Genomic DNA, 49,515 nt, shown 5'->3' with positions numbered 1-49,515 from the left:
CCGCCGACGCCGTCGTCGTCGCCGAGCCGGAACCCGCTGAATACGTCAAGATTTGCGACGTCTACGGCGCTGGCTACTTCTACATCCCCGGCACCGAGACCTGCCTGCGCATCGGCGGCTATGTCCGTTACGATATCGGCGTGGGCGATCACGGCACCAACGATGGCGTCAACAACGTTCCGGACCGTATGAACGACGACGAGCACGACACCTACTACAAGCAGGCTCGCTTCACGCTGAAGACCTGGACCGGCCAGGAGACCGAACTCGGCACGTTGAAGACCTACACCGAAACCCGCTTCAACTTCGGCAACAACACCGGCGACTACACCGATGAGTTTGCCGGCGACTGGCAGGCTCACAACAAGGGTACCACGCTGAATTTCGCCTGGATCCAGCTCGGCGGCTTGCGCGTCGGTAAAGACGAATCGGCCTTCGATACGTTCATCGGCTATGCCGGCAACGTCATCCAGGATACGATCGTTCCCTACGGCGGCTTCGACACCAATGTCATCCAGTACTACTTCGACGCCGGCAATGGCTTCTCGGCAGTGGTCTCGCTGGAAGAAGGTTATGGCGACTACTCGATCGACAGCTATGTTCCGCATGTTGTCGGCGGCGTGAAGTGGACGCAGGGCTGGGGCGCCATCACCGGCGTTGTCTCGTATGACAGCAACTACGAAGAAGTTGCCGGCAAGGTTCGCCTGGACGTGAACGTCTCCAACGAACTGTCGCTGTGGGTCATGGGTGGCTACGGCTCCGACGACAACCTCGGCGATGATCCGCTGGTCGGAGCTGGCGGTCGCGGCATGTACAAGCAGTGGGGCGGCAACTGGGCGGTGTGGGGCGGTGGCACCTACAAGTTCAACGAGAAGACCTCGTTCAACGCTCAGGTCTCGTATGATGACTGGAAGAACCTCGGCATTGCGGCGAACGTCGCTTATGACGTCGTTCCGGGCTTCACGGTCACGGCCGAAGTCGACTACCAGAACGTCGGCAGTGACGACCTTAACAAGGGTTGGTTCGGCGCTGACAAGAAGAGCAACATCGGCGGCATTCTCCGCTTCCAGCGCTCGTTCTAAGGGCTGGTTCCTTACAGGTGAAATTCAGCCCGGGCGTGCAAGCGCCCGGGCTGTTTTCGTTTCGCGACTGGATCAAGGCAAACAGAAGGATGGGGGTAACGGTAGCTGAATAAATCCGTGGAGTGGTTTCGTGGGATCTGCTGATGGGCGGATGGAAATCACAACCGCGTGATTAAAATCTCTTGAAAGGACGCTTCCAAGCGGGTAGGGCTGACCTATCCCACTCGGGGGTGTGGCAAATGATGACGAACGAAGCGATTCAAGAGGGCGAGTCCTCTGATCATTTTTCGATGTTTTCTTCTCAAAGTCCGAAGATTCGATACATCTATAACAAGATTAGAGAAGTAAAGTCGCATCGGGTCAGAGATCTTTTTTCAGCATATCGTGACATATTATGGGATGATGGGCGGCATAAGTATAATGTCAGCTCTTTCATCGGCGAAATAGACGAGATCCTCCTTGGGGAGCGTTTCAGCGCCTTTGACCAAAGTACCCTCGACAACCTTATCGGCACCTTGCGCCAGCGCGGCAACAGCAACGCAACCATCAATCGAAAGATGGCTGCCCTCAGCAAACTGCTGCGCAAGGCTCACAAGATGGGAGATATCCACAGCCTGCCCGAGTTCCGCCGCCAGAAGGAGCGGGCGGGTCGGATTCGGTTCCTCGAAAGGGACGAAGAGGCGCGCCTGTTCGCCGCCATCAAGAGCCGCAGCGAGGATGCCTACAGGCTTTCCGTTTTCCTGGTCGACACCGGATGCCGTCTCGGCGAGGCGCTTGGGCTGATCTGGAACGATATCCAGGAGCATCGCGTCTCCTTCTGGATCACCAAATCCGGCCGCAGCCGCACCATTCCGATGACCGAGCGGGTCAAAGAGGTCATCAAGCTGCCTCCCACTGAGGGCCGCCGGCCCAAAGGACCGTTCACCAAGCTCAGCCAGGCACAGTTCCGTGCCATCTGGAACGACGCGAAGGCCGAAGTCGGCCTCGGTGCCGACGATCAGGTGGTGCCGCATATACTGCGCCATACCTGCGCCTCGCGTCTGGTCCAGGGCGGCATCGACATCAGGCGCGTGCAGATGTGGCTCGGCCACCAAACGCTGTCGATGACGATGCGCTACGCGCATCTGGCCACCAACGATCTCGATGGCTGTGTCATCGTGCTGGAAACGCCTCGATCGACTCAGCCGGGCGGTAATTGCGCTGAAGGCTCCATGTTTTCTTCGCCGGTGACGACGCCTTCGTCGCCGACGGCAGAGCGGAAAAAGAGGGACGAGGCAGCCGCCGCCGCTAAGGAGTCGCCGAAAGCGACTCGGAAAAGTTCAAAAGCCAAGTAGGCTGAAGAAACTTGCCTATACTATCATAGCTATCCCGTGACCATGTTCGGTCATGGGATTTACTTCAGGATATTCTTCCGCTCGGCCTGATCGAGAAAAGCGCCTATGTCGCCCGGTAGGCTGCCGGTCTCGAGGAACGGCGCATGGCCCTGGCCCTCGACGGTGATCGTCTCCATCATGAAATGGCGCTCTTTCATCTGCTTGAGCGTGTCTATCGACAGCAATCTCGAATTGGCACCACGTATGGCGAGCAACGGGATGGCGGCCAACGCCTCGAATTGCGGCCATAGATCAGGCAGCTTCTGCGTCAGATCGAGACTGGCAACGGTATCCACCAGCTTCGGATCGAAATCCGGCACCAGCCCACCATCCGTTTCGCGGTAGAGAGCCCATACCATCCGATCCCAATCGGCGCCGGCAAGAGCGGGGAAGTCTTCGCCATGCACGCTGCGCTGGGCGGCCGCCGCCTGTGTGCGGGTTTTCGGTGCCGGGTCGCGCTCGAGATAAGACTGGATATGGGCAAGTCCGGCCGTCTCGATCACCGGTCCGATGTCGTTGAAAACAATGGCTTTCAGGACGGATGGCCGCATCGTCCCGAGCACATGGATGATCAATCCCCCGCGCGAGGTGCCGATGAAGGCCGCTTCTCCGATGTTCAGCGCCGCCAGCCCGGCGAGAATGTCGCCGGCCTCCACGCCGACATTGTAATTTTTGACGTCGGGATCATAAGCCGACTGCCCGCGCCCGCGGTAGTCGAAGGCGATGACCTTTCGTGGAGTTGCCGCATGCGTCGACAGATAGAGCGCCAGCTCGTGAAAATCCCTGGCATTGCGGGTCAGGCCAGGCAGGCAGACAACCGGCCAGGGTCCGGAATTGGCCTCGCCATAGACGCGCGCATGGAGTTTTAACCCGTCCGGTGCGCTGTAGAAGAAGTCGGAAAAAAGCTGCTCGCTTGCCATCGGAATGTGCGACCTCGCTGTATCAATCTGGACAGCTACAGGCGAGGGCAGGGATGGTCAATAAAAGGCGCTTTTGCCTTCTCCCACAAGTGGAGAAGGACAGAAAGGCTCAACTCCGCCCGTTCACCAGATCCCCGACAATGTCGTATTTGCCGGAAATACGCATCTTGTAGACCTCGTAATTCTCCATCACGCGCTGAACGTAACTTCTTGTTTCTGTGTAGGGAATCCGCTCGATCCAGTCGACGACCGCGTCGATGTCCTTGCCGCGCGGGTCGCCATATCTGGCCACCCACTGGCTGGCCCGGTTGGGGCCAGCATTGTAGCCGGCGAAGGTCAGCACGTAAGAGCCGTTGAAGCGGTCGAGCTGTTCGCCGAGGAAGGCCGAACCAAGCGTCGCGTTGTAGCCGGCATCGGTGGTCAGCCGTATTTGCGAAAACTGCAGCCCGGCCTTCTTCGCCAATTGCCTTGCGGTTCCCGGCATCAGCTGCAGCAGCCCGCGCGCGCCGGCGCTGGACACGGCGCCGATGTTGAATTCGCTTTCCTGGCGGGCGATCGCATAGGCCAGCGCCTTGCCCGAGCCGGAAATGTCAGCCGAATCGGGAATGACGCCGAGCGGATGCGACAATGCGCCGACATCGATGCCGCGTGCCCCGGCGATCTTGCCGATTTTCAGCGCCATAAAATGGTTCCCTTGCTTTTCGGCAAGGACAGCGAGCAGCGCCAGTTCGCCTGGACTGGTCAACTGCCCGGCAAGGTCGCGATAGAGCGTCTCGGCATAGCGATCGTAGCCCGCCTCCTGCAGCCGCTTGATGGCGCTGACGGCCTCGCGGCCGGCAAAGTTCTGCCGGTCGGCGGCGCTTGGCGAGGGATAGACGATGTTGAGCGCCTGCCGGCCGACACGTTCGGCGGCAAGCTGGCCGTAGAATGTCGTGCCGTAGGCAGCGGCGCGCGCAAAATAATCCCTGGCGTTGCCCGGGCCGCCGACTTCGGCGGCACGGCCGAGCCAGTAATACGCGCGCGACAGCGTCATCGGCCCTTGGGCAAGGTCGGCGATGCGAGCGAAATGCGTTGCGGCAAGCTTGGGGTCGTTCAGGCCGCGCAACGCGTACCAGCCGGCATGGAATTCGGCGTCGGCCGCATTGGTGGCACTTTCGGCAGCGTGTGTGGCGACGATCTTGTACGCGGCCTTCATGTCGCCCTGGTCGACCAGTTCACGCGACAGCACCCGGCGCTCGACCCACCAGGCATCCGGATCGACCAGAGCTTCGCGATCGGTCGGTGCCTGCATCACAATGGCTGCAGCGCCGGCAAAATCCTCCTGCTTGCGCAAATATTCGGCCTGCGCGAAGAAGTAGCCGGCCGAACGTTGCATTGCCGGCACGGCCTTCAGCAGCTTGGGCGCGTTCTTGTCGCCTTTGTCGGCCGCCGCCCATGCATCGGCGAGCTGCTGGGCGCCGGCGAGGCCGGCGACGCGCAGCGCGGAATTCGCGCGGTCGGCATAGAACATGCGCTCCATGCGAAAGCGGTGGTCTGCGGCCGGGATCAGGCTGCCGAATTCCTTGATCAGCGCCGCCTCGTCCCTGGCCTCCAGGATCGCGGTGCGCCAGAAGGGCGACAGCACGGAACGCGCCGCCTTGGTATTGCTGGACGCCACATAGGCGCGGGCGAGAACCATCACGCCTTCGAATGTCTGCGGCTGGCTGCCATCGAACGCCCTGATGACGATGTCGGGGGCAGGGTTCTCTCGATAGAGCGCGCGCTCGCTGTTCTTGCGAAGGGCTACGGTCCCCGGCCAGTTGGGCAGCATCTTGGCCGCAGCAGTGATATCATCGCTCGGAACCTTGTCGCCGCCATAAAGCGCGATCGCCCAGGCAAGGATATGCTGGTCGAGCGACTGCGCCGGAAGGGCATCGCGCACGCCACGAGCGCGGGGACTATCACCCTGCGCCAACGCATCCAGTCCGCTTTTCAAAGGGGCGACGTCGGGCAAGGGCGCCTGTCGCGTTCTGTCCTGCAGGTCTGGCAGCGCAATTGCCGCGCCTGGAATCGGAATGGCTGAGGTGACCCGTGCGTCCACGCTGCCGCTGATCGCCATGCCCGGCATCAGCGCGAGCGCGGCGCCAAGCAGCGCGAGAAGGTGAGGCCGACCGCCCGGCATGATCCTTAAATCTTTCCTTGTCCTGGCATTCCACAAGCTGGCGAAGATGCCTCGAAGCCTAAACTTAGGTCGTGAAGAGCCCGTAAACAAAGAGTTAGCGAGGCCGTTCGAATTGCGCTTGCTGGCACCATGGCAATGCTTGCCGCGCAACCATGTCGAGACTATGGTGCGCCGCTTCGCTTTCGGTTAGAAGGCGCGACCACAAACACCGACACAAAACACCAGAAGTGCCAAGGAGTTGGACGATATGCTGAGAGGCTCGCTTACTGCGCTCGTGACACCGTTCGAAAAGAGCGGGCGTTTCGACGAGAAAGCCTTTCGCGCATTCGTCGAATGGCAACTCGCGGAGGGCACGACGGGCCTGGTGCCGGTCGGCACCACCGGCGAGTCGCCGACACTGTCGCATGACGAGCACCGCCAGGTCGTCAAGGTATGCATCGAGGTGGCCAAGGGACGAGTTCCGGTCGTCGCCGGCGCTGGTTCCAACAACACCGAGGAAGCCGTCGGGCTCGTGCAGTATGCCGAGAAGGCCGGCGCCGATGCCGCCCTGGTCGTCACGCCTTATTATAACAGGCCGACGCAGCGCGGCCTGTATGAGCACTTCGCGGCGGTCGCCAGGGCGACCAAGCTGCCGATCATCATCTACAACATCCCGCCGCGCTCGGTCATCGACATGATGCCGGACACGATGGGCCGGCTCGTGCACGACTTCAAGAATATCGTCGGTGTCAAGGATGCCACCGGCAAGGTCGAACGGGTTTCCGAGCAGCGTGCCACGTGCGGCAAGGATTTCATCCAGCTTTCGGGCGAAGATGCTTCGGCGCTTGGATTCAACGCGCATGGCGGCGTCGGCTGTATTTCGGTGACGTCGAACGTCGCGCCGCGGCTGTGCGCCGAATTCCAGGAGGCAACGCTTGCCGGCGACAGCGCCAAGGCGCTGGATCTGCAGGATCGCCTGCTGCCGCTGCACAAGGCGATCTTCATCGAGCCTGGCGTTTCCGGCGCCAAATACGCGCTGTCGAAGCTAGGCAAGGTCGAAAACGTGCTGCGCTCGCCGCTGGTGACGATCGAACAGTCGACTGCCGACAAGATCGATGCGGCTATGAAGCACGCCGGCTTGATTAATTAGGGATGAGGCGCCACCTCTCCGCATCATGAATCAAGTCAGAAAAGCCGATCCCAACAACAAGACCGTTTCGGAAAACCGCAAGGCGCGGTTTTCCTATGAGGTGCTCGACACGGTCGAGGCCGGTCTGGTGCTGACCGGCACCGAGGTCAAGTCGCTGCGCCAGGGCCAGGCCAACATCCAGGACAGCTACGCCTCGGTCGAAGGCGGCGAGATCTGGCTGATCAACTCCTATCTGCCGGAATATCTGCAGGCCAACCGCTTCAACCACGAGCCGCGCCGCCGCCGCAAGCTGCTGCTCAACAAGCGCGAAATGGCGAAACTGTCGCAAAGCGTCGACCGCGAAGGCATGACGCTGGTACCGCTGAAAATCTATTTCAACGACCAGGGCCGCGCCAAGCTGCTGCTCGCCGTCGGTCGCGGCAAGAAACTGCACGACAAACGCGAGAGCGAGAAGCAGCGCGACTGGTCGCGCGAGAAGGGCCGGCTGTTAAAAGAGCGTGGGTAGGCTGGGGCCATTCGCTTGAAGAACCGGATTGTCCTCTTTGGTCTGGCCAGTCTGGTCTTGGTATGTTTCGTCGCAGCAGGCGGCTACATCTATTTCAGGGCATTCTCGCCGGACCGCGACAAATATCCGCTCAGGGGCATCGACGTTTCCCATCATCAGGGCCGGATTGACTGGCCGCGTGTCGCCGCCGACGATGTCGCCTTCGCAGTCATCAAGGCGACCGAAGGCGGCGATCATGTCGACGATGCCTTCGCGAGGAATCTGGAAGAGGCCCGCGCCGCCGGTCTCGCCGTCGGCGCCTATCACTTTTTCACCTTTTGCCGACCTGGCGCCGACCAGGCGAAGAATTTCATCTCGGTTGTGCCGCACGACCAGCCGCTGCTGCCGCCGGTCGTCGACATCGAATTCGGCGGCAACTGCCCGCAGCGGCCGACGCCCGAACAATTGAACGCCGAACTGGCCGCGTTCCTCGCTCTAGTCGAGGCGACGTTCGGCAAGCCTGCGATCGTCTATCTGACCGATGAGGCAGCGCAGACCTATGCAGGGCGCATTGCTGCCCGTCCGCTCTGGCTCCGCTCGTTGCTCCTGGAGCCGGACCGCGACGACTGGGTCTACTGGCAGTACCACAACAGGGGTCGCGTCGACGGCATCAATGGCGATGTCGATATGAACGTGCTGAAGGGTGGGCCGGCGGTGCTGGCTGCACTGTTTGCGCCATCAAGCTGATCCGCTGGCGCCCGACTCTATTTCCGCAGGAACGCCGCTATCTGGCTGAAAACGCTAACGAACATCGCTTCGGTCAGCACACCGGTGTTGGTGTTGTAGCGCGAGCAATGATAGCTCGAAAACAGCGTGATGCTGCCGGCCGGCAGCTGCCCGCCATGCTTGAACGGATAGGCGGCGACGCGCCCGCCCAGCGCCCGCACCGTCGACTGATGCGCGATCGATCCCAGTGCCAGCACGGCGCGCAGATTCGGGAACCTGGCGATCGTCGGCACCAGGAATGTCCGGCAGGTGGCAATCTCAGCGCCCACCGGCTTGTTCTCCGGCGGCACGCAGCGCACCGCGTTGGTGATCGCGGTGCCGACCAGCTCCAATCCGTCATCTGGCCGCGCCTTGAACTCTCCGCGCGCAAAACCGTGCGAAATCATCGTCGAGTAGAGCAGGTCGCCGGCATAGTCGCCGGTGAACGGGCGGCCCGTTCGATTGGCACCGCGCAGGCCAGGCGCCAGCCCGACGATCAGCAACTGAACCGCCGCGTCACCCTCGGGTGGTAAAAAAGTCGGCACCGGCGCATTGAACCAGGACGGCTCGCGCTGCCGCCACTCGGCGATGAAGTCATGCAGCCTTGGGCAGAGCGGGCAATCGCGGCCGGGTTCGGAGGCGGAAAGCACGGTCAAGGCGACCGGCCTCAATAATCGTCCTCGTCGACTTCGGCCGGCTCGGGCCTGCGCACCGGGCGCTCGGACGGGTCACGGCCAACCTCGTTCTTCAGCGTCGTCAGGTCGATGAAATGGTCGGCCTGGCGGCGCAGATCGTCGGAGATCATCGGCGGCTGCGAGGCCATGGTCGAGACGATCGATACCTTGCGGCCACGCCGCTGCAATGCCTCGACCAATGTGCGGAAATCGCCGTCGCCGGAAAAGATGACGTAGTGGTCGACGACATCGGCGAGTTCCAGCGCATCGACGGTGAGCTCGATGTCCATATTGCCCTTGATCTTGCGGCGGCCGGTCGAGTCGGTGAATTCCTTGGCCGGCTTGGTGACCACCTTGAAGCCATTATAGTCGAGCCAGTCGATCAGTGGACGGATCGAGGAGTATTCCTGATCCTCGACCAGCGCCGTGTAATAATAGGCGCGCAGCAGATAGCCGCGCTTCTGGAAGCTCGACAGAAGCTTGCGGTAGTCGATGTCGAAGCCGAGCGCGCGCGACGTCGCGTAGAGATTGGCGCCGTCGATGAATAGGGCGATTTTTTCACGAGGGTCGAACATGGAAAATATTCCTTCTCGAAATAAACACCCGTCTAAACCAAATGCGATAGCGTTCGGTCAGGCTCATAATAAACCGGCTGACCTCTATGCCATCCGAGATAGCGCCAGTTTCGCGGCAATCCAAGGGCGCGTGCGGCACTGCAAGCAATTGTGATCGGGACACCGAACACATAGCACAGACTGGTTTTGCCAAATCGGGTGTTTGAACCAAGGTTTGGGCGCCATGCAACCCAGCCATTGCCATGATGCTTGTATTTTGGCGGCGTTCGGGTTATGGACCGCGCCTGTTTTCCATCAAATCCATCGCATGAAAGGGGCAATCCATGGCCCGCGTAACCGTTGAAGATTGCATCGACAAGGTCGACAACCGCTTCGAGTTGGTGCTCCTTGCCGGCCATCGTGCCCGGCAGATCAGCCAGGGCGCGCCGATCACAGTGCCGCGTGACAACGACAAGAATCCGGTTGTGGCGCTGCGCGAGATCGCCGATGAGACGCTGTCGCCCGACGACCTCAAGGAAGATCTGATCCATTCGCTGCAGAAGCATGTCGAGGTCGACGAGCCCGAGGCCGATGGCGAGGCGATTGCCGATCAGACCGGCACCGCCGTTGCCGCCACCGACGCCGACGACGCCGAGGAGAACATCACCTTCGACCGGATGACCGAGGAAGACCTCCTGGCCGGCATCGAGGGCCTGGTGCCGCCGGAAAAGAGCGACGACTACTAAGCCAGCGTTCTGGACCTGCCTGGAATACGTTTCCGGCACTTCCGTCCAGTCAGTTTCGTGGCTATCTATGGGATGCGCCGTACGCTAGTGCGGCGCATCAATCATTTCAGCACCGCGAGATTCCGCCCATGATGCGTCAGTATGAGCTTGTCGAGCGCGTCCAGCGCTACAAGCCTGACGTCAACGAGGCGTTGCTCAACAAGGCCTATGTCTATGCCATGCAGAAGCATGGCCACCAGAAGCGCGCTTCCGGCGATCCGTATTTCTCGCATCCGCTCGAAGTCGCCGCCATCCTCACCGAAATGCATATGGACGAGGCGACGATCGCGGTCGCCCTGCTGCACGACACCATCGAGGACACGACCGCCACGCGGGCCGAGATCGACGATCTGTTCGGCCCCGAAATGGGCAAGCTGGTCGAGGGCCTGACCAAGTTGAAGAAGCTCGATCTGGTCTCGAAGAAGGCCGAGCAGGCGGAAAACCTGAGAAAGCTTCTGCTGGCGATTTCGGAAGATGTCCGCGTGCTGCTGGTCAAGCTCGCCGATCGTTTGCACAATATGCGCACCCTCGACCACATGCCGGAGGCCAAGCGCCTGCGCATCGCCGAGGAGACGATGGATATCTACGCACCGCTGGCCGGGCGCATGGGCATGCAAGGCATGCGTGAAGAGCTGGAGGAGATCGCCTTCCGCTTCATTAATCCTGAAGCCTATCGCGCCGTCACCGCACGGCTTGCCGAAATCTTCGAACGCAACAAGGGCGTGCTGACGGACATCGAAAAGGCACTGTCCACGTTGTTCGAGAAGCATGCGATCAACGCCAGCGTAAAGAGCCGGCAGAAGAAGCCGTGGTCGGTGTTCCGCAAGATGGAGGCCAAGGCGCTGTCCTTCGAGCAGCTCTCTGACATCTTCGGCTTTCGCGTCGTCGTCGACACGGTCGAGGACTGCTACCGGGCGCTTGGCGCCATCCACACCGCGTGGTCGATGGTGCCGGGTCGCTTCAAGGACTACATCTCGACGCCGAAACAGAACGACTACCGCTCGATCCACACCACCATTGTCGGCCCGTCGCGCCAGCGTGTCGAGCTGCAGATCCGTACCCGAGAGATGAACAAGATCGCCGAATACGGCGTCGCCGCCCATTCGATCTACAAGGATACCGGCGGCAAGACGAATGGCGCCGCCCACGCGATTTCAAAGGAAACCAACGCCTACGCCTGGCTGCGCCGCACCATCGAGCAGCTTGCCGAAGGCGACAACCCTGAGGATTTCCTCGAAAATACCAAGCTGGAACTGTTCCAGGACCAGGTGTTCTGCTTCACCCCGAAAGGCATGTTGATTGCGCTGCCGCGCGGCGCGACACCGATCGACTTCGCCTATGCGGTGCACACCGATGTCGGCGACACCTGCGTCGGTGCCAAGGTCAACGGCCGCATCATGCCGCTGATGACGGAACTGAAGAACGGCGACGAGGTCGAGATCATCCGCTCCAAGGCGCAGGTGCCGCCGGCGGCGTGGGAATCGGTCGTCGTCACCGGCAAGGCGCGCTCGGCCATCCGCCGTGCCACCAAGAACGCCATCCGCAAGCAATATTCGGGTCTTGGCATCCGCATCCTGGAACGCGCCTTCGAGCGTGCCGGCAAGACCTTCACCAAGGAGAGCCTGAAGCAGGTGCTGCACAGGTTGGCGCGCAAGGACATCGAGGATGTGCTGGCCTCTGTCGGGCGTGGCGAGCTCGCCTCCACTGATGTCATGAAGGCGGTATTCCCTGACTACAAGGATGAGCGCGTCACCACGGCCGTCCCCAAGCCGCGAGAGGAGGGCTGGTCGAAGATCCGCAATGCCGCCGGCATGCTGTTCCAGATTCCGGGTCGTGCCGCGCGCAAGGACAAGGACCAGCCGCGCGATGGAGCCGTGCCGATCCGCGGCGTGCGCGGCGATCTGCCGGTGCGCTTCGCGCCGGAAGGGGCAGTCCCTGGCGATCGCATCGTCGGCATCGTCCAGCCGGGCACCGGCATCACTATCTATCCGATCCAGTCGCCAGCGCTGCAGGCGTTCGATGACCAGCCCGAGCGCTGGATCGACGTGCGCTGGGACATCGATGAGCGCACCAAGGAACGCTTTCCGGCGCGCGTATCGGTCACCGCCATCAACGCGCCGGGGTCACTCGCCGATATAGCGCAGGTGGTTGCCTCGAACGACGCCAACATCCATACGCTGTCGATGGTGCGCACTGCGCCCGACTTCACCGAAATGCTGATCGATCTCGAAGTCTGGGATCTCAAGCACCTCAACCGGCTGCTATCGCAGCTCAAGGACAATTCGAGCGTCAGCGACGCAAGACGCGTCAATGGCTAGACCATGCTCCGGTTTCGGACAACGTCATGGTCAATCAAAAAGAGGCAGACATGAACACCGATGAAGTGCTGGGCATTTTCCGCGAGGCGGGTGCTGTTCTGGAAGGGCATTTCATTTTGACCTCGGGCCTGCGCAGTCCGGTCTTCCTGCAGAAGGCGCGCGTGTTCATGCATGCCGACAAGACCGAGCTTCTGTGCAAGGCGCTGGCGGAGAAGATCCGCGCAGGCGTGCCCGGCAAGATCGACTATGTCGTCGGCCCGGCGATCGGCGGGCTGATCCCGGCCTATGAGACCTCACGTCATCTCGGCGTGCCGGCGATCTGGGTCGAGCGGGAAGGGGGCGAGTTCCGCTTGCGCCGCTTCGAGATCGCCAGGGGGTCGCGTGTCGTCATCGTCGAGGACATCGTCACCACCGGCCTGTCGATCCGAGAGACCATCGAGTGCCTGCGCGAGCTTGGCGCCGAGGTGGTTGCCGCGGCCTGCATCATCGATCGTTCGGCCGGCAAGACTGATGTCGGCGTGCCGCTCATCGCGCTTGCCGAGTATGAGGTCCCGGCCTATCCGGCCGACCGGCTGCCGCCGGAGCTTGCCGCCATCCCGGCGATCAAGCCCGGCAGCCGCAACATCTGACGGGGCATGCCGACATGCGTGAAGACGAATTGGAAATGATCGCCGGCATCGATCATTTCGTGCTGACGGTCGCTTCGCTGGAAGTGACCTGTGAGTTTTACCAGCGCGTGCTGGGTTTTGAGCGCATCGACGCGGCCGATCGACCGACGGCGCTGGCTTTCGGTAGCCATAAGATCAATGTGCATGAGGTCGGCCGGACTTTCGAGCCAAAGGCGAAGTCGCCGACATCAGGATCAGGTGATTTCTGCCTGATCACCGAGCGGCCACTGGATGAGGTCCGTGCGCGGCTCGCGGCCAATGGTGTGGTGGTGGAACTCGGCCCGGTTGAACGTATCGGGGCCCGAGGTCCAATGATGTCGGTCTATTTCCGCGACCCGGACGGCAATCTGGTCGAGGTCAGCGAATACCTGCCGTAGCCGCTGGCGGCGCTGTGCCTTTCGGCGATGCGACTGCCGTTCCTTAAATTTGCCGCGATTGTCCAATGTTCGAAGCAAGACCAGCCGCCCCGAAGGGCGGCGACAAGCGCGGCACAAAAGGTGTTTGGTTGTTCTTGCGCCAGCGCGTTGTTATATAAGCTGGCGATTGCCATAGGGTGATCGTCAAGCGCAAGATGTGGCTGCCACGCCCGGCTGAAGGTGCCGTTGCGGGCGCTGTGGAACGGGAACAGAGTGCTATTTCGACGCCGCAAGCCTGATGGCCTTTATGAGCGGGTGCGTACCTATCTTTGGCCGCGCCGCTCGTTTTCGCGCTCGCTTCAGTATTTTTCCAAGCGCATCCTGCGGCTGAAGGCCACACCGCATGCGGTGGCGGCCGGCGTTGCGGCCGGTGTCTTCGCTTCATTCTTCCCCGTCGGTTTCCATTTCATCATCGCTGCCATCCTGTGCTGGGTGATCGCCGGCAATTTGGTGGCGGCGGCGCTTGGCGCCGTTTTTTTCGGCAACCCGCTCACCTTCCCGTTGCTATGGGGCGCGTCGTGGGAAACGGGCAAGCTCATCCTGCATGACCGTTTGCCGACACATGGGCCGCCGGCGCATCTGGGCGAGATGTTGCACAACCTCTCCTTCGCGCAATTGTGGAAACCGGTCCTTGAACCGATGCTGATCGGTGCGGTTCCGCTCGGCTTGATCTTCGGGCTGCTGTTCTACGCCATCACGCGCTGGGGCATGAACGCTTTCCGCGAACAGCGGCGCAAACGCCTGGCCGAGCGCGCAAGCCGGCATGCGCAATCGTCCCATCCCGGCGCAAGCATCGGTTCCACTGCGCGATGATCATCGGCATCGGCAGCGACCTGATCGACATCAGACGCATCGAGAAATCGCTGGAGCGTCACGGCCAGCGCTTCGTCCAGAGAATCTACACCGACATCGAACAGGCGCGTTCGGACAATCGACGCGCCCGCGCGGCCTCCTATGCCAAGCGTTTCGCCGCCAAGGAGGCCTGCGCCAAGGCGCTGGGCACCGGACTGGCGCAGGGCGTGTTCTGGCGCGACATGGGTGTCGTCAACCTGCCCAGTGGCGCGCCGACCATGGCGCTGACGGGAGGAGCGCAGGCCAGGCTGGACAAAATCCTGCCAAAGGGCCATCGGGCGGCAATCCACCTCACCATCACGGATGATTTCCCGCTCGCTCAAGCCTTTGTGATCATCGAGGCGCTGCCCGTCGAAGAAGCGCCACATTGATTGCCTCTGACGACCGGCATTGACGTTGCCCAGCGCGCGCCGAGACTCTATACCATCCAACGCACAATCGAGGACGACATGAGCGTGGCTGAAAAATCCGAGAAGAAATCCGGCGGGCTTGGCGAGACCGTCAGCGTCATCGTCCAGGCGCTTTTGCTCGCCCTGGTCATCCGCACGCTGCTGTTCCAGCCTTTTTCGATCCCATCGGGATCAATGCGGCCGACGCTTTTGGAAGGCGACTATCTGTTCGTCACCAAATGGTCCTATGGCTATTCGCGCTATTCGCTGCCTTTCGGACCCGATATTTTTTCGGGCCGCATCTGGGGCGCCGAGCCGAAGCGCGGCGACGTGGCGGTTTTCAAGTTCCCGCCTGATCCGTCCGTCGACTACATCAAGCGCGTTGTCGGCCTGCCGGGTGACAAGATCCAGGTCAAGGACGGCCAGCTTTTCATCAACGGCGTCGGCGTGCCGCGCGTGAAAACAGGCCAGATCGACAATCCCGACATCACCGAGGAATCGCGCCCGATCGATGTCTATCGTGAGACCCTGCCCAACGGCGTCAGCTACGACACGCTTGACCTGAATTCGAACTCGATCGGCGACAACACCCGCGAATTCGACGTGCCGCCCGGCCACTATTTCATGATGGGCGACAACCGGGACAATTCCGCCGACAGCCGTTTCACTGTCGGCTACGTTCCCGCGGAAAATCTGGTTGGCCGCGCCAATCTTGTCTTCTTCTCGATCGCCGGCAAGGCGAGCCCTCTCGAAATCTGGAAATGGCCGTCGCTGATGCGCGCTTCGCGCCTGTTTCACTTCGTCAATTGATGGCTTTGAAGCGCCCGACAGGCGAAACACTGGCCGGTTTGGTGAAGGCCAAGACCGGTTACGTCTTCAAGGATATCCGTTTGCTCGAGACCGCCTTGACGCATTCCAGTGCGGTCAAGGCGGCCACCAACAACCAGCGTCTTGAATTTCTTGGCGACCGCGTGCTCGGGCTTGTCGTCGCCGATATGCTTTTCGAAAAATTTCCCGATGCGCCGGAAGGTGAAATCGCGCCGCGCTTCAATGCGCTGGTCGATGCGCGGACCTGCTCCGAAATCGGCATCGAAATGCAGCTGGAGGATCTGGTCCGCGCCGATTCTGCCTTGAAGATGCGGTCGCGCGGCTCGGGCGGAAACTATCTGGCGGATGCGGTCGAAGCGCTGATTGCGGCGGTTTACGTCGACGGTGGCATCGAGGCCGCGCGGCGGTTCGTCCTGCGCTATTGGGAACCGCGCTCGCATACGGTGATCGCAAAGCCGCTCAATCCGAAATCCGATCTGCAGGAATGGATTGCCAAGACCAGCGATATCAGACCCGAATATGTGATCGACAAGCGCGAGGGACCCGACCATCAGCCGGTCTTCACTGTATCCTTGCAGGTCCGCGGCTTTGCGCCGATAAGCGGCACCGGCGGCTCGCGCAGGGCGGCCGAAGAAGCGGCGGCTTCGGCATTTCTTGTGCGCGAAGGCGTTTGGGCCGCCGCATCGGCCCAAAAATCGGGGGGCTCGCGGCCCTCCAGTGAAGGGAGCGCGGCATGACCGCTACCGAAGAGCCGGCGACCACAGCCGCCGCCACGCATTCCGGCTTTGTCGCGCTGATCGGCGCGCCCAATGCGGGCAAGTCGACCTTGGTCAACCAATTGGTCGGCGCCAAGGTGTCGATCGTCACCCACAAGGTGCAGACGACTCGCGCCATCGTGCGCGGCATCGCCACGCATGACAATGCGCAAATCGTTTTCGTCGACACGCCCGGCATCTTCAAGCCGAAGCGAAGGCTCGACACGGCGATGGTGACCACCGCCTGGGGTGGGGCCAAGGACGCCGATATCGTACTGCTTCTGATCGACGCCGAGCGCGGCATCAGGGGCGACGCCGACGCCATCCTCGAACGGCTGAAGGATGTGCGCCAGCCGATGGTGCTGATCCTCAACAAGGTCGACCGCGTCAAGCACGAAGCGCTGCTGGCTCTGTCGGCGGCAGCGAACGAAAGGGTGCCGTTCAAGCGCACCTTCATGGTGTCGGCGCTGACCGGTTCCGGCTGCAAGGACGTGCTCGATTATCTGGCCGAGTCTCTGCCGGTCGGTCCCTGGTACTATCCGGAAGACCAGATCTCGGACCTGCCGATGCGCCAGCTCGCGGCCGAGATCACGCGCGAGAAGCTTTATCTCAGGCTGCATCAGGAATTGCCCTATTCCTCGCATATCGAGACCGAGAAATGGGAAGAGAAGCCGGACGGCTCGGTGCGCATCGACCAGACCATCTATGTCGAGCGCGACAGCCAGAAGAAGATCGTTCTCGGCCACAAGGGCGAGACCATCCGCGCCATCGGCCAGGCGGCGCGCATGGAGATAGCAGGCATCCTCGAACAGAAGGTGCACCTGTTCCTGTTCGTCAAGGTGCGCGAGAACTGGGGCGACGACCCCGAGCGCTACCGCGAAATGGGGCTCGAGTTTCCGCGCTAGGCTCGATGGTCAGCAAGCCGAACATCGACATAACGCTTGTCAGCCGATTGATCGCCACGCAATTTCCCAAGTGGAAGGATCTTCCGGTCAGGCCGGTTGCATCAGGCGGATGGGACAACAGGACCTTTCATCTGGGCGGCGAGATGACCGTGCGACTGCCAAGCGCCGCGGCCTATTCCCTGCAGGTGGAAAAGGAGCATCGCTGGCTGCCGAGGCTCGCACCTCTGCTGCCGCTGCCGATCCCGGTGCCGCTGGCGATGGGAGTTCCGGCCGAAAGCTATCCCTGGCACTGGTCCGTCTACCGCTGGATCGAAGGCGAGACGGCAGAGCGCGAGCGGATTGCCAGCCTGCCGCAATTTGCGACCGACCTGGCCGCGTTCCTGGTCGCCCTTCAGCGTATCGATGCCACCGGTGGACCGGCGCCGGGACAGCACAATTTCTTTCGCGGCGGAGCACTCAGCGTCTACGATGGCGAGGCCCGGCAAGCGATTGCCGCCCTCGAAGGCAAGATCGACACGGCCGCAGCCAGTGCGGTGTGGGAGGCAGCACTTGCCGCACAATGGCACGGTGCGCCGGTCTGGTTCCACGGTGACGTCAGTTGGGGAAACCTGTTGGTCAGGCAAGGCCGATTGAGCGCGGTGATCGACTTCGGAACCTCCGGCGTCGGCGATCCCGCCTGCGATCTGGCGATTGCGTGGACGCTGTTTGAAGGCAAAAGCCGGGAGGCGTTTCGTGCCGGCCTTCCGGCCGACGGGGCGATGTGGGCGCGCGGTCGTGGCTGGACGCTTTGGAAGGCGCTGATCACGGTCGCTGGACAGATCGACGCCAACCCTGTTGAGGTTGAGAAATCCTGTCACGTGATCGATGAAGTCCTTGCCGACCGCGCGCGCGAGCGTGAAGCGCCGAACGATAAGCCGCTCTAGCCAACCAAAACCCAGTCCCGTCGCCAAACATCCGCCGTCGCATGGCGCGACCAGGGACATTCCGACCGACGCATGCTTCCCGGGAGTGCCAATCCGCCTGATCGAGGCGGACGACCACGTCGCCCGTGTCGCCAAGGTCGACTGAGAGGCGTCACGGAGGAATCGTTTTTGAACGGTTGGCTGCTGTCACAATCGGGGACGCCACAGCGCTCCAGGGTTTCGATCGTCTTGGAAGAAGCAGACAGGCTTGGAAGCGTCATCCCGCTTTTCGCCTCGGCATCAGAGTGAGATTGGCGAATGGGCGTCACCTGGCGATAGAGGGGTCGGCAAGATTCAGGTCGATGTCGGCGAAAACCAGGTAGATATTCCACATTGTGCGGTATTTTTAGAAATATAAAACGTTGAATTATATTTGGCCGCGAAAGTATCCCATATATATATTCAATATGTGACGTTGTGCCACTTGTGCCATTCGCCGTCACGGAAAGTGTTATTTGTGCAACACAGCATTAATCTGTTCACGGAATTGGCATTATTTCGGAAATCGTCATTGAAGGCAGATGATCGATGGGTATGTTCGCCGCTGAAAAGGGCGAGCGGTGTGAGCCTTTTTCGTTGTGGGGGTGAGGCGGGAAAACATTGCCGCCAGCCACAAATCCGAAGCCATTTATAACTATGACTGGAGAGGTCAGAAAATGAACATCAAGAGCCTCCTTCTCGGCTCAGCCGCGGCCCTGATCGCGGTCAGCGGCGCGCGCGCCGCCGACGCTGTCGTCGTCGCCGAACCGGAACCGGCCGAATACGTCAAGATTTGCGACGTCTACGGCGCCGGCTACTTCTATATTCCGGGCACCGAGACCTGCCTGCGCATCGGCGGTTATCTCCGCTACGACATGGGCGTCGGCGATTCCGGCTCGCTCGATGGCGCCAACAACGTTGCCGATCACATGGACGGCGATAGGCACGACACCTATTACAAGAACATGCGCTTCACGCTGAGGACTTATACCGGCCAGGAAACCGAACTCGGCACGTTGAAGACCTTTACCGAAACTCGCTTCCAGTTCGGCAACTCCTCCGGCGACTATACAGGCGACGGCACCGGCTGGCAGGCCGGCAACAAGACCACCACCCTCAATTTCGCCTGGATCCAGCTCGGTGGTCTGCGCGTCGGTAAGGATGAAACGGTATACGACCAGTTCATCGGTTATGCCGGCAATGTCATCCAGGACACGCTCATCCCGTATGGTGTCAAGGATACCAATCTCATCAGCTATTACTTCGACGCTGGCAGCGGCTTCACGGGCGTGGTCTCGCTTGAGGAAGGCACCGCCGTCAACACCATCGACAGCTATGTTCCGCATGTCGTCGGCGGCTTGAAGTACAAGGGCGACTGGGGTGCGATCACTGGCGTCGTGGCCTATGACAGCAACTATGAGGAAGTGGCCGGCAAGGTCCGTTTGGACGTCAACGTCAGCAAGGAACTGACGCTGTTCGTCATGGGCGGCTACGGCACCAACGACAACATCAACGACTTCGGCACAGGCCGTACCCAATACAAGCCGTGGGGCGGTAACTGGGCAGTCTGGGGTGGCGGCACCTACAAGTTCAACGAGAAGACCTCGTTCAACGCCCAGATTTCCTATGACGACTGGAAGAACCTCGGCGTCGCTGCCAACGTTGCCTATACCATTGTGCCCGGCTTTACGGTCACGACTGAAGTCGATTACCTCAATGCAGGAAAATTCGACGACTTCGACTTCAACAACTGGACCAAGGCCGACAAGAAGAGCAGCGTCGGCGGCATCGTCCGCTTCCAGCGCAATTTCTAGCAGATCGACTGACCTCACCAGCCCGCCCGCAGCACATCGCTGCGGGCGGTTTTTTATGCATTGGTGTGAGAGTTACCCAGGAGCCAAGCCCATACCTTGATTTCGCCACCCGATCGGTGAAAAGCTCCTGAAATGGAATGGCGCGACGAGGGAATCATTCTCGGCACCCGCAAGCATGGCGAAACCAGCGCCATTCTCGAGGTGCTGACGCGAGCGCATGGCCGTCATCTCGGCCTTGTTCGCGGCGGCCGTTCGCGCAAACAGCAGCCCGTCCTCCAGCCCGGCAATCGCGTCGACCTGTTGTGGCGTGCGCGCCTTGATGAACATCTCGGCACGTTCCAGGCCGAAGCGATCGAGATGAATGCTGCCCGGTTGATGGACAGCGCCGTCGCCGTCTACGGCTTGCAGACCATGGCCGCGCATCTGCGCCTGCTGCCCGAGCGCGACGCGCATGAAGGTCTCTACGAAACGCTTGCCGTGATGATCGTCCATCTCGACGACGCCGACGTTGCCGGAGAACTGGTGGCGCGCTTCGAGCTTCTGGTGCTGGACGAACTCGGCTTCGGCCTCGATCTCAGTCGATGTGCCGCCACCGGCACGCGACAGGACCTGGCCTATGTCTCGCCGAAGTCGGGACGCGCGGTATCGCGCGAAGCCGGTTTGCCATGGCGCGACAAGATGCTGGCTCTGCCGGCCTTCCTACAGCGCGGCTCCGGCCTGCGCGCCGATGCGGCTGATGTCGACGACGCCTTCCGGCTCACCGGCTTCTTCTTCAACCGCCATGTCTATGAGCCGCGCGGCATCGAGCCGCCGGACGCTCGTACCGGCTTCCTCGCCGCCTTGCGCAAACATCACGCGCGCGGCAAGGCCATAGCTGGCGAGGACGCAACCAGAGAAATCATCACATGAGCGAGGTCGAACTTTATCCTGGCCGGGTCTCACCGCTCGGGCTCGGCACCATTCCGCACGCCGATATCCTGAAATACACCGGTCTGGAATTGCTGCAGCGCATCGTCGACGGCAAGTATCCGGCGCCGCCGATTTCCTTTCAGCTGAATTTCACTCTCACCGAAGTCTCGGAAGGGCGCGCTGTCTTTCGTGGCATGCCGAGCGAGCGCCATCTCAACCCGCTGGGCAGCGTGCATGGCGGCTGGGCGGCGACGCTGCTCGATTCGGCACTGGCCTGTGCCGTGCAGACGCTGCTCGAAAAGAGCGAGGCCTATACGACGGCGGAGTTCAAGGTGAATTTGACGCGTCCCATCACGCCGAAGACCGGCGAGGTGGTCTGCGAGGGCAGGGTTGTTCACAAGGGCCGCACGTTGGCGGTGTCGGAAGCGACGCTGAAGGATGCCGGCGGCAAGCTGCTGGCTTTCGGCACCGAAACATGCTCGATCTTTCCGGCCGCCAATCTGGCGGCGCGCTGAGTTTTCTGGCCGCTTGGCCGCCGCATTTGAATGTCAGTACGACGAATGTCAGTGAAAACTGGCCTGGTTTGGGGGAACCGCCATGTTTGAAAGCCTGATCGGCCTTGTCGCCATCATCGCCTTGTTCGTCATCATTTCGCGTCAGCAGAGCCGCATCGGCCTTGTCGAGCGTGAGCTTGGCGCGCTGCGCAGCCTTGTGCTCTCGGGAGCCGTGCCGCCGGCGGCCAAGCCGTCCGAACAGGCGGTGGCCGACAACGCACCCGCCGATGTGATTCCAGCCGTTGCGGCAGCGGCCGACATTCCCTCTCCAGCGACAAGCGAGCCGGTCGCCGCACCGGCGCCAGCCACGGAAACGGAAGACTCGACCGGCGAGATCGTGTCCGGGCCGTGGACCGCTCCAGAACCGGCGCCGAAGGCGGTGGAACCCGCGGAGCTTCCCGGAGCGACGAAAGCCGCCCGCCAATCCGATGTCGAAACCGCGCTCGGCACCCGCTGGGCGGTCTGGGTCGGCGGCATCGCCCTGGCGCTGGGCGGTCTGTTCCTGATCCGCTACACCATCGAAGCCGGCATTTTCGGCCCCGGCGTACGGCTGACCATGGCCGGCGCGCTCGGCCTTGTGCTGGTCGCCGGCGGCGAGTTCGTCCGCCGCACCGGCTTCAAGATGCCCGTACAAGGCGCCGCGGGCGCCTATATTCCGGCGATCCTGGCAGCGGCCGGTGCCTTCATCCTGTTCGGCACCGTCTATGCCGCGCATGGCATCTACGGCTTCATCGGCCCGGCACTCGCCTTCACGCTGCTCGGCGTCATCGGCGTGGCGACGATCGCGGCAGCCCTTGTCCATGGCCAGGCGCTGGCCGGCATCGGCCTTGTCGGCGCCATGGTGACGCCGGTGCTGGTCGCCTCGCAGGCACCCAATCCCTGGGCGCTGTTCGGCTATCTCGCCATCGTGCTTGCCGCCACCGGCGTCATCGCCCGCATGCGCGACTGGAAGTTGCTGATGGCGGCTGCCTTTTTCGGCACCGGTGTCTGGACCATTCTCTATATGACCGATGCGCCGGGGGCGAAGCTCTCTGCGATCCTGTTCATCGACGCCGTCACGCTGGCCGTGCTCGCCCTTGTCTGGCTCGCTCGCCGTGGCGACGAAACCACGCCAGACAGGGCTTTCGACTGGCCGTCCATCGTGCCTGGCCTGTTCGTCGCATTCTCGGCACTGGGCCTGTCGGTCGACCCGGCCTTTGCTGCCGCCAGCTATGCCTTGCCGGGCGCGGTGGTGATCGCCGCGATGGTGGCGGTCACGCTTTATCGTCCGCTGGCGCTGCCGCTCCTCTATGCCGCGGGACTGGTCACGGTGCTGATCTATCTCGGCATCATCCCGCCAACCTTGATCGCTTCCGATTTTTCGGGCGGCGCCTTGGGCGTCGACGGACTGCCGGTGGCCACGTCCAACGCGCTGACCTTGCGCATCGGCATCGCACTCGGCCTGGTCTTCATCGGCGCCGGCTTCTGGGCCGCGCGCCGGTTCGCCGCCGGCACGCAGATCCGCGCGGCCTCATGGGCAGCGTGGGGCGTCATCGTCCCGCTGGTCGTCCTGCTGGCGCTCTGGTTCACTTTCGGCAATCTCGACCGTGACCCTGTCTACGCCGCCGCAGCGGCACTGCTGGTCGTCATTTTCGCCGCCGGCGGCGAGTGGATCGCGCGGGCCGAGGAGCCGCCGCTCAAGGGCGGCATCGCCGTGTCGTTTGCCCTGGGCGGCGCGGCCATCGCCGGGCTGCTGCTGATGCATATGGCTTTCGATTCCGGCTGGACCACCATCCTGCTCGGTGCGGCGGCCATTGTGCCGGCGCTGGCCACGCGCTGGCGCGTCTATCCGGTGCTCGGCTGGATTTCGGTCGGCGCGGTGATCGCGGTGCTTGGCCGTGTCGCCTTCGACCCGACCATTGTCGGCGCCGGGTTCCTGTCGACGACGCCGGTGTTCAACTGGCTGTTGCCCGGCTACGGCGTGCCGGCGCTGGCCTTCGGCTTTGCCGCCTGGCAGCTTGCGCGCACAACGAATGGCCGGCCGCGCCTTGCCATGGAGGCGGCAGCGGCACTGTTTGCGCTGCTCACGCTCGCCATACTGGTGCGCCACGCCATGCACGGTGGCGTCATCGACACGGGTGCCATGACGCTCGCCGAACAGTCGATCTACACCCTGATCGCCATCGGTGCCGGCGCAATCCTGGTCGCTATCGACATGCGCTCGCCAAGCTCGGTGCTGCGCTATGGTTCGATGGCCATCGGCGTAATCTCCGTCGGCTTCATCGTCATCCGGCACTTCGTGGTGCTGAACCCGCTTTTCACAGACGAATCGACCGGCCGTATCCCGGTGTTCAACCTGTTGTTCCTCGCCTATCTCCTGCCGGCGGTCGCCGCCGGGGGACTGGCGCTCTACGCCAGGGACAAGCGGCCAAAATGGTATGCGCAGATGCTGGCCGTGGTGGCTGCCGCGCTTGCCTTCGCCTATGCCACGCTGTCGGTGAGGCGCCTGTTCAAGGGCGAATTCATCGGCCTGTGGAGCGGCCTCGGCCAGTTGGAAACCTACACCTATTCGGCGCTCTGGCTGGTAATTGGCGTTGCGCTGCTCTCAGCTGGCGTCTGGCTGAAATCGCAGGTGCTGCGCATCGCTTCGGCCGCGCTGATCGCGATCGCCGTGCTGAAGGTCTTCATATTCGACATGTCGGAGTTGGAAGGCGTACTCCGGGCGCTATCCTTCATCGGCCTCGGCGCGGTTCTGATCGGTATCGGCCTGTTCTATCAGCGGCTTTTGACACGGGCGGCGAAGGAAAACGGATAAAGGCAAGCAAGAACAATAAGATTTCACCCCGACCGGGAATAAATCGGCCAATGGGCTCGTTATCTCATTGCTTGGGTGACCGGGGCGGGAGACCGCTTCGCGCTGGCCGCTTGCGCCGCGCCCGGAAGGCGCGTTCAATCCAGATCAACAAGGGCGACCTCGAAACCAGCGGTCATGGACGAAAAGAAGGCAGCAATCCTTGGCGAAATACCGCGCCTGCGCCGTTACGCACGCTCGCTTTTGCGCGACCGCGACGCTGCCGACGACCTTGTCCAGGATTGCCTCGAGCGGGCGCTTGTGCGGCTCGACAACTGGCAGACAGGAGAAAGCCCCCGGAGGTGGCTGTTTACGATCATGCATCATTTGTTCATCGACCAGATGCGCAAGGTGAACCGCCGCGGCGAGGCGGCGATGTTGCCGCTGGAGGCGGGCGAGGCCGTTGCCCAGCCGGCAGAGCAGGTGGAGAGTATCGCCTCGCGCGAGATCATCGACGCGTTGCAGGCGATCAGCCCCGATCGACGCGCAGCTCTTGTCATGGTTGCCATCGAAGGTTTTTCCTATGCCGAAGCCGCCAACATTCTGGGCGTCCCCGCTGGCACGCTGATGTCGCGCATTGCGCGCGGGCGTGAGGAATTGCGTGGGTTGCTGGACGATACGGCGCGTCGCCGCGCAATAAGGATCGTCGAGAAATGATCCGCCGCGACTTTTCCGAACGGGACATCCACATGGCGCTCGATGGCGAGCTGCCTGCAGACGAGCGCGCCGCTTACGACGCCTGGCTCGACGCCAATCCCGAGATGAAGGCCAGGAGCGCCCGCTTCACCGCCGACCGGACGGCGCTGCAGGCCGCCTTCGCCGGGGTGCTGGACGAAGCCGTGCCCGCGCGCCTGCGCAAGGTCGTGCTTGGCGAGGCGCCGGTCAAGGCAGCTGTGCCACGCTCGCGCTGGTGGCTTGCCGCTGCTGCCGCCGTGCTTTTGGTCGCCGGCGGGCTTGGTGGCTACCTTGCCGGCGTCGACGGCATCGGCCAGGAGGACCCGGCGGAAGATCGGCTGGCCGAGCAGGCAATCGCGGCCCATGTCATCTATGCCGCCGAAAAGCGGCATGCCGTCGAGGTTCCGGCCAGCGACAAGGACCATCTGCAGACCTGGCTGTCCAACCGGGTAGGGCTGAAGCTGGTGGCACCCGACTTGACCGCGAACGGTTTCCAGTTGGTCGGCGGCCGGTTGCTTCCGGCAGGCGAGAGCAAGGCCGCCATGCTGCTTTACGAGGACGGCAATGGGCAGCGTATATCGCTGTTCGTCACCACGGAATCGACGGAGAATGCCAAGGGCACCTACGCCGCCACGCAAGACGGACCCGAGGCCGTCTACTGGCTGGACAAGGGCTATGGCTGCGCCGTCGTCGGCTCCTTGCCGCGCGAGCGGCTGAACGAGGTCGCCAGGAACGCCTACACGCAACTTGTAAACGGGCTGGCAAGCTGAACGGCACCGCTTTTGCCGGTGCCGTCGATCCGCGAATGCTGATCCGGCCGAAGGACCTTTTGCGCCCGTCGGATCGGCGTCGGATTTGTCACAATTCGGCCCTAATCGAGGTGCGATAGCGCTTGATGAATGCCGTCGCATCGCCCCGAAAATCGGAAACGGTTTTTGGAAAAACGAGGCGAAGATTCAAGGTGGTGGAGCGGACTTCGTGCGCCCAGGTGGACGCCGGTTTTCCCAACGCCCTGGTTGGCGTCAAGGACGTGTTCGAGTAGGGCCATTTCCACCACCAATCGAGGTTTTCTGAAGCCGCATGCCTGCCGAGATCCGCACGGCCCGCGCGTCTGACGTCGATGATCTCGCCGCCATCGAGAAAGCTGTTTTCTCAAGCGACCGTATTTCCCGCCGCTCCTTCCGACTGTTCATCGAGCGTGAAACCGCCGAGACGCTGGTCGCCGAAGTCGACGGCCGCGTGGCCGGTTATGCGATCGTGCTGTTTCGCAAAGGCAGCGGCGTGGCGCGCCTCTACTCGATTGCGACCAGTCCGTTTTTCGGCGGGCTGGGTGTCGGCCGCATCCTGCTCGGATCCGCCGAAGATGCCGCCTTCGAGCACGACCGCATGATGCTGCGTCTCGAAGTTCGCGAAGACAACAGCCGCGCGATCCGCATCTACGAACGGGCCGGTTATCGCAAGATCGGGCGTGAGCCCGGCTACTATGAGGATGGCGAAACGGCACTTCGCTACGAAAAAACCTTGCGTGGCGACATTCCGATCGCCACCAAGGTGCCGTTCTACCCGCAGACCTGCGAATTCACCTGCGGTCCGTGCTGCCTGATGATGGCGATGGCCAATTTCGATCGCGGCTTCGTGCCGGATCCGGTCATGGAAATCCGCCTGTGGCGTGAAGCGACGACCGTCTTCATGATGTCGGGTCCCGGCGGTTGCGAGCCGTTCGGCCTCGCTGTCTCGGGCTACGAGAGCGGGCTCGCGGTGGAGATCTACGTCTCCTTCTATGGCGCGCTGTTCCTGCAATCGGTGCGCAGCGAGGACAAGCGCAGGGTAATGGAACTGGCGCAGGTCGACTTTCGCCGACGCGCGGAACTTTACGGCATCCCGGTGAATTACCGTGCATTCACAATCGACGATATCCGCGCTGCGATCGCTGGGGGAAAGCTGGTGCTGGTGCTGATCAGCGGCTTCCTGATGTTCGGCAAGAAGGTGCCGCACTGGGTGCTGGCGATCGGCGATGACGGCGACCATATCCTGATCCACGACCCTTGGGTCGAGGATGAAAGGCAGGAGACCATCCTTGATGCAGCCAACATTCCCGTGCCTTACGGCATCTTCATGAACATGGCGCAGTTCGGTCGCGATGGACTGCGTGCCGCCATCACTCTGGGAAAGCGTGACAGACAATGACCTGGGTCATCCTTACCGGCAGGCAGAGCGATCTCGACCAGGTGGCGACACCGCACAAGATCATCACCAATCGCGACTATCTCGCGCATCCGTCATTGTTTCGCGGCCAGCGGCCGAAGGTCATCAACCTGTCGAACAATTACGCCTACCAGAGCCGCGGCTACTATGCCTCGCTGCTGGCAAGCTCGCGCGGCCACAAGGTGATCCCGACCGTCGAGACGATGATCGACCTGTCGGAACGCAAGCTCTATGAGCACGCGCTGCCGGAACTGGAACTGGCGCTCAACAAATGCCGCAAGGATCTTGGTGGCGCCTTTCCGCAAAAGGTCTGCATCTTCTTCGGCATCGGGCCGTCAAAAATCTGGGACCGTTTCGCCAAGCTGTTGTTCGATTGGTTCCGCGCACCGGCGCTCGAAGTCCACATCAAGGACAGCGCCGAATGGGCCTCGATCCGCAAGATCGGCTTTCATCCATTGGCGCGGATGACCGAGGACGAGGAAAAAAGCTTCATCCAGTGCCTGGAAACCTACACCAACCGGGAGTGGCGCGACACCAAGGGCCGTACGCCGGCGCGCTACACCTTCGCCACGCTGGTCGACCCGCATGAGGAATTGCCGCCCTCGGAGATCTCGTCGCTGCGCTATTGGGCCAAGATCGCCGAGAAGATGGGCGTCGAAATCGAGCCGATCACCAAGCGGGACCTGGCCAAGCTCGCCAATTACGACGCGCTGTTCATCCGCGAGACCACCTCGATCTCCAACCACACCTATCGTTTCGCCCGCCGCGCCCAGCAGGAAGGCATGCCGGTGATCGACGATCCACTGTCGATGATCCGCTGCACCAACAAGGTCTATCTCAACGAGCTGATGGCCTACAACAAGGTGCCGGTGCCGCCGACGGTGATGATCGCCGGCACCTCGGATCTCGAACTGGCGGCGCAGACGCTGGGCTTTCCGCTGGTGCTGAAGATCCCGGATTCGTCGTTCTCGCGCGGCGTCAAGAAATGCGCCAACGTCGAGGAACTGAAGACGCTCGCCACCGAATGGCTGGAGGATTCCGACCTTCTGATCGCGCAGAAATTCATTCCGACCGAATATGACTGGCGTGTCGGCGTGCTCGGCGGCCAGCCGCTGTTTGCCGTGCACTATCTGATGGCCAAGAAGCACTGGCAGATCGTCAACCACAAGGCCAACGGCAAGCCCGACCAGGGCGGCATCAAGACCTTCACGCTGAAGGAAACGCCGGCGCATGTCGTCGAGACGGCAGTGAAGGCGGCGCGCTGCATCGGCGACGGGCTCTATGGCGTCGACCTCAAGGAGACCAAGGACGGCGTCTTCGTCATCGAGGTGAATGACAATCCCAACCTCGACCATGGCTGGGAGGATTCCGGTGAGAAGGACGAGGTCTGGGTGCGGCTGACGCAGTGGTTCCTGGAGCGATTGGACCGGCCGGGGCGGTAATTTGATCGGGGGGTAGGACATGCAATTTATCGTGATCGAGGACTTCACCGGCTGTGATCGCAAGGAGATCTATCGCCGCTTTCGCGACCGCGGCCGCCTGAAACCGGACGAGCTGCTCGTCCACCACAGCTGGATCGCGGCGGACATGAGCCGCTGCTTCCTGCTGGTGGAGGCCGATGACGTCACGCTGCTGCAGCGTTGGGTCATCGAATGGGCGGATCTGGTGGAATTCGAGATCATCCCCGTGGCGACAAACAAGGACATGGCTGAGGCATTGAGCGGGCACCTCTGACCATTGCCGCGTGTCACGTCAACGCAGTGCCGGCGAGCCGACTGCGCGCCGGCACTCGTCGATCAGCCACTGGCGAAACGCGTCCACGACATCGCGTCTGGCGCTGCGCTCCGGGATCGTCAGGCAATAGGGCTGGCGCAGCTCGACCATCTGGGCGAGGGGCCTGACAAGTAGGCCGTCCTCCAGCGCCTCGGCACAGTAGATCCCTTGCGCCAGCGCCACGCCCAATCCCGAAATGGCAAGGTCGAGTGCCGCGCGCGACGAGTTGGCCGAGAGCCCGCGCTGCGCTGCCCGGCCGGGTTCGATGCCGGCCGCCTCGAACCAGTTGTGCCACGACGGAAAGGACGCACCGGTCGGTCCCCAGCCGGTATGGATAAGCGGCAGGCTGGCGAGGCCTTCGGGTTTGATCGTGTCGGCCAGCCCGGGTGCACACACGGGATAGACCGCGTCCTGGACGATATCCTCGGTCGGGTGCTCGCGATAATGCGGCCCATAAGTGAGCCTGATGTCGATCAACTCACGGTCGAACGGCACCGGGTCATCCTCGCCTCTGAGCGATATGTCGACGGCGCCATGGCTTGAGACAAAACCAGTGAGACGCTGCGAAAGCCAACCCATGGCCATGGATGGCGGCACCGACACCACGAGGCGCGGGCGGAACGCATCGCCGCCCAGCTGGCGCGCGACGCTGCCGATCTCCTGGAAGGCCATGGTCAGCCTGGGCAGCATCTCGACGCCGGCCTCGGTGAGGACGGCGCGCCGGTTGACGCGATGGAACAGCTTGCGGTCCATCTGCTCCTCGACGGTGCGGATGAGCTGGCTGACGGCGGCGGCGGATACAGAAAGCTCTTCCGCCGCCCCCGCAAAGCTGCCTGTACGGGCCGCAGCCTCGAAAGCCTGAAGTCCTTTGAGAGAGGGAAGTACGGCCATGATCACCGAATAGATAAGTTCAGCTTATCTAAATCGCAGAAATCGTCATTTTTGGAAAGGTTTTTCATGCGCTACAGTGGATTCTATCAAATCCCAGCCTGGATCGAAGCCCGTGGATCATCGAGACGTAATTTCATCGTTGACGCAGGAGGAGCGCAACCGGCTGACCGCCAAGTCTGATGCCGCGGGCCTCGTTCAGCTTGCCGCTCATTGGGGTGCGATCGTGATCCTCGGATCGCTGATCGCCGCCAAAGTGCCGTTCTGGCCGCTGCTGATGCTGCCGCAAGGTCTCCTCATCGTGTTCCTGTTCACGCTGCTGCACGAGACGGTTCATCGCACGGCCTTTGAGGCGCAGCGGCTGAACGATGTCGTGGCGCGGGTGTGCAGCCTGGCGATCGTGCTGCCGGCGGACTGGTTCCGCTACTTCCACTTTGCCCACCATCGATACACGCAAGATCCCGACAATGACCCGGAACTGGCGTTCCCCAAGCCGGAGACATGGCGGCAATACCTCGTCCACATATCCGGCATCCCGTTATGGTGGGGCCACATCAAGACGCTTTATGCCAACGCCGCGGATCGTGGTCGCGAAAGCTACGTTCCGCCAAAGGGCTATGACAAGGTGCGCATCGAGGCACGCGCCATGATTGCCTTTTATGCCGTGCTCCTTCTGCTGGCCGTCTATTTCCGGCTCTCGGTGCTTGTCTATGTCTGGATTTTGCCCGCTCTGTTGGGGCAGCCGTTTCTGCGCCTCTATCTCTTGGCCGAGCACGGTCGTTGTCCGTTCGTCGCCAACATGCTGGAGAACACCAGGACCACATTGACCAACTGGCTGGTCCGCAAGCTGGCGTGGAACATGCCGTTCCATGCCGAGCATCATGCCTATCCCGGCGTGCCGTTTCATCAACTGCCGCGGTTTCATGCGCTGATCGAGCGGCATCTCAAGGTGGTCGAGCCCGGGTATGTCAGCTTCCACGAAAAGTACATCGAGACGCTGCATTGACGATGGCCGGCCTAGCCGGTCTGGCTGTGCGGCGCTCGGGATCTCAACAGGCGCTGGATCTCGGCCGCCTTTGACGGCGCGCCGATCAGAAAGCCCTGCGCCTCGGTGCAGCCATTGCTGCGCAGGATGTCGAGTTGCACCTCGGTCTCGACCCCCTCGGCGGTGACAGTGATGCCAAGCTCGGCACCCAGCCCGATGACGGTGCGAACGATCGCCGCGGTGTCGCGATTGCCGAGGTCGTGGATGAACGAACGGTCGATCTTGATCTTGTCGACAGGAAAACGCCTGAGGTAGCCGAGCGACGAATAGCCGGTGCCGAAATCGTCCAGCGCGATGCGGATGCCGAGTTCGCGCAACTGCCGCAGCGTCCTTAGCACCACCTCGCTTTCGTCCATCAGCACGGTTTCGGTGATCTCCAGTTCCAACCGACCGGCTGGCACGCCGGAGAAAGCCAGCGCCGAGATGACGCTGCGGGCGAAGCTGCCGCTTTTAAGTTGCACGGCCGAGACATTGACCGCCACGCGCAGGCCGGCGGGCCAGCGTGCCGCCGCCGTGCAGGCTTTCCTCAGCGCCCATTCTCCAAGCGGCACGATCAATCCGGTTTCTTCGGCGACCGGAATGAAGCTGTCCGGCGCCACCATGCCACGTTCTGGGGAATGCCAGCGCATCAAGGCTTCCGCGCCGACGATCTCGCCGGAGGCGATGTTCATGATGGGTTGGAAATCGAGGTCGAATTCCTGGCGCGACAGTGCGGTCCCGAGGTCGACCTCCAACGCACGCCGTGCCTGTACCATTGCGTCCATTCCGGGTTCGAAGAACCGATACAGATTGCGGCCTTCGCTCTTCGCCCGGTAAAGCGCTGTATCGGCGTTCCTCAGCAGCGTGTCGGCATCTCCGCCGTCGTCGGGGAAAACCGCGATGCCCAGGCTGATGCCGATATGCATCTCGCGGCTCTTGTCACGGAACGGTTTTCCGATTGTCTCGACGATGCGCTTCGCGAGTTTTTCAGCACTGGCAATGCCCTTGAAATTGACCTGGATGATGACGAACTCGTCGCCGCCGAAGCGGGCAACGACGTCGTTTTCATTATGCAGGCAGCGCTGCAGCCGCTCGGCCACGCTCTTCAGCAGCCAGTCGCCGGCCGGATGTCCCCAGGTGTCGTTGACTGCCTTGAAGCGATCGAGATCGAGCGAGAAGATCGCCAGCGGCGTGGCCGCCGTGTCCTCCAGCGCAAGGTCGAGCCGTTCGCGAAACATCGAGCGGTTGGGCAATCCCGTCAGCGTGTCGTGATGCGCAAGATGGGTCATGCGCTCTTCGGTGCGGCGACGTTCGGTGACGTCGTCGAAGGTCACCACCCAGCCGCCGCCATCCATCGGCCGACGTGTGACCAAAACCGTCCTGCCGTCGGTAAGATGCCGATAGGCCGAATGCATTTTTGCCGCCGCCAGACAGGCTTCGGTCTTGGCGACTTCGCTGTCGACATCGATCTTCGTATAGATGCCGAGTTCCAGCAATCGTTCGAGCGCGTCGCGGTGCGTCGTTCCAAGCGGAAAGTCCGCCGGGGTGACCTTGTAGAGCTCCAGAAAACGCCGGTTGCGCACGATCATCTTGCCGTCGGCGTCATACATCAGCAAGCCTTGCGACATGTTGGCGAGCGCTGCGTCGAAGCGGCGGTGCTGCTCCTTGAGATCCTCTTGCGCGCGGCGCTGCTCGGTGATGTCTTCATAGATCGAAACCCAGCCGCCCAGAGCCAGAGGGCGGTGCGAGATGCTGACGATGCGGCCGTCCGACAGTGTTTCTTCGTAGGTCGAGGGCTTTGCCTGATCGATATAGGGCTTGCGGATGGCGTAGAGTTCGTCGGCGGTTTGCGAGGCGACGCCGATATCGACGCTGTGGCGCAGAATGTCGAGGAACCGGATGCCGGGCCTTATCACCCTGGCGTCGAGGCAAAAGATGTGTAGGTAGTTGCCGTTGCAGATGATCATCCGCTCGTCGGCGTCGAACATGCACAGGCCGTGCGACATGTTCTCGACCGCAGCCGAAAAGCGTTGGTTCTGCTCCCGCAGTTCGTCTTCCATGTGGCGGGAGCGGTCCATGCCTTCGGCCTCCCGTTTCGGGACGGCCGAACCATCCTTGGCATCAGCGACGGGCATGAGCGCGCCTGCGGACCGTGATCGAACAAGCTACTGTGGTCGCCGCTGGTTAATTTAGCGTTTTAATGCATGTCGCCCAAAAGTGACCTCGGTTTTGGGGGAATGACATGCATAAAGACAAAGACCTAAAGCGCGTCGCGTGAATCCGTTTCAGCGCGACGCGCTTTAGCCGATTGCGGTCGCCGAAACCTGATGCCGCGACGTCTCGATCGCCGAAAACCGTTTCAGAAACGCGTTCTGCGCCCAGGTCACCGAACGTGGCGTGAAATCGAAGCGGTCGGCATTGAAGCCGCGCGGACGGCCGAAGAACTCGGTCGCCTCGGCGGTCGAAAAGCCGGCGAGCAGCGTTGCCTCGAAATAGGCGGCGATCTGGTCGGCGCGCTTGATCTCCTTGCGCAGCGCAGCACTTGGTTCCGGAGGCAGCGAGAAGCGCAGATGGATGGCGCGCTGCAGCCGTAACTCACAATCCTTGTAGCTGCCGCCCATCACCGATTTGAACGGCGAGATCATGTCGCCGATGACATATTCGGGGGCGTCGTGCAGCAGGGCCGCCAGCCGGGCGTCGGCCGAAGCCTCGGGCACCAGGTCGCAGAACAGCGCTTCGACCAGCAGCGAGTGCTGGGCGACCGAAAACGCATGCTCGCCGCTGGTCTGGCCGTTCCAGCGGGCAACGCGGGCGAGCCCGTGCGCAATGTCCGAAATCTCGATGTCGAGCGGCGAGGGGTCGAGCAAATCGAGCCGGCGGCCCGACAGCATGCGCTGCCAGGCGCGTGCCGGCGCGCCGACGCGGTCGGCCGCCATCAGGCCTCCTCCGCGCTGACGGCTTCCTGCGGGAAGGCGAATTTTGCCCAACCGGGAATGCCCAGCGTTACCGGAACGTCCCCGGCCATGATCGGCTGGCCGGCATCGAGCGCCGCCTTGACCCGGTCGATGCGCACAATGGCCAGACCGGTCGTGTCTACGGTCGAGCCGAGCGTGCCAACCGGCCTGCCTGCGACGGTCAGTTCGGTGCCGGGCGTGGGCAGGGGCCTGTCGGCCGATGCAATCAGCACGCGCCGCCTGGCCGTGCCGCGATGCTGCATGCGCGAGACGACCTCCTGGCCGACATAGCAGCCCTTCTTGAAGCCGATGCCGCCGGTTTCGTCCAGCAGCACATCGTGGGGGAAGGCGTCTCCGAGTTGGTAGTCGCTGCCGCTTTCGGCAATGCCGCCGACAATGCGGAAGGCCTGCCACGCGGCAAGATCGCCGCGCTCATCCGTTTCGCCATAGGAACGCGTGACGGCACCCTTCGGAAAGCGTGTGTCGGCGGCCGCCGTTGAATCAGATTGTGAGGGTGTTGATTCATGTCCCCACGCGACGGTGACAAACGCCTGATCGGATTTGGCAATCTCGACCTTGGCGCGCAGTTTGTAGAGCGTCAGCCGGCGTACGAAATCGTCCGATATGTCGGCACGGCATTCGAGCCGGAATGCATTCTCGCCGGTGCGGGAGATCAGGAAATCGAACAGGATCTTGCCTTGCGGCGTCAGCAGCGCACCGGGTTTGGCTTCGCCGGGAGCCAGGATGTCGAGATCGGTGGTCAGGATGTTCTGCAAAAAATGCTCGGCATCCGGACCTGATACGGAAATGAGGGCGCGGTCTTTGAGCTGGGCACAGGGCATGGGCGGAAAAGCAACCTGATCTTGCAAAATGGTCGGCCTTTACGTAAGCCGCTGGCACTCCCCCCGCAAGAGAGCATGGCCATGATCTACGACCTCATCCTGACAGGCGGCACAGTGGTCAACCATGACGGCGAAGGGGCTCGCGACATCGGCGTGAAGGACGGGCGCATCGCTGCCATCGGCGATCTCCGCCAGGCCTCGGCCGGCGAGACGATCGACTGCCGCGGCCTGCATATCCTGCCGGGTGTCGTCGACAGCCAGGTGCATTTTCGCGAGCCGGGACTGGAGCACAAGGAAGATTTGGAAACGGGTTCGCGCGCTGCCGTGCTTGGCGGTGTCACCGCCGTGTTCGAGATGCCCAACACCAATCCGCTGACCACCAGCGAGGCAACGCTTGCCGACAAGGTCCGGCGCGGCACGGGGCGCATGCATTGCGATTTCGCCTTCTGGGTCGGCGGCACCCGCGAGAATGCCGGGGATGTCGGCGAGCTTGAGCGGCTGCCGGGTGCGGCCGGGATCAAGGTTTTCATGGGCTCGTCCACTGGCGACCTGCTGGTCGAGGATGACGAGGGCGTGGCGTCGATCCTGAGAAACACGCGCCGGCGCGCCGCCTTTCATTCGGAAGACGAATTCCGGCTGCGCGAGCGCCTTGGCGAACGCATCGAAGGCGACCCGGCATCGCACCCTGTCTGGCGCGACGAGATCGCCGCCTTGCGCTGTACCGAACGGCTGGTACGCATTGCGCGAAACGCCCGTGCCCGCATCCATGTTCTACACATCTCGACCGCCGAGGAGATTGTGTTCCTCGAACAACACAAGGATGTCGCGACCTGCGAGGCGACGCCACATCATTTGACGCTGAGCGCCGACGACTATCTCAGGCTTGGCACGCTGATCCAGATGAACCCGCCGGTGCGTGCCGCGCGCCATCGCGATGGCGTCTGGCATGGCATTGCGCAAGGCATCGTCGATGTGCTCGGCTCCGACCACGCGCCGCACACGCTGGCCGAGAAGGCAAAGCCCTATCCGGCCTCACCGTCGGGGATGACCGGCGTGCAGACGCTGGTGCCGATCATGCTCGACCACGTCAATGCCGGCCGGCTGACCTTGCAGCGCTTTGTCGACCTGTCTAGCCACGGCCCGCAGCGGATCTTCGGCATGGCGAGAAAGGGCCGCATCGCTGCCGGCTACGACGCCGACTTCACCATCGTCGATATGAAGCGGCGCCAGACCATCACCAATGCGCAGGCCGGCTCGAAAGCCGGCTGGACGCCTTATGACGGGAGAGAAGTGGTCGGCTGGCCGGTCGGCACCGTCATTCGCGGCCGCCGCGTGATGTGGGAAGGCGAGATCGCCACGCCAAGCCAGGGTAGGGCGGTGGAGTTTTCTGAGGCATTGCCCCGCTAGGCTCCCTACCCCCGTGGGTGGGAAGAGCCGCTCTCAATCCCCGGCGACGAAGAATGACCATTGTCCGCTAGGGGTGATACCGACGCGATAGAAAATATAGGCGCCGAACTGCTTCATGTCGTCGAAATCGCCAGCGGTGACGATCTTGAACAGTTCGACCCGCTGCTTGGCGTCCAGCTTGTCCAGCGGGAGGGCGAAGAAATACGGCCACACGTAGAGCTCTTGTGGCGTGCCGGCATCGAGGTGGACGTAGCCGGCATCAAGCACCTCCTCCAGGATGGCCAGGATTTCCTGGCCGTCCGGGTCGCCCGAGAGGCCCTTGAGGAAAGCGACGGCATCGCCATCAATGTCGGTTAGGGACAATTGCGTTGTGCTGTCGCCCGTGCCGATCAACGGCCGCAACTTTTCGATATCGCCGCCCTTGCAGGCTTCGACGATCAAATCATGCATGCGCCGCACTGGTTCCGGCAGCTTGCCGAGATCGTAGATGACCTCGGGCACTGGCGTGTCCGGATCGACGCGTGGCCTGGTCACGCCGCCATCCGCCGGACTGTCCGGCTCGGCTTCGGCAGGAGCAGTCGGCTGGCTAGACGGCGGCGGCGTCCCGACCGGGTTGGGCATTGGCACGGTGCTTCCGGGGGGCGACATGTCGTCGGCCGGCGGTGTGACCGTCGGGGGGAGCTCTTCGCGCTTGATTTCGCTCAGCGCATAGGCGGGGCTGCTCGCGAGACACACAACCAGGGGAATCGCGGCACAGCAAGCGGCGAAAGAGATGCGAAGGACCAAGCCACGCGGCTTGCCTGACATCGAAAAACTCACTGCCCGTTTCTCCCTGCTTACGGGCATGACGCCCGAGCGGCATATTGCCGTCAAAGAACCGGACGTCGGTTCAGTGCCGCAGCCGTTCAGGTTCGAAGGCGCCAGCAATCACCTTTTCACGCATACGGTCGAGCAGGGCAAGGGCCGAGGTCTCGCCATTGGCACGCAACATCTCGCCGAAGGCTGTTTCGAGCGCTGCTTCGGCAATGATCTCGGGCTCTATCCCGGCGGAGAGACCTTCCGCCCAGGCCTCGCTGTGGCTTTCCACGGCGGTCAAGCGTTTTTCTTCCCTGACCAGCGCGTCGATGTCGTTGACACCATGTTCCATAAGCGAATGTCCACCCTTTCAAGCTGCGATCCATTGATGTGGATCAGGCCTGATCTGTTCATTTCACACGCAGGGACAATTAAGTATTTGTAAATACGACATTTTTTTGATCGTATTTTACAAAGCCCGATTGCCTTGTGCGAAGCTGCGTTCAGTTCGAGTCAAACTTAGCCGATTGGGGCGGCCTGCGGGGCGAAAACCTTCAGTTTGAGTTAATTCCGCTTTCGCGCGGTAAGGTTTCGTTAATACTGTTGCAGAAGTGCAACATGAGGATTGCACCAAGATATTGCCTGGCACAAGCCGATATATCGGCTGTACCCAGCAATGGTTCGGATAGTTGTCGATAAGCGAGTGCCTAAAGCGCGCCGCGTTTGAACGGATTCAGGCGAGGCGCTTTAGGTTTTCGTTTTTATGCGTGTCGTTCTCCCAAAACCGCAGCCACTTTTGGGCGATATGCATTAGTTGCCGTAACGCGAGGCGATGTCGCGAGACAGCGTCTCGCCTTCCTTCATGTAGCGGCTGATGGCTTCGGTCGCCGAGGGCGTGCACCTCGTATAGGTGCCGCCGAAGGAGCGGTAGCCGCGATTGAAGCTGGCAATGAAACGGGCGCGCCGCTCGGCGTCCGGATTTTCCGAATCGAGCAGTTTTGTCATCTCGACACGCCACTGGTCGCCCTTTTCGCCGCACAGATTGCGCAGGAAATGCAGCGAGCCCAGAACCTCCGCCAGCCGCATCAACCCGGGCTCGAACGGCGACTCGGCGCTGAGCGCGGGCCGTATCGAAACGGTCGCGCCGACCGCAAGACACACGGCGAGGAGCATGGATGGACGATTCATAAGCCTTCTCTACCAGCTGCGTGGCTCTGCTAAACAGCATAAGTCTTTGTGGCGAAACAATTTGTGGCCCGCAAGTTGATTTCAGGACAGCAGTCCGGCGTTTCCGCCGGGGGCCAACAAGTCTTCGGCGACCGCGAATACCGAGCCTGCCAGCGGCAGCGCCGCCATCTCGCTGAGCGTATAGAAGGCCGCCGTCTCCGCATCGTCGCTGGCCACGGCCTCGCCGCCGGCATAGGCGGCGCCGAAGACTGTGAGGAGATAATCGACCGGGTGGCTGTCATCCCGGCCGTCGATGTGGATTTCCCGCAGCGGGCGATAATTTGTGGCACGCAAACCGGTTTCTTCCTGAAGTTCGCGCTCTGCCGCTGCCTCCAGCGTCTCACCAGGCTCGACCTTGCCGCCCGGAAAGGCATAGAGCCCTTGCGACGGTTGCCGGGCTCGCTTGACCAGAAGCACGGTGTCTGCCCGCACGACGGCGACCGAGACTGCCGGAAGTATTTTGCGCGCTTCGTTCATGGATTCCCAATCAGGCTGAAGGCCGGTCAGTTGTGGACCGGCCAGCGTGGACAAGTTTTAGCGGTTGCGCAACGCCGGTTCCATCGCCACTTTCAGAAACCGAACCTTTCGAAGGGCACCAATCGACCATGTGCGGACGTTTCGCCTTGACCGCGACGCCGGATCAGACCGCTGCCTTTCTGGACGTGGCGGGGCTTGAGGATTTCCCGGCGCGCTACAACATCGCCCCGACGCAGCCGATCCTGATGGCGGTCGCCGGCCCTCCGCGGGCGCCGGGCTCCAATCTGCCGGACCGGCAGCCAATGCTGGTGCGCTGGGGGCTGATCCCGACCTGGGTGAAGGATACAGGCGAGTTTCCGCTGCTGTTCAACGCGCGCTCCGAAGGGGCTGCCGAAAAGGCGTCGTTCAAGGCCGCCATGCGCCATCGCCGCGCTTTGGTGCCGGCGTCCGGCTTTTATGAATGGCGGCAAACCGGTGGCAAGAAGGGGCAGCCTTACTGGATACGCCCCAGGCATGGCGGGCTGGTTGCCTTCGCCGGACTGATCGAGACCTATGCCGAGCCGGGCGGTTCGGAAATGGACACCGGCGCCATCCTGACCATCAACGCCAATGCCGACATAGCGCATATCCACGACCGCATGCCGGTGGTGATCGATCCCAGGGATTTCGCACGTTGGCTGGATTGCCGCACGCTCGAACCGCGCGATGTCGCCGATCTGTTGCGACCGGCACAGCTCGATTTCTTCGAGGCAATTCCGGTCTCCGACCTCGTCAACAAGGTCGCCAACACCGGACCGGAGATTCAGGAGCGGGGCGAGATCGGGCCGGAGCCCGAGAAGGTCAAGCGCCAGAAGTCCGGCGCGGACGACAGTCAGATGACGTTGTTCTAGCAGAGGGCGCGCGCGTCGGCGCCTTCATTTCTGGCGCCATTGGCGCCGGCCGCCCATCCCTTCAGGCAGCGCGGGGCGAAACGATCTTCTGCGCCGGCTTTTTCTTCTTGGCGGTATGGAGAAGGGCGGCGACGATCGCGGCCGGGCCGATTGCGCGATAGTGGTTGGCCAGCGCGGGCTGCTTGGCGCGGTTGGCTTCCTGCTTGGTTCGGGGCATGTCTCTCTTCCCTGGTAACATTTTCGTGTCTGCGTTTGATGGCCGATTCTGACCAAATCGTGACGCCTGCTGATCTAGCCGGCGAATGTTTCATGACTGTGCCGACATGTTTAATAAAATGTTTCAGTGCATCATTACCTGTGACCCAGCGACGGTTTTGCCGAAACTTGCGACTTGACGGCAACACAAGCCAAGGCGATAAAGCCGCCCATGAAAACGTCTTTCGCCATTTGTGGCATTTGCATTATTGGCTAGCCTCGCGCTGGTCCGGACGTTTTCGCCTCATCTCTCCCCAGATTGGACAAACGCCCCGGCCAGCAGGCTGGAGCCTGATTTGCGTTCGCGCAGGGCTGGCTTCGTCGAATTGAGTTCTGAACCGGGAAGGCACGAATGTCCGACGCATCGCAGGGCCTGCGCCTCTACAACACGCTGACGCGGACGAAAGAGGATTTCGTCCCGATCGATCCGCTGAACGTGCGCATGTATGTCTGCGGCCCGACCGTCTACGACTTTGCTCATATCGGCAATGCCAGGCCGGTGATCGTCTTCGACGTGCTGTTCCGCTTGCTGCGCCATCTCTATGGGCAGACGCACGTCACCTATGTGCGCAACATCACCGACGTAGACGACAAGATCAATGCGCGCGCTTTGCGCGATTTCGGCGGCGAGATCGCTTCCGGCACGCTGTCGTTGAATGAGGCGATCAGGCGGGTCACCGAAAAGACCGCCGACCAGTTCCACAGCGACGTGGCGGTTCTCGGCTGCCTGGAGCCGACGGTCGAGCCGCGCGCCACCGAATTCGTCGAGCCCCGTGCCGACGGCAAGGTCGACATGATCACCTTGATTCAAAGCCTGATCGAACGCGGCCATGCCTATGTTGCTGCGGGCGAAGTCCTGTTCGACACGGCGTCGATGCCCGACTACGGCCAGCTGTCGAAGCGCAATCTCGACGAGCAGCAGGCCGGTGCTCGCGTCGCCGTCGACGCGCATAAGAAAAATCCCGGCGATTTTGTCCTCTGGAAGTTGTCGTCACCGGAGGAGCCGGGCTGGAATTCGCCATGGGGCAGGGGTCGGCCGGGCTGGCACATCGAGTGCTCGGCGATGTCGGCCGCCTATCTCGGCGAGGTCTTCGACATCCATGGCGGCGGCCTCGACCTGATCTTCCCGCACCATGAAAACGAGATCGCCCAGTCGCGTTGCGCCCATGGCACCGAAATGATGGCCAACATCTGGATGCACAACGGCTTCCTGCAGGTCGAAGGGCAGAAAATGTCGAAGAGCCTCGGCAACTTCTACTCGATCAACGAACTCCTGGAGACCGAGACCTTCGGCGGCCGCAAATGGCCGGGCGAGGTGCTGCGGCTGGCGATGCTGATGACGCATTATCGCGAGCCGATCGACTTTTCCGTGCGCAAGCTGGAAGAGGCCGAGAACACCCTGCGAAAATGGAAGCGGGGGGCCGACCTCGCGCCGACGGCGGCGGGACAGGTGCCCGTGGAGATCATCGACGCCTTGTCGGACGATCTCGCCACCTATGCCACCTTCCAGATCCTGACCCAGTTGGCCGGCGAGGCAGTGGACGGCAACGATGCCGCTGCATCGCTGAAGGCGTCGCTGCTGTTCCTCGGCTTCGACGTCGCGTCGGCGAAGGTTGATGAAGGCCACGTCGCCAAGGCCATCGCCAAGCGTCTCGCGTTCATCGCCGCCAAGAACTGGGCCGAAGCCGACCGCATCCGCGACGACCTGCTGGCCCAAGGGATACAGTTGAAGGACGGCAAGGATCCGGTCACAGGCGAACGCATCACCACCTGGGAGGTAAAAAGATGATCGATCATCTCGGCATCAACGTTGCCGATTTCGACGCTTCGAAGGCTTTCTATGACAAGGCGATGGCGCCGCTTGGTGCCGCGCTGTTGTATATGGTGCCGCTGGAGTACACCGGCGGTAAAAAGGTCGGTGGCTACGGTCGCGATCGGCCGGTATTCTGGCTGCAGGAAGGCAAGGATGGTCAGAAGGCCCATCAGCACGTCGCCTTCACCGCGCGCAGCCGCGCCGAGGTCGAAGCCTTCTATGCTGCGGCGCTTGCCGCCGGCGGCAAGGACAATGGCGGGCCGGGCCTGCGCCCGCACTATCACCCGGACTACTATGGCGCCTTCGTCCTCGATCCCGACGGCAACAACGTCGAGGCCGTCTGCCATGCGCCGGAGTGATCAGCGATGAGCCTCGACAACCGACCGATCTACACCGGCGGCTGCCAGTGCGGCGCGGTGCGCTTTCGCGTTGAAGGCGCTTTGGGCGACGCTTCGGTCTGCCATTGCCGCATGTGCCAGAAGGCGTTCGGCGCGTTCTACGCGCCGCTGGTTTCGGTGCGTGGCGCCAGGCTCGACTGGACGCGCGGCGAGCCGAAATACTTCCGTTCGTCCAACCATGTCGATCGCGGTTTTTGCGCCGATTGCGGCACGCCGCTGACCTTCACCGCGCCGGACGGGGTTGGCCTCGCCATCGGTGCGTTCGACAATCCAGCGGAGATCGTGCCGCTGATTCAATGGGGGATCGAGGCAAAGCTGCCCTATGTCGACTCGATCCCGCAACTGCCGGGCGAGGACACCATGGCCGACATGTCGTCGGCCTCCTATCTGGCCGATCTCGTTTCCTACCAGCACCCCGACCACGACACCGAACAATGGCCGCCAAAGGAAAGATCATGACCGATCAGGTAAGAACCGGCGGCTGCCAGTGTGGCGCCGTGCGCTTCCGCGTTCATGGAGCGCTCGGCCGTCCGTCCATCTGCCATTGCCGCATGTGCCAGAAGCAGTTCGGCTCGTTCTTCGGCGCGCTGGTCACGGTGCCCAGAGATGGCGTCGAATGGACCCATGAAGAGCCGAGTTACTTCCAGTCGTCGGTCAACATCGATCGTGGTTTCTGCGCCCGCTGCGGCACGCCGCTGACATATCGGCAGCCCGGCGGGCTGGAAATCGCGATCGGTGCCTTCGACGACCGTTCGGACCTGGCACCGCAGATCCAGGTCAACTATGCCGCGCGGTTGCCCTGGGTGGAGACGATCTTCGATCAGCCCGTCCACCAGGATCCTGATTATTACAACAGGCAGGAATCCATCATCTCCTTCCAGCACCCAGACCATGAAACGCCGGACTGGCCGACCAAAGGTTTACAACTATGAGCAGTCAATTGCGTACGCTTTATCCCGAGATCGAGGCGTTCGATTCCGGCATGCTCGATGTCGGCGACGGCCACCAGGTCTACTGGGAGCGTTCCGGCACCAAAGGCGCCAAGCCGGCGGTGTTCCTGCATGGCGGGCCGGGCGGCACCATTTCGCCAAAACACCGGCGGCTGTTCGACCCGAAGCTCTACGATGTCATCCTGTTCGACCAGCGTGGCTGCGGAAAATCGACGCCCAACGCCTCGCTCGAAGCCAATACGACATGGCACCTGGTCGCCGACATCGAACGGCTGCGCGAAATGGCCGGCTTCGACAAATGGCTGGTGTTCGGCGGCTCCTGGGGGTCGACGCTTGCGCTCGCCTACGCCGAGACCCATCCAGAACGCGTCAGCGAACTGGTGGTGCGCGGCATCTACACGCTGACGCGTGCGGAACTGGAATGGTACTATCAGTTCGGCGTCTCGGAAATGTTCCCGGACAAATGGGAGCGCTTCCTGGCGCCGATCCCGGAGGCCGAGCGCAGCGACATGATGGCCGCCTATCGCAAGCGGCTGGTCGGCACGGATCGAAAGGCGCAGATCGAGGCGGCCCGCGCCTGGAGCCTGTGGGAAGGCGAAACGATCACGCTGTTGCCGGAGCTTGAGACAAGCGGTCCGTTTGGGCAGGACGACTATGCCGTCGCGTTCGCCCGCATCGAGAACCACTATTTCGTCCATGCCGGCTGGCTGGAAGAGGGACAATTGCTGCGCGACGCGCACAGGCTGAGCGACATCCCCGGCACCATCGTCCATGGCCGCTACGACATGCCATGCCCGGCGCGCTATGCCTGGGCGCTGCACAAGGCCTGGCCAAAGGCGGATTTCCATCTGATCGAGGGCGCCGGCCATGCTTATTCGGAGCCGGGTATCCTCGACCGGCTGATCCGCGCGACGGACAAGTTTGCAGGCAAATGACCATGACCCGCGAGCGCCTCTATCTCTTCGACACCACGTTGCGCGATGGCCAGCAGACGCCGGGCATCGACTTTTCCGTCGAGGACAAGATCGCCATCGCAAAACTGCTTGACGCTTTTGGCCTCGACTATGTCGAAGGCGGCTATCCCGGCGCCAACCCGACCGACACCGCCTTCTTCCAGGAGAAGCGCACGGAGCGCGCCAAATTCGTCGCCTTCGGCATGACCAAGCGGGCAGGGGTGTCGGCGTCCAACGATCCCGGCCTAGCGTCTCTTGTGCAATCGAAATCGGATGCCATCTGCTTCGTCGCCAAGAGCTGGGACTACCACGTCCGTGTCGCGCTCGGCTGCACCAATGAGGAGAACCTCGACGCCATCAAGGCCTCCGTCGAGGCGGCGATCGCCGCCGGCAAGGAGGCATTGGTCGACTGCGAGCATTTCTTCGATGGCATCAAGGCCAATCCCGACTACGCGCTGGCCTGCGCCAGGACCGCCTATGATGCCGGGGCGCGCTGGGTGGTGCTGTGCGACACCAATGGCGGCACGCAGCCATCGGAAGTCCGCGCCATCGTCGAGAAGGTTATTTCGTCGGGTATTTCAGGCGATCATCTCGGTATCCATGCCCATGACGACACCGGCCAGGCCGTGGCGAATTCCCTCGCCGCTGTCGAGGCTGGCGTGCGCCAGATCCAGGGCACGCTCAACGGCATCGGGGAGCGCTGCGGCAACGCCAATTTGATCTCGATCGTGCCGACGCTGGCGCTAAAGCCGGCCTTCGCCGATCGTTTCGAAACTGGCATTTCGGCTGAGGCGCTGACAGGCATTTCCAGGTTGTCGCGCGCATTTGACGAACTCCTGAACCGAGCGCCAGAGGCGCAAGCGCCCTATGTCGGCGCTTCCGCCTTCGCCACCAAGGCGGGTATCCACGCATCCGCACTGGCCAAGGAGCCGGCGACCTATGAGCACGTCCCCCCCGAAACCGTCGGCAACCGCCGCCGTGTCATGGTCTCGGACCAGGGCGGCAAGGCCAATTTCCTCGCCGAGCTGAGGCGACGCGGCATCGAGGTGCCGAAGGACGATCACCGGCTCGACGCGCTGATATCCGTGGTCAAGGAGCGCGAGGCCGAGGGCTATGCCTATGAAGGCGCCGATGCCAGCTTCGAACTCCTCGCCCGCAAGATGCTGCACGGCCTGCCGGAATTCTTCAACGTCACCTCGTTCCGCTGCATGGTCGAGCGCCGCTTCGACGCCAACGGCCAGTTGAAGACGGTCTCCGAAGCGATCGTCAAGGTGGTGGTCGATGGCGAGGAGAAGATGTCGGTGGCCGAAGGGCATGGCCCGGTCAACGCGCTCGACATCGCGCTGCGCAAGGACCTCGGCAAATTCCAGGGCGAGATCGCCGACATGGAGCTGGCCGACTTCAAGGTGCGTATCCTCAATGGCGGTACCGAGGCGATCACCCGCGTTCTGATCGAATCGCATGACGGCACCGGCGCACGCTGGTGGACGGTGGGAGTTTCCGAGAACATCATAGACGCCTCGTTCCAGGCGCTGATGGATTCCATCGTCTACAAGCTGATGAAGAACCGCGAGATGGCCGGACTGGTGGCCGCCGAATAGGGTTGAACCATCAGCGAAAGTCCATTGATCCATCAGAACTTTGCGATGGTCTTGCCAAGGTGACTGGGCCATAGCGTTGGCCCATGGCCACTGAAGCAATTACCCTGGATGCAGAGTCCAAGGCCCGGCGCGGCTTTCTGCTGGCGCTCGGCGCCTATCTGCTATGGGGATTGCTGCCCTTCTACATGAAGGCGGTCGCTCATCTGCCGCTCGCGGAAGTCATTGCCCATCGCATCGTCTGGTCGGTGCCGATCGCCGCCGCCGTTCTGATCTGGGCCGGCCGCACGGCGGATTTCAAGGCGGCGCTGCGTTCGCCACGCACCATCGCCATGGCCGCGCTGACGGCGGCGCTGATCTCGGTCAACTGGGGCATCTATGTCTGGGCGATCGCGGTCGACCGCACCGTCGAAACCGCGCTCGGCTACTACATCAATCCCCTGGTCAGCGTCGTTGTCGGCGCGCTGCTGCTCGGCGAGCGGCTCGACCGGCTGCAGATCGCGGCGGTGGTGCTGGCGGCCGTCGCCGTCGCCGTGCTGACCATCGAAGGCGGCAAGCTGCCCTGGGTGTCGCTGGCACTGGCGTTTTCCTTCGCCGCCTACGGCTTCTTCCGCAAGACGCTGCCGATCGGCCCGAGCCAGGGATTTTTGCTCGAAGTCCTTCTGCTGTCGGTGCCGGCACTTGGCTACATCGTCTATCTCATCGCGACCGGACAGGACCACATCGTATCCAACAGTGGCACGGATACGGCGTTGCTGATCGGCTGCGGTCCAGTCACATCGGTGCCGTTGTTGCTGTTCGCCTTCGGCGCCAAGCTGCTGCGGCTGTCAACCATCGGCATCATGCAATATATCGCGCCGACCATGGTGTTCCTGATCGCCGTTCTGATCTTCGACGAGCCTTTCGGCACCATCCAGGCCATCGCCTTTGCGCTGATCTGGGCGGCTTTGGCAGTCTATTCCTGGTCGATGTTGACGACAGCGCGACGCGCCGCGCCGCAGCCCGTACGGTAAGGGGGTTCGATGTACCTGCTGCATATCGCCAACAAAAATTATTCCTCATGGTCGCTGCGGCCCTGGGTGCTGATGCGCGCGCTGTATATCCCATTCGAGGAGCGGCTGACGCCATTCCCGACCGGATCGAGCTGGGATCTGTACCGTTCCTTCTCACCGAGCGGCCGCGTGCCGTGCCTGGTCGACGACGGCTGGGCGGTCTGGGATTCGCTGGCCATCGTCGAATATCTGGCAGAACGCCACCATGGCGTGTGGCCCGTCGAAGCCAAGGCGCGCGCCTGGGCGCGCTCGGCCGCCGCCGAGATGCATTCGAGCTTCACCGCATTGCGCAGCGCCTGTCCGATGAGTTGCGGCGTGCGGGTAGAGCCGTTTCCGATGTCCGATGCGCTGAAGCAGGACCTCTTTCGCCTCGGCGACCTCTGGAATGATGGTCTTGCTCGTTTCGGCGGGCCATTTCTGGCGGGCGCTCATTTCACCGCAGTAGATGCTTTCTTTGCCCCGGTGGCGTTCCGCGCACAGTCTTATGGGCTCTCCTTCGAGGGTGCGGCTGCAGCGTATCCGGCGCAGTTGCTTGCTCTGCCGGCGATGCGCGAATGGCATGCGGCTGGGCTTGCCGAGACCTGGCGCGAGCCCGATCACGAAGCGGAAGTGGCCGCCGCCGGCACCATCATCGAGGATCTTCGCGCCACTGCGTGAAAGCTGCCGGCGGGTGCTACATCTGTCCGAGCCGCCTGACAAAGAGATAGGTCGCACCCGCGATCACCATGGACACAGCCGTCACCACCCAAAAGCCCATTGGCGTGTCGACCAGCGGCAGGCCCCCAACGTTCATGCCGAACAGGCCTGAGATGATGGTCATCGGCAACAGCACCGCCGTCATCACCGACAGGACGTACAGCAGCCGGTTCGACTGCGTCGTCAGCTTTGCCATAAGCTCGTCCTGCAATAGCCGGGCGCGCGCCTGCAACTGCTCGCCGTCATAGTGCAGCGTCTGCGCCCGGTGTGAAAGGCGCGCGGCCATGTCGTTGATGCTGTCTGGCAGGTCGTTGCGGTGCGAATGATCAAGGTGACGGAACAGATTGGTCAGCGTCGCCATCTGCCTGTGGATCACCACCAGATGCCGGCGCGCGTCGACCAGGGATTGCCGTTCATTGTGCCATGCGTCGCAGACGATACGGTCTTCGATGCCGTCGAGACTGTCGCCGAGTGCCGCAAGTTCCGCCACCATGCCATCGAACGACTGGCCGACGACAGCCTCGATCAACTCGGCTGGCGAGCGGAACTTGCGCGATCCATTCTCGATCGCCTTGCGGATGTTGTCGACCGATTGCAGCGGTTGCTTGCGGGCGCCGACCAGCATCGTGTCATTGAGCGCGAAGCGGAAATGGCCAAGCCCGCCCGCTTCCGCCGAATAGTCATGGCGCAGGTCCGGCAGATCGCCATAGAGCCAGTCGTCCTCAAGGTCGATGTGGCAGCCATGGCTGGCGGATAGGAAAGCTTCACGCACGGGTGCCGGCAAAGCCCGATCGGCGCCGATTTCGTGGCGGGCCCGCATGTCGGAAAGCTGGTAGCTGCGCCATGTCCAGTGCGCGGCGGCGGCGTCCCTGGTTCGCACGCCCTCAGCGGTGAAGTGATAGATGAAGAACAATCCGTGCTCGTCGGGCAGGTAGGGCGACAGGTCGGTGCCTTCCGGGGCGAGAGAGATGTCCATGGGCGGTGCCAGATACATGTTCCGAAGATGGCGCCGCACGGCGGCTGCCTGATACTGATTCCTAGCACGCGCGAAGCCGGTTTCGTGTGACGGTTTCTTGACAGCCGATCACAGTCTGTCGATCCCCCGTGTCAATCCGGGGGTGACGCCTTCGTCACCCCCGGATGTGCCCTGTCAGTGCTTCGGGCCGAAGCCGGGGTAGGGCTTGAGGGGCACGATTGCGGCAATGTCCATCATGCCGGCCTTGACCAACGGCAAGGTGGCGAGGTGGCCGCGAACCTCAGCATCATCAGCAGCCTCGAGCATCATGCCGCTGCCCGGGATATCGCCTCGGTTCCACACCTGACGTACCGCCCCTTCGGCGTAGAGCGTGCGCCGCTGTTCGGCTTCGCCGGGCAGAAGCGGAGCGAAATCGGCATCGGTAAATTTTTCGGTGTTGCGAGCGAGAAGGGCAAAGAACTGCATGGCAGTCTCCTTTGGTTGGATGGCCGATTATCGCTTTTGGCTGGTCAGACAGTCTAAGACTGATTAGGCTAAAGTTGAGACCCAGAGGGACTTGAGCCTTGGAGGAGAAATGTTCGACCTGCGCCAGCTCCGCTATTTCGTCACGGTCGCCGAAACCGGAAATGTCGGGCGCGCAGCCGAAATGCTGCATATTTCCCAATCGCCACTCAGCCGGCAGATCATCCAGCTCGAGGAGCAGTTGGGTGTTTCCCTCTTTGAGAGGTCGAAGCAGCGGGTCCATCTCAACGCCGAGGGCCGCGCCTTCCTCACCGAGGCCCGCGCGCTGCTGTCCAATGCGCGACGTGTGGAGGAGTTCGGCCGCAACCTGGCCAGCGGCGCCGTCGGCCGGCTCGCCATCGGCTATGTCGAAGGGGCCGTTCATGCCGGGCTTGTCGCCGGGATGCTGCGCCAGTTCCGTCGCGACCGGCCGGATTTCCACCTGCAGCTGAGAAGCCTGCGTTCGGCGGCGCAGTTGGAAGGGCTACGGCAGCGGTCGCTGGATCTGGGCTTTGTCTACTCGTCGCCACCCGATGATGATCCGGATGTCGCCGCCATGGCGCTGCGGCATGAGCCGCTGGTGCTGGCGATCCCCGAAGATGACCCACTCGTTGAAGTGCCAGAGATCGGGCCTCACCATCTTGACGGTCGCACCTGGATCACCGTCGTGCGCCAGCCGGACGACACCAATCGCGGCCAGTTCCTTGCCGCCTGCGCCAAAGCCGGCTTTTTGCCCGACATCGCCTATGAGACGGCGGACCCGCTGACCTCGCTCGGCCTTGTCAGCGCGGGTCTCGGCTTGGCGACGGTGCAAGCCAGCCTGCGTGCCGCCGCGCCGCCGCGGATCGTGTTTCGCGACCTGCCGTGGTTCGACCGCACGGTTTCACTCCATCTCGCCTGGCGGCGTCATGACCGGCGCGCGGTGATTGCCGATTTGCGGCAGGCTGCGGCGGAAGAGGGGAGTAGGGCAGTAGGGCAGTAGGGCAGTAGGGCAGTAGGGCAGTAGGGCAGTAGGGCAGTAGGGCAGTAGGGCAGTAGGGCAGTAGGGCAGTAGGGCAGT

General features: G+C 62.4%; 51 protein-coding genes. 36 read left to right on the top strand and 15 right to left on the bottom strand.

Going from position 1 to position 49,515, the window contains the following annotated elements; genetic code table 11:
- Together EN990_RS19225 and EN990_RS19220 are read left to right on the top strand one after the other, a co-directional pair.
- Positions 1-1,082 (top strand): porin (locus EN990_RS19225; protein WP_164766124.1); only part of this gene is annotated, 1,082 nt, incomplete at its 5' end.
- Positions 1,083-1,321: 239 nt separating this feature from the next.
- Positions 1,322-2,416 (top strand): site-specific integrase, encoded by a 1,095-nt coding sequence (locus tag EN990_RS19220; RefSeq protein WP_127369706.1) that lies wholly within the window; start codon positions 1,322-1,324, stop codon positions 2,414-2,416.
- Positions 2,417-2,475: 59 nt separating this feature from the next.
- Here EN990_RS19220 and EN990_RS19215 read toward each other — a convergent pair whose 3' ends face one another.
- Positions 2,476-3,375: an alpha/beta hydrolase gene (locus EN990_RS19215; protein ID WP_064993116.1), complete on the bottom strand. Its 900-nt coding sequence runs from the start codon at positions 3,373-3,375 to the stop codon at positions 2,476-2,478.
- A 109-nt stretch (positions 3,376-3,484) separates the two neighbouring features.
- Positions 3,485-5,536: a lytic transglycosylase domain-containing protein gene (locus EN990_RS19210; RefSeq protein ID WP_127385668.1), complete on the bottom strand. Its 2,052-nt coding sequence runs from the start codon at positions 5,534-5,536 to the stop codon at positions 3,485-3,487.
- Positions 5,537-5,783: 247 nt separating this feature from the next.
- Here EN990_RS19210 and dapA point away from each other — a divergent pair, with 247 nt between their 5' ends.
- Genes dapA through EN990_RS19195 form a run of 3 tightly spaced genes read left to right on the top strand, consistent with a single transcriptional unit; the run spans position 5,784 to position 7,896 of the window.
- On the top strand, positions 5,784-6,665 hold the full coding sequence (dapA, locus tag EN990_RS19205; protein WP_013532595.1) for a 4-hydroxy-tetrahydrodipicolinate synthase: 882 nt from the start codon (positions 5,784-5,786) through the stop codon (positions 6,663-6,665).
- 25 nt (positions 6,666-6,690) lie between these two features.
- Positions 6,691-7,170, top strand: coding sequence for an SsrA-binding protein SmpB (gene smpB / locus EN990_RS19200; RefSeq protein ID WP_013532594.1), 480 nt, complete (start codon positions 6,691-6,693; stop codon positions 7,168-7,170).
- A 15-nt stretch (positions 7,171-7,185) separates the two neighbouring features.
- Entirely contained in the window at positions 7,186-7,896 is a 711-nt protein-coding gene (locus EN990_RS19195; protein ID WP_127388349.1) for a GH25 family lysozyme, read from the top strand.
- Positions 7,897-7,913: 17 nt separating this feature from the next.
- Here the strand turns inward: EN990_RS19195 and EN990_RS19190 are convergent, their stop codons facing one another.
- Both EN990_RS19190 and EN990_RS19185 read right to left on the bottom strand, forming a co-directional pair.
- Entirely contained in the window at positions 7,914-8,570 is a 657-nt protein-coding gene (locus EN990_RS19190) for a uracil-DNA glycosylase (RefSeq protein ID WP_024503072.1), read from the bottom strand.
- 11 nt (positions 8,571-8,581) lie between these two features.
- A complete protein-coding gene (locus tag EN990_RS19185) occupies positions 8,582-9,163 on the bottom strand; it encodes an NYN domain-containing protein (protein ID WP_010915096.1) in 582 nt (193 codons plus the stop codon).
- Between the two features lie 323 nt (positions 9,164-9,486).
- Here EN990_RS19185 and rpoZ point away from each other — a divergent pair, with 323 nt between their 5' ends.
- The 19 genes from rpoZ (at position 9,487) to EN990_RS19090 (ending at position 28,720) form a co-directional block, all read left to right on the top strand.
- Entirely contained in the window at positions 9,487-9,888 is a 402-nt protein-coding gene (rpoZ, locus tag EN990_RS19180; protein ID WP_013532591.1) for a DNA-directed RNA polymerase subunit omega, read from the top strand.
- 128 nt (positions 9,889-10,016) lie between these two features.
- The gene (locus EN990_RS19175) at positions 10,017-12,245 is read left to right on the top strand and encodes a bifunctional (p)ppGpp synthetase/guanosine-3',5'-bis(diphosphate) 3'-pyrophosphohydrolase (RefSeq protein WP_013532590.1); all 2,229 of its coding nucleotides are present in this window, start codon (positions 10,017-10,019) and stop codon (positions 12,243-12,245) included.
- Positions 12,246-12,295: 50 nt separating this feature from the next.
- Complete coding sequence (gene pyrE / locus EN990_RS19170) at positions 12,296-12,874, top strand: orotate phosphoribosyltransferase (RefSeq protein WP_013532589.1); 579 nt, start codon at positions 12,296-12,298, stop codon at positions 12,872-12,874.
- A gap of 35 nt (positions 12,875-12,909) precedes the next feature.
- On the top strand, positions 12,910-13,290 hold the full coding sequence (locus EN990_RS19165; protein ID WP_164753848.1) for a VOC family protein: 381 nt from the start codon (positions 12,910-12,912) through the stop codon (positions 13,288-13,290).
- Positions 13,291-13,542: 252 nt separating this feature from the next.
- Positions 13,543-14,142 (top strand): DUF2062 domain-containing protein, encoded by a 600-nt coding sequence (locus EN990_RS19160; RefSeq protein ID WP_013532587.1) that lies wholly within the window; start codon positions 13,543-13,545, stop codon positions 14,140-14,142.
- Positions 14,139-14,552 (top strand): holo-ACP synthase, encoded by a 414-nt coding sequence (gene acpS, locus EN990_RS19155; RefSeq protein WP_024503069.1) that lies wholly within the window; start codon positions 14,139-14,141, stop codon positions 14,550-14,552. Before EN990_RS19160 ends, acpS begins: the two co-directional genes overlap by 4 nt.
- Before the next feature lie 78 nt (positions 14,553-14,630).
- Positions 14,631-15,380 carry a signal peptidase I gene (gene lepB / locus EN990_RS19150; RefSeq protein ID WP_127267160.1) on the top strand — a complete coding sequence of 250 codons (750 nt, stop codon included), beginning with the start codon at positions 14,631-14,633 and terminating at the stop codon, positions 15,378-15,380.
- A complete protein-coding gene (gene rnc, locus EN990_RS19145; protein ID WP_013532584.1) occupies positions 15,380-16,135 on the top strand; it encodes a ribonuclease III in 756 nt (251 codons plus the stop codon). Before lepB ends, rnc begins: the two co-directional genes overlap by 1 nt.
- Positions 16,132-17,058 carry a GTPase Era gene (gene era, locus EN990_RS19140; protein WP_024503067.1) on the top strand — a complete coding sequence of 309 codons (927 nt, stop codon included), beginning with the start codon at positions 16,132-16,134 and terminating at the stop codon, positions 17,056-17,058. The genes rnc and era overlap by 4 nt, the downstream gene beginning before the upstream one ends.
- Positions 17,059-17,063: 5 nt before the next feature.
- Complete coding sequence (locus tag EN990_RS19135; protein WP_127385413.1) at positions 17,064-17,981, top strand: aminoglycoside phosphotransferase family protein; 918 nt, start codon at positions 17,064-17,066, stop codon at positions 17,979-17,981.
- A gap of 695 nt (positions 17,982-18,676) precedes the next feature.
- Positions 18,677-19,813, top strand: coding sequence for a porin (locus EN990_RS19130; RefSeq protein WP_024503065.1), 1,137 nt, complete (start codon positions 18,677-18,679; stop codon positions 19,811-19,813).
- A 132-nt stretch (positions 19,814-19,945) separates the two neighbouring features.
- On the top strand, positions 19,946-20,722 hold the full coding sequence (gene recO / locus EN990_RS19125; RefSeq protein ID WP_127369896.1) for a DNA repair protein RecO: 777 nt from the start codon (positions 19,946-19,948) through the stop codon (positions 20,720-20,722).
- Complete coding sequence (locus EN990_RS19120) at positions 20,719-21,237, top strand: PaaI family thioesterase (RefSeq protein WP_127385412.1); 519 nt, start codon at positions 20,719-20,721, stop codon at positions 21,235-21,237. The genes recO and EN990_RS19120 overlap by 4 nt, the downstream gene beginning before the upstream one ends.
- A gap of 82 nt (positions 21,238-21,319) precedes the next feature.
- Positions 21,320-24,070, top strand: a complete 2,751-nt coding sequence (locus tag EN990_RS19115; protein WP_127385411.1) for a DUF2339 domain-containing protein — start codon at positions 21,320-21,322, stop codon at positions 24,068-24,070.
- 174 nt (positions 24,071-24,244) lie between these two features.
- Positions 24,245-24,763, top strand: a complete 519-nt coding sequence (locus EN990_RS19110; protein ID WP_013532577.1) for an RNA polymerase sigma factor — start codon at positions 24,245-24,247, stop codon at positions 24,761-24,763.
- On the top strand, positions 24,760-25,551 hold the full coding sequence (locus EN990_RS19105) for an anti-sigma factor (protein ID WP_027162669.1): 792 nt from the start codon (positions 24,760-24,762) through the stop codon (positions 25,549-25,551). The genes EN990_RS19110 and EN990_RS19105 overlap by 4 nt, the downstream gene beginning before the upstream one ends.
- Positions 25,552-25,861: 310 nt before the next feature.
- A complete protein-coding gene (locus EN990_RS19100; RefSeq protein WP_013532575.1) occupies positions 25,862-26,968 on the top strand; it encodes a peptidase C39 family protein in 1,107 nt (368 codons plus the stop codon).
- A complete protein-coding gene (locus EN990_RS19095) occupies positions 26,965-28,428 on the top strand; it encodes a RimK family protein (protein WP_127368967.1) in 1,464 nt (487 codons plus the stop codon). The genes EN990_RS19100 and EN990_RS19095 overlap by 4 nt, the downstream gene beginning before the upstream one ends.
- A 31-nt stretch (positions 28,429-28,459) precedes the next feature.
- Positions 28,460-28,720, top strand: coding sequence for a DUF3303 family protein (locus tag EN990_RS19090; protein ID WP_244514281.1), 261 nt, complete (start codon positions 28,460-28,462; stop codon positions 28,718-28,720).
- A gap of 18 nt (positions 28,721-28,738) precedes the next feature.
- Here EN990_RS19090 and EN990_RS19085 read toward each other — a convergent pair whose 3' ends face one another.
- Positions 28,739-29,650: a LysR substrate-binding domain-containing protein gene (locus EN990_RS19085; protein WP_024503060.1), complete on the bottom strand. Its 912-nt coding sequence runs from the start codon at positions 29,648-29,650 to the stop codon at positions 28,739-28,741.
- Positions 29,651-29,762: 112 nt separating this feature from the next.
- Between EN990_RS19085 and EN990_RS19080 the strand changes: the two genes are divergently transcribed.
- Positions 29,763-30,653, top strand: a complete 891-nt coding sequence (locus tag EN990_RS19080; protein ID WP_127368966.1) for a fatty acid desaturase family protein — start codon at positions 29,763-29,765, stop codon at positions 30,651-30,653.
- Between the two features lie 11 nt (positions 30,654-30,664).
- Here EN990_RS19080 and EN990_RS19075 read toward each other — a convergent pair whose 3' ends face one another.
- The 3 genes from EN990_RS19075 to EN990_RS19065 form a co-directional block, all read right to left on the bottom strand.
- A complete protein-coding gene (locus tag EN990_RS19075; protein ID WP_127368965.1) occupies positions 30,665-32,806 on the bottom strand; it encodes an EAL domain-containing protein in 2,142 nt (713 codons plus the stop codon).
- 165 nt (positions 32,807-32,971) lie between these two features.
- Positions 32,972-33,607 carry an HD family hydrolase gene (locus EN990_RS19070; protein WP_013532569.1) on the bottom strand — a complete coding sequence of 212 codons (636 nt, stop codon included), beginning with the start codon at positions 33,605-33,607 and terminating at the stop codon, positions 32,972-32,974.
- A complete protein-coding gene (locus EN990_RS19065; protein ID WP_127369400.1) occupies positions 33,607-34,467 on the bottom strand; it encodes a folate-binding protein YgfZ in 861 nt (286 codons plus the stop codon). The genes EN990_RS19070 and EN990_RS19065 overlap by 1 nt, the downstream gene beginning before the upstream one ends.
- A 75-nt stretch (positions 34,468-34,542) precedes the next feature.
- Between EN990_RS19065 and EN990_RS19060 the strand changes: the two genes are divergently transcribed.
- A complete protein-coding gene (locus tag EN990_RS19060; protein WP_245461020.1) occupies positions 34,543-35,874 on the top strand; it encodes a dihydroorotase in 1,332 nt (443 codons plus the stop codon).
- A 33-nt stretch (positions 35,875-35,907) separates the two neighbouring features.
- Here EN990_RS19060 and EN990_RS19055 read toward each other — a convergent pair whose 3' ends face one another.
- From EN990_RS19055 to EN990_RS19040, 4 genes are all read right to left on the bottom strand, one after another.
- A complete protein-coding gene (locus tag EN990_RS19055) occupies positions 35,908-36,693 on the bottom strand; it encodes a hypothetical protein (RefSeq protein ID WP_164753812.1) in 786 nt (261 codons plus the stop codon).
- 70 nt (positions 36,694-36,763) lie between these two features.
- Entirely contained in the window at positions 36,764-37,021 is a 258-nt protein-coding gene (locus EN990_RS19050) for a hypothetical protein (RefSeq protein WP_008874920.1), read from the bottom strand.
- Between the two features lie 458 nt (positions 37,022-37,479).
- Entirely contained in the window at positions 37,480-37,857 is a 378-nt protein-coding gene (locus EN990_RS19045; RefSeq protein ID WP_013532565.1) for a TIGR02301 family protein, read from the bottom strand.
- An 81-nt stretch (positions 37,858-37,938) separates the two neighbouring features.
- Positions 37,939-38,373, bottom strand: coding sequence for an NUDIX hydrolase (locus EN990_RS19040; RefSeq protein WP_024503054.1), 435 nt, complete (start codon positions 38,371-38,373; stop codon positions 37,939-37,941).
- Between the two features lie 128 nt (positions 38,374-38,501).
- On the opposite strand from EN990_RS19040, the gene EN990_RS19035 reads away from it, so the two are divergent.
- Positions 38,502-39,263: an SOS response-associated peptidase gene (locus tag EN990_RS19035; protein ID WP_127385306.1), complete on the top strand. Its 762-nt coding sequence runs from the start codon at positions 38,502-38,504 to the stop codon at positions 39,261-39,263.
- A gap of 61 nt (positions 39,264-39,324) precedes the next feature.
- Here EN990_RS19035 and EN990_RS19030 read toward each other — a convergent pair whose 3' ends face one another.
- Positions 39,325-39,480 carry a hypothetical protein gene (locus tag EN990_RS19030; RefSeq protein WP_013532562.1) on the bottom strand — a complete coding sequence of 52 codons (156 nt, stop codon included), beginning with the start codon at positions 39,478-39,480 and terminating at the stop codon, positions 39,325-39,327.
- Positions 39,481-39,870: 390 nt separating this feature from the next.
- Between EN990_RS19030 and cysS the strand changes: the two genes are divergently transcribed.
- The 8 genes from cysS (at position 39,871) to EN990_RS18990 (ending at position 46,939) form a co-directional block, all read left to right on the top strand.
- Positions 39,871-41,307 carry a cysteine--tRNA ligase gene (gene cysS, locus EN990_RS19025; RefSeq protein ID WP_127385305.1) on the top strand — a complete coding sequence of 479 codons (1,437 nt, stop codon included), beginning with the start codon at positions 39,871-39,873 and terminating at the stop codon, positions 41,305-41,307.
- Positions 41,304-41,690 carry a VOC family protein gene (locus EN990_RS19020; protein ID WP_013532560.1) on the top strand — a complete coding sequence of 129 codons (387 nt, stop codon included), beginning with the start codon at positions 41,304-41,306 and terminating at the stop codon, positions 41,688-41,690. The genes cysS and EN990_RS19020 overlap by 4 nt, the downstream gene beginning before the upstream one ends.
- A 6-nt stretch (positions 41,691-41,696) precedes the next feature.
- On the top strand, positions 41,697-42,188 hold the full coding sequence (locus tag EN990_RS19015) for a GFA family protein (protein ID WP_013532559.1): 492 nt from the start codon (positions 41,697-41,699) through the stop codon (positions 42,186-42,188).
- On the top strand, positions 42,185-42,661 hold the full coding sequence (locus EN990_RS19010) for a GFA family protein (protein WP_013532558.1): 477 nt from the start codon (positions 42,185-42,187) through the stop codon (positions 42,659-42,661). Before EN990_RS19015 ends, EN990_RS19010 begins: the two co-directional genes overlap by 4 nt.
- Complete coding sequence (gene pip / locus EN990_RS19005; RefSeq protein WP_127368678.1) at positions 42,658-43,614, top strand: prolyl aminopeptidase; 957 nt, start codon at positions 42,658-42,660, stop codon at positions 43,612-43,614. The genes EN990_RS19010 and pip overlap by 4 nt, the downstream gene beginning before the upstream one ends.
- Positions 43,611-45,233, top strand: a complete 1,623-nt coding sequence (gene cimA, locus EN990_RS19000) for a citramalate synthase (RefSeq protein ID WP_196815395.1) — start codon at positions 43,611-43,613, stop codon at positions 45,231-45,233. Before pip ends, cimA begins: the two co-directional genes overlap by 4 nt.
- A gap of 83 nt (positions 45,234-45,316) precedes the next feature.
- A complete protein-coding gene (rarD, locus tag EN990_RS18995) occupies positions 45,317-46,243 on the top strand; it encodes an EamA family transporter RarD (RefSeq protein WP_127368677.1) in 927 nt (308 codons plus the stop codon).
- A gap of 9 nt (positions 46,244-46,252) precedes the next feature.
- Complete coding sequence (locus EN990_RS18990; RefSeq protein WP_127368676.1) at positions 46,253-46,939, top strand: glutathione S-transferase family protein; 687 nt, start codon at positions 46,253-46,255, stop codon at positions 46,937-46,939.
- Positions 46,940-46,955: 16 nt separating this feature from the next.
- Here the strand turns inward: EN990_RS18990 and EN990_RS18985 are convergent, their stop codons facing one another.
- Both EN990_RS18985 and EN990_RS18980 read right to left on the bottom strand, forming a co-directional pair.
- Entirely contained in the window at positions 46,956-47,954 is a 999-nt protein-coding gene (locus EN990_RS18985; RefSeq protein ID WP_164753979.1) for a transporter, read from the bottom strand.
- Positions 47,955-48,128: 174 nt separating this feature from the next.
- Positions 48,129-48,419 carry a muconolactone Delta-isomerase family protein gene (locus tag EN990_RS18980; protein ID WP_013532552.1) on the bottom strand — a complete coding sequence of 97 codons (291 nt, stop codon included), beginning with the start codon at positions 48,417-48,419 and terminating at the stop codon, positions 48,129-48,131.
- A gap of 109 nt (positions 48,420-48,528) precedes the next feature.
- Here EN990_RS18980 and EN990_RS18975 point away from each other — a divergent pair, with 109 nt between their 5' ends.
- On the top strand, positions 48,529-49,437 hold the full coding sequence (locus EN990_RS18975) for a LysR substrate-binding domain-containing protein (RefSeq protein WP_127368675.1): 909 nt from the start codon (positions 48,529-48,531) through the stop codon (positions 49,435-49,437).
- Positions 49,438-49,515 lie beyond the last annotated feature (78 nt).

The sequence above is a fragment of the Mesorhizobium sp. M7A.F.Ca.US.005.03.1.1 genome, from assembly GCF_003997975.1.
GTDB lineage: Bacteria > Pseudomonadota > Alphaproteobacteria > Rhizobiales > Rhizobiaceae > Mesorhizobium > Mesorhizobium ciceri.
The sequence above is the reverse complement of the archived record's forward strand: the minus strand, read 5'-3'. Positions and strand labels throughout refer to the sequence as shown.

Excerpts from the sequence above, each read along its gene's own strand:
- EN990_RS19130 (WP_024503065.1), top strand. The coding sequence starts at position 18,677 with ATGAACATCAAGAGCCTCCTTCTCGGCTCAGCCGCGGCCCTGATCGCG.
- era (WP_024503067.1), top strand. The coding sequence starts at position 16,132 with ATGACCGCTACCGAAGAGCCGGCGACCACAGCCGCCGCCACGCATTCC.
- EN990_RS19165 (WP_164753848.1), top strand. The coding sequence starts at position 12,910 with ATGATCGCCGGCATCGATCATTTCGTGCTGACGGTCGCTTCGCTGGAA.
- EN990_RS18975 (WP_127368675.1), top strand. The coding sequence starts at position 48,529 with ATGTTCGACCTGCGCCAGCTCCGCTATTTCGTCACGGTCGCCGAAACC.
- EN990_RS19020 (WP_013532560.1), top strand. The coding sequence starts at position 41,304 with ATGATCGATCATCTCGGCATCAACGTTGCCGATTTCGACGCTTCGAAG.
- dapA (WP_013532595.1), top strand. The coding sequence starts at position 5,784 with ATGCTGAGAGGCTCGCTTACTGCGCTCGTGACACCGTTCGAAAAGAGC.
- EN990_RS18990 (WP_127368676.1), top strand. The coding sequence starts at position 46,253 with ATGTACCTGCTGCATATCGCCAACAAAAATTATTCCTCATGGTCGCTG.
- EN990_RS19215 (WP_064993116.1), bottom strand. The coding sequence starts at position 3,375 with ATGGCAAGCGAGCAGCTTTTTTCCGACTTCTTCTACAGCGCACCGGAC.
- lepB (WP_127267160.1), top strand. The coding sequence starts at position 14,631 with ATGAGCGTGGCTGAAAAATCCGAGAAGAAATCCGGCGGGCTTGGCGAG.
- rarD (WP_127368677.1), top strand. The coding sequence starts at position 45,317 with ATGGCCACTGAAGCAATTACCCTGGATGCAGAGTCCAAGGCCCGGCGC.
- EN990_RS19210 (WP_127385668.1), bottom strand. The coding sequence starts at position 5,536 with ATGCCGGGCGGTCGGCCTCACCTTCTCGCGCTGCTTGGCGCCGCGCTC.
- cimA (WP_196815395.1), top strand. The coding sequence starts at position 43,611 with ATGACCATGACCCGCGAGCGCCTCTATCTCTTCGACACCACGTTGCGC.
- EN990_RS19040 (WP_024503054.1), bottom strand. The coding sequence starts at position 38,373 with ATGAACGAAGCGCGCAAAATACTTCCGGCAGTCTCGGTCGCCGTCGTG.
- EN990_RS19060 (WP_245461020.1), top strand. The coding sequence starts at position 34,543 with ATGGCCATGATCTACGACCTCATCCTGACAGGCGGCACAGTGGTCAAC.
- EN990_RS19110 (WP_013532577.1), top strand. The coding sequence starts at position 24,245 with ATGGACGAAAAGAAGGCAGCAATCCTTGGCGAAATACCGCGCCTGCGC.
- EN990_RS19085 (WP_024503060.1), bottom strand. The coding sequence starts at position 29,650 with ATGGCCGTACTTCCCTCTCTCAAAGGACTTCAGGCTTTCGAGGCTGCG.
- rnc (WP_013532584.1), top strand. The coding sequence starts at position 15,380 with ATGGCTTTGAAGCGCCCGACAGGCGAAACACTGGCCGGTTTGGTGAAG.
- EN990_RS19010 (WP_013532558.1), top strand. The coding sequence starts at position 42,185 with ATGACCGATCAGGTAAGAACCGGCGGCTGCCAGTGTGGCGCCGTGCGC.
- EN990_RS19030 (WP_013532562.1), bottom strand. The coding sequence starts at position 39,480 with ATGCCCCGAACCAAGCAGGAAGCCAACCGCGCCAAGCAGCCCGCGCTG.
- EN990_RS19115 (WP_127385411.1), top strand. The coding sequence starts at position 21,320 with ATGTTTGAAAGCCTGATCGGCCTTGTCGCCATCATCGCCTTGTTCGTC.
- EN990_RS19035 (WP_127385306.1), top strand. The coding sequence starts at position 38,502 with ATGTGCGGACGTTTCGCCTTGACCGCGACGCCGGATCAGACCGCTGCC.
- EN990_RS19185 (WP_010915096.1), bottom strand. The coding sequence starts at position 9,163 with ATGTTCGACCCTCGTGAAAAAATCGCCCTATTCATCGACGGCGCCAAT.
- EN990_RS19075 (WP_127368965.1), bottom strand. The coding sequence starts at position 32,806 with ATGCCCGTCGCTGATGCCAAGGATGGTTCGGCCGTCCCGAAACGGGAG.
- EN990_RS18980 (WP_013532552.1), bottom strand. The coding sequence starts at position 48,419 with ATGCAGTTCTTTGCCCTTCTCGCTCGCAACACCGAAAAATTTACCGAT.
- EN990_RS19175 (WP_013532590.1), top strand. The coding sequence starts at position 10,017 with ATGATGCGTCAGTATGAGCTTGTCGAGCGCGTCCAGCGCTACAAGCCT.
- EN990_RS19120 (WP_127385412.1), top strand. The coding sequence starts at position 20,719 with ATGAGCGAGGTCGAACTTTATCCTGGCCGGGTCTCACCGCTCGGGCTC.
- cysS (WP_127385305.1), top strand. The coding sequence starts at position 39,871 with ATGTCCGACGCATCGCAGGGCCTGCGCCTCTACAACACGCTGACGCGG.
- acpS (WP_024503069.1), top strand. The coding sequence starts at position 14,139 with ATGATCATCGGCATCGGCAGCGACCTGATCGACATCAGACGCATCGAG.
- EN990_RS18985 (WP_164753979.1), bottom strand. The coding sequence starts at position 47,954 with ATGGACATCTCTCTCGCCCCGGAAGGCACCGACCTGTCGCCCTACCTG.
- EN990_RS19100 (WP_013532575.1), top strand. The coding sequence starts at position 25,862 with ATGCCTGCCGAGATCCGCACGGCCCGCGCGTCTGACGTCGATGATCTC.
- EN990_RS19105 (WP_027162669.1), top strand. The coding sequence starts at position 24,760 with ATGATCCGCCGCGACTTTTCCGAACGGGACATCCACATGGCGCTCGAT.
- EN990_RS19015 (WP_013532559.1), top strand. The coding sequence starts at position 41,697 with ATGAGCCTCGACAACCGACCGATCTACACCGGCGGCTGCCAGTGCGGC.
- EN990_RS19065 (WP_127369400.1), bottom strand. The coding sequence starts at position 34,467 with ATGCCCTGTGCCCAGCTCAAAGACCGCGCCCTCATTTCCGTATCAGGT.
- pip (WP_127368678.1), top strand. The coding sequence starts at position 42,658 with ATGAGCAGTCAATTGCGTACGCTTTATCCCGAGATCGAGGCGTTCGAT.
- EN990_RS19135 (WP_127385413.1), top strand. The coding sequence starts at position 17,064 with ATGGTCAGCAAGCCGAACATCGACATAACGCTTGTCAGCCGATTGATC.
- EN990_RS19045 (WP_013532565.1), bottom strand. The coding sequence starts at position 37,857 with ATGAATCGTCCATCCATGCTCCTCGCCGTGTGTCTTGCGGTCGGCGCG.
- smpB (WP_013532594.1), top strand. The coding sequence starts at position 6,691 with ATGAATCAAGTCAGAAAAGCCGATCCCAACAACAAGACCGTTTCGGAA.
- pyrE (WP_013532589.1), top strand. The coding sequence starts at position 12,296 with ATGAACACCGATGAAGTGCTGGGCATTTTCCGCGAGGCGGGTGCTGTT.
- EN990_RS19070 (WP_013532569.1), bottom strand. The coding sequence starts at position 33,607 with ATGGCGGCCGACCGCGTCGGCGCGCCGGCACGCGCCTGGCAGCGCATG.
- EN990_RS19095 (WP_127368967.1), top strand. The coding sequence starts at position 26,965 with ATGACCTGGGTCATCCTTACCGGCAGGCAGAGCGATCTCGACCAGGTG.
- EN990_RS19050 (WP_008874920.1), bottom strand. The coding sequence starts at position 37,021 with ATGGAACATGGTGTCAACGACATCGACGCGCTGGTCAGGGAAGAAAAA.
- recO (WP_127369896.1), top strand. The coding sequence starts at position 19,946 with ATGGAATGGCGCGACGAGGGAATCATTCTCGGCACCCGCAAGCATGGC.
- rpoZ (WP_013532591.1), top strand. The coding sequence starts at position 9,487 with ATGGCCCGCGTAACCGTTGAAGATTGCATCGACAAGGTCGACAACCGC.
- EN990_RS19220 (WP_127369706.1), top strand. The coding sequence starts at position 1,322 with ATGATGACGAACGAAGCGATTCAAGAGGGCGAGTCCTCTGATCATTTT.